Here is a 56,312-nt window from a genome sequence, read left to right on the forward strand (position 1 = left end):
ACAACGCTTGCCACCTACGTATTACCGCGGCTGCTGGCACGTAGTTAGCCGTGGCTTTCTAATGAGGTACCGTCAAGGTACGAGCAGTTACTCTCGTACTTGTTCTTCCCTCACAACAGAGTTTTACGATCCGAAAACCTTCTTCACTCACGCGGCGTTGCTCCATCAGACTTTCGTCCATTGTGGAAGATTCCCTACTGCTGCCTCCCGTAGGAGTCTGGGCCGTGTCTCAGTCCCAGTGTGGCCGATCACCCTCTCAGGTCGGCTACGCATCGTCGCCTTGGTGAGCCGTTACCTCACCAACTAGCTAATGCGCCGCGGGCCCATCCTGTAGTGACAGCCGAAACCGTCTTTTAACATCTCCTCATGTGAGGAAATGGATTATTCGGTATTAGCCCCGGTTTCCCGGAGTTATCCCAATCTACAGGGCAGGTTGCCCACGTGTTACTCACCCGTCCGCCGCTAAATCAGAAGAAGCAAGCTTCTTCATCATTCGCTCGACTTGCATGTATTAGGCACGCCGCCAGCGTTCGTCCTGAGCCAGGATCAAACTCTCCATAATAGAGAACTTAAAAAGCTCATTTTGTTTTGCTGGCATCATCATTAAATGATGTCATTTCTTTTGCTTGAAGAACTAGTCTATCAAGCTATATTTCTTAACGTTTTGCATGTTCAGTTTTCAATGTTCATTGCGCCGTTTCGTTTTGGCGACTTTAATATCATACCAAATCTACTTTTCAATGTCAACAACTTTTTTGAAATTGTTTTTCGTGAAATTCGAAGTAAAAATGAGAACTTGATTACTATACCACCATGTGTGCACCTTTTACAAGGGTTTTATACAAAAAAATAAATAAAACTTTCGGCGCACTATATATAGTGATGTAAATTAAAAGAGATACTACCAATGGTAGTATCTCTTTCCTTGTTCCTTTTAATCTCTATGACGCATTGTAGGGAATAATAGGACATCGCGAATAGATGGAGAATTTGTTAATAACATTACCAAACGATCTATCCCGATTCCTAGTCCTCCTGTAGGTGGCATTCCATATTCTAAAGCTTCTAAGAAATCCTCATCCATTTCATGTGCTTCATCATTTCCAGCAGCTTTTTCTTCTAATTGTGCTTCAAAGCGTTGACGTTGATCGATAGGATCGTTCAACTCCGTGAACGCATTAGCATGCTCACGACGAACTATAAACAACTCAAAACGATCAGTAAAGCGTCCATCTTCTGGATTTTTCTTCGCAAGCGGAGAAACCTCTACTGGATGACCATAGATAAATGTTGGTTGAACTAAAGTCTCTTCTACTTTTTGCTCAAAGAATTCATTTAACACATGTCCTACTTCCATAGAAGGTTTCACATCTACACCATGTTCTTTAGCCAATGCATGAGCATCCTCTTTCGTCATCTCTTTCCAGAAATCAACTCCAGTTGTCTCTTTAACCGCATCAGCCATATGCCAACGTCTCCAGCCAGGCGCTAAGTTAATCTCATCGTCTCCATATTTAACGGTAGAAGAACCTAGAACTTCCTGCGCTACATGCGCTACCATGTTCTCTGTCAGGTTCATAATATCTTTATAATCAGCATACGCCTCATATAACTCAATCATTGTAAACTCTGGGTTATGTCGAGTAGATACACCTTCGTTACGGAACACACGACCTATTTCATATACCTTTTCCAGTCCACCTACAATTAGGCGTTTTAAATGTAATTCGATTGCAATACGTAAGTAAAGCTCCATATCTAACGCATTATGATGCGTAATAAACGGACGAGCTGCTGCCCCTCCTGCTACAGTATGTAACAATGGCGTTTCTACTTCTAAGTAGCCCTGGCTATCTAAGTAACGACGCATCGATTGAATGATTCGACTTCTAGTGATAAATGTATTTTTGCTTTCCTCGCTAGTCATTAAATCTAAATAGCGTTGGCGATAGCGTTGTTCCACATCTTTTAAGCCATGAAATTTTTCCGGCATTGGACGTAATGACTTTGTTAAGAAGGTAAATTCTGTTGCTTTTACTGACAATTCACCTACCTGAGTTCTAAATACATTTCCGCGAACTCCTACAATGTCTCCTAAGTCAGCTGTTGTAAATAGTTCATAGGCATCTTCACCGATTGCATCTTTTCGTACATATATCTGAATTTGCCCACCCAAGTCTTGGATATGCGCAAAGCCAGCTTTCCCTTTTCCACGCTTGGTCATAATTCGACCTGCAACCACTACTTCGTGAGATGTTTCTTCTAACTGTTCTTTTGTGAACTCATCAAATTCAGCAATAACTTGATTGCTTAAATGAGTTCTTTCATATTTACCACCAAAAGGATCTAATCCTTTTTCTTGTATAGTAGTCATCTTCTGGCGTCTCACCAAAAGTTGATCATTTAATTCTTCCATGTTAGACATTTCCTTCACTCCTTTTGCAATCTATTATTCGCAAGTATCATTTACGTTGCATTTATTGTACACAATTTCAGGGTTCTCTTCATCTTTTATTTCACAATCGAAGATTTTTCATTTTTCTGACGTATGATAAAAACGGAAAGAGCCGCCACTTGTCGTGACAGCCCACTAATTAAGCAAGAATTGTACTAGCCTCATTATATTCCTTTGAGGATTCTTCTGCAAAGAATCGTAAGTAGTCCTTAAGCTCTTGCGCAGTTTCTGTTTGGTTTATCATATTTCTTGCTGTACCATTCCCTCGAATGCCTTTAAGGTACCAAGATGCATGCTTACGCATTTCACGAACGGCAATGCCTTCTCCCTTTAAAGCTGTTAAACGATCAAAATGTAATAAACATACATCTATTTTCTCTTGGACTGTCGGCTCTGGTTTCAATTCTCCTGTTTCTAGGTATTCCACTGTACGATAAATCATCCATGGATCCCCTAAAGCAGCGCGTCCAATCATTACTGCGTCGACACCTGTTTCCTCTAACATACGCTTCGCATCTTGCGGTGTATTTACATCACCGTTACCGATGACAGGTATATTTACTGCTTCCTTTACTTGGCGGATTAAATCCCAATTTGCATGACCTTCATACATTTGCACACGAGTACGTCCATGAACGGCAACCGCTGCTCCACCAGCTCGTTCCACAGCTTGAGCATTTTCAACCATGTATAAATGCTCTTCATCCCAGCCAGTGCGCATTTTAACACTTACCGGTTTTTTTACGTTATCTACAACTGCAGAAACCATTTCATATATCTTGTTAGGGTCTAGAAGCCATCTTGCACCAGCTTCACATTTTATAATCTTGTTAACTGGGCACCCCATGTTAATATCTATAATGTCTGCAGAAGTATGTTCATCTACATACTTAGCAGCTGCTACAAGCGTTTCCTTCTCACCACCAAAAATCTGAAGTGATAGTGGATTTTCTCGCTCATCAATATAAAGCATGCTCAAAGTCTTTTCGTTCTTAAACACGATCCCTTTATCACTGATCATTTCAGCGTAGACTAGTCCTGCTCCAAATTCTTTTACTGTTAGGCGGAATGCTGAATTACAGATACCAGCCATAGGAGCTAAAACTACTCGGTTATCCATTACGTGCTTACCAATTTGAAATGGTTTAGTTGATGCGTTAGTCATTATTCTTCACCTTCTTCTGCTACTCCTTTTAGTTCTTCTAGCTTTATATCAAGTATAGCAGCTATTTTTTCCAACTGTTTTTCGGTTGGAACACGCTTACCTTGTTCTATTTTGCCAAGTATAGACACAGACATATCCATTTCTTTTGCAAGTTCTACTTGCTTAATCATCTTTAACCTTCGAAATGCACGAATGCGTCGACCCCATCGAACGATTTCCATAAATGGACGCCCTCTTTCTGATCATGCACTATATTCGAAAAAGCTTGTTTTGTACTTGGATGGACTAATTCAGAGTTTATTTCCACAAGCGGAACAAGCACGAACCCTCTTTCTGTCATCCTAGGATGAGGAATGATTAGGTCTTCCGTTTTCATATTTTCTTCATTATACAACAAAATGTCAAGGTCTACAGTTCTCGGACCCCAGCGAACTAATCTCTTTCTTCCGAGCAAGTCCTCTATTTCGTTGCATTTTTTTAATAATTCATGAGGAGAATATAAAGTTTCAAGCTCTACGACTATATTTAAAAAAGCGGCTTGGTCCACGTATCCCACTGGATCTGTCTCATAGACCGATGACATCCTTTTTACCTCTATCTGTTTTGTCTCTTTCAATAAACCGACTGCCTCTTGTAAAAACTCTAAACGATTTCCAATATTAGAACCTAGAGAAATATATGCTAAATTCATATTGTACCTCTCGTTATATCGACAGCAACCGAAGTGTAGTGCCCAATAATCGGAGGATTTGGTTTCACTAAATGTATTCGACATCCACTTACCTTTTCTTTATACTCCTCCAGTATTCGAGAAGCAATTTTCTCAGCCACAGCTTCTATTAACAAATAAGGTCTTCCCTCCACTATTTGCTTACAAAGCTCAAATACCTCAGCATAGTTAACCGTTTCGTTTAAATTATCTGTTTCTCCAGCTTTTTTTAAGTCGCAAGCAAGCGTCACTGTTACTTTAAAAATTTGACCAAGCTTTGTTTCCTCTGGGAGCGCTCCATGAAAGCCGTAAAATTCTAAATCGTTTAAATGAATATAATCCATTCGTTAACCCTCCACTTTCATATCGGTGCCTTTGCCCATTAAAGCATCCATCATTTTTGTCATTCTTGCAATCTCCATGACATCATGCACTCTTACTATATGACAGCCAAGCTGGACACCATAGCAAACAGTGGCTCCTGTGCCCTCCATTCGCTCGTCCACAGGTAAATTTAACACATTGCCAATCATGCGCTTACGGGACGTAGCAAGCAATACTGGGTAGCCCATATCCACTAGGTCAGCTAAATGCTGCATCATTAAAATATTTTGTTCGTGAGACTTCGCAAATCCAATACCGGGGTCTAACCAAATATTTTCATAAGGAATACCTGCTGACCTTGCAATTTGAATGCTTTCTTCTAAATCCTGCTTCGCTTCTGTCCAAAAATCTACATAGTCTTCATTATCTCGATTGTGCATTAGAATAATAGGGACATTCAATTCTGCTGCCACCTCGGCAATCTTGGTATCTCTTTTGGCTCCCCAAATATCATTAATAATGTGAGCACCAGCTTCTATAGCTGCTCTTGCAACAGTAGATTTATATGTATCAATAGAAATAATAGCATTTACCTGCTGACTGATAGCCTTAATGACAGGCACCACACGTGCAATTTCTTCTTCGTCAGAGATGAGTGTGTATCCCGGTCTTGTAGATTCTCCTCCTACATCTATTATCTTTGCTCCTTCTGCCACCATTTGTTTTGCTCTAGCAACAGCTTGTTCTATCTCATTAAACTTTCCTCCATCTGAAAAAGAATCTGGCGTCACGTTTAGAATACCCATTATGATTGTTTCATTTCGAAAATCTAGTGTGACTCCTCCCATTTCAAATGGATGCGAGTTGTATTGTAAATTCATGCTATGTCCTCCTTTCTCCCTCTATACATTCTACGTATTGTTTATGAAGCACTTTATAAACAGAGCCCTGGTTACCCAAAAACTGTTTCTCACCAATACTTTTAATCGGAACTATTTCCTGAACTGCGTTTGTTATAAATACCTCATCCGCCAATTCTAGTTGAGACTTTGTATAAAGACCTTCCGCTATATCCATTGTACAGTTTTTTAAAATCCATTTCCTAGTCGTGCCATTTAAAATACCAGTCTCTACTGAGGGAGTATATACTTTACCGTCCTTCACCCAAAAGACATTAGAAGTAATGCCTTCTGCAACAAAACCTTCTGCATTTACAAAAATTCCTTCCTGCGTGGCCAAAGAATCTATTTCAAATCTAGCTTGAACATTGTTTGCAAAGTGATGGGATTTATGACGTATGGAGCTTTCTGGAGAATTTCTGACAGTCTTTAACCAAATTGCTGACTTCTCTTTTCCTCGTACGGTAGAAGGAAGAGGCTTTCGAAATATAATAACAGTTGGTTGAGGATAATCGCTTGGCTGAAGACCAATGTCATGAATGCCTGCAGAGACATTTAATCGAAAATATCCATCTTCCCCGTTATTCGCTGCTGTTAATAAATTCACAGCCTTCAGAATAGACTGCTCCTCATATGGTATTGCAATTCGAAAGTCTGACAGCGCCTTCGAGAGTCTTGACCAATGCTCGTCCCACAAAAAAACTTCGCCATTGTAAGTTCGAAACGTTTCGAAAAAGCCTAGACCATACAAAAAGCCATGATCATAGGCTGATACTGTCAGTTCATTTGCTTTAAATAGCTGTCCATCCTTCCATGCCTCCATTTAAAGCATCTCCTTAGCGTAACAGTGATCTTTCACAAAATTTTGGATTAGCTTTTTCCCTTCCTCCGTCATAATAGATTCGGGATGGAATTGTACACCTTCTACCGCAAACTCTTTGTGACGCAGCCCCATTATTTCTCCCTCTTCCGTCCACGATGTAACTTCGAGACAGTCTGGAAGGGATTTTCTTTCCACTATTAAAGAATGATAGCGAGTAGCATAGAACGGGTTAGGCATATCCTTATTTACACCCTTATCATCATGAAAGACTAGAGACGTTTTCCCGTGCATCAATCGTTCTGCGCGAATTACTTTACCGCCAAAAGCTTGACCAATTGATTGATGCCCTAAACAAACCCCTAGTATAGGAATTTTTCCTGCGAAATAGGTTATTACATCTAAGCTAATGCCTGCCTCATTCGGAGTGCAGGGACCGGGAGACACAACGATGATTTGAGGTGACAATCGTTCAATCTCTTCTATAGAAAGCTCATCATTACGGACGACCCTTACCTCTACACCCTGCTCTCCGATGTATTGCACAAGGTTGTAGGTAAAAGAATCGTAGTTATCAATCATTAATATCATTTGCTTCCCCCTTCTGCCATTGCCTTCGCCTGCCATAATGCCTTAGCTTTGTTAATCGACTCCTTATATTCTGCGCTAGGCTTCGAATCAATCACAATACCTGCTCCAGCTTGGATATGTGCCATTCTATCTTGAATAAACGCCGTCCGGATAACAATATTAAGCTCTATATCCCCTGAATAACCAAGCCATCCTATAGAACCTGTATACAAACCTCTTCGCACAGGCTCTAATTCTTCTATTATTTCCATCGTTCTTATTTTAGGAGCGCCAGTAATAGTACCACCTGGGAACATTGCCCGTACTATATCTGCGTTTGTGACACCAGGACGTAACTCTCCTTTTACATTGGAGACGATATGCATGACATGAGAATATCGCTCAATCGCCATGAACTCATTCACTTCAACGGTGCCATAGGCAGAAACACGTCCTAAATCGTTCCGTTCCAAATCAACAAGCATTACATGCTCAGCACGCTCTTTTTCATTCTCAATCAGCTCATTAGCCAACAATATATCCTCTGCTTCGTCTTTTCCTCTAGGTCTTGTACCAGCAATAGGACGTGTAGAAAGTTCCATTCCCTTTTTCTTCACTAACAGTTCTGGAGATCCCGATACAACAGCAAAGTCCGGAGAATGTATATATGCCATATAAGGAGAAGGATTGAAAGTACGTAATGCCTCATACATCTCGACGGGTGATGCCTTTAACTCTTTTGATTGGCGAACTGATAAATTAACTTGAAATACATCTCCTTGAGCAATATAATCTTGAATTTTTAGAGTAGCGGCTTTAAATTCCTCTGCACTAACAGATACATGTAGCTGAGCTGAATCCTCATGAAATTCCGTGGCAGCTCCCGGTAGAAATATTCTGGACGATATGCCTTGGTCAGCTGCCTGTCTGTATTGTTCCTCCATTTTAACTAAGTCCTCTTTACTGTTGGAGAGCTTCATCAGTGTTACCACTTCTGTCTCCACATCTAAAACAGCCCAGCAGTCTAGCAGGTAAAAATAGATATCCGGTATTTGCAAATCGTCTTTTGAGAGATTTGGTAGGGATTCTATCTTTCTAGCATAATCATAGCTAATAAAACCAGCAGCCCCTCCTTGAAAATCGGGAAGCTTTTCATCGTAAAGGATTTTATATTCAGCAATGAGTCGCTCTAGCTCCTCTAAAGGTTCACCTTCTCTAAATTCTTTTTCTCCTTCTCTCCAAACAATGTGGATTCCCTTCTCATCAGACTTAACAGTAGCTAAAGGATTCCATGCTGCAACAGAAAGATGCCCACCTCTCCCGCTCTCTAAGAACAAATGATGTGTTTCATTTTTGGTAAGTTCTTTATATCCATAAAAAAATGCCTCTTTAGACATTTGAAAAGAATGTGTATCAAGGTGTAATTCCACTATTTTTTATCCCCCTAAAAAAACAATCTGACTTCATCTTAACGCGAAACTGTTGCTCTTTGCCACAAAAAAGAGAGGAAGTAAATAAACTTCCTCTCATGAAATCAACTATTATGAAATTAACTTCCCAAGCACTTAATTAGTCTTCGAATTGATAAAGAGGTGTGCTTAAGTAACGCTCACCGTTATCAGGGATAACAGCAAGAACTTTTTTACCTTTGCCAAGCTGTTTTGCCAGCTGAAGCGCTCCATATATAGCAGCTCCTGCAGATACTCCGCCTAAAATTCCTTCGTTTTTAGCTACTTCACGAGAAGTTGCATAAGCGTCCTCGTTAGAAACTTGGATAATGGAATTGTATAACTCTGTATCTAACACTTCTGGTACAAATCCTGCTCCAATTCCTTGGATTTTATGGGGTCCTGGTTTACCACCAGAAAGAACACTAGAATCTTTTGGTTCAACAGCGGCAATATGAATGTTTGGGAATTTTTCCTTCAACACGCCACCAGCACCTGTGATTGTACCACCAGTACCTATTCCTGCAACAAATCCATCTAATTGGTCAAACGCTTCAACAATTTCAGGACCAGTTGTTAAACGATGTACCTCTGGGTTAGCTGGGTTATTAAATTGTTGGGGCATGAACCAGCCATTTTTGTCCGCTAATTCTTGCGATTTCGCAATTGCTCCCTTCATACCGTCTGCTCCAGGAGTTAAAACTAATTCCGCACCGTAAGCACGAAGTAGGTTTCTACGCTCTAAGCTCATTGTATCAGGCATTACTAATACCGCTTTATACCCTTTAGCTGAGGCAATCATCGCAAGTCCAATCCCTGTGTTTCCGCTAGTCGGTTCGATAATAGTACTGTCAGCAGTTAATTTACCCGATTTTTCAGCATTTTCAATCATTGCTAGAGCAATACGGTCTTTTACGCTGCTACCTGGGTTGAAGTATTCTAATTTTACGTAAACTTCAGCATCTTCTGGGTTAGTCACTCTGTTTAGTTTGACAATCGGTGTTTTACCTATTAAATCCGCTACACTATTCGCTAACTTTGCCATTCTACGATTCACTCCTAATCCCTACTTGATTGATAGGTTTTATTTCCTATATCATATCAATCTTAGAGAACTACTGTCAATTAATACAGTTCGCCAAATAAAGTAAATTTTTTCGAGGTAAGATCCACTACATTATTGGAGCCTCTCTTAATTTTATGCGACTTCAAACAAAAATAGTCTACCTATAATTCTCTCTATCAATACAAAACTACTAATTTTCTTTACGATAAATAAAAAGACAAAGAAAACCAAGAATTGAGATTCTCGCTTTTCTTTGTCCATCGCCTATTGCATTAAAAAATATTTTTGTTTATTGTTCACCGTATATCCACTCTGCTTTATATTCCTGCCAGAATGATTCTTGAGTTACGGATTGGGGTATTTGGCTCAGCGCAAGCTCTCGCTTTATATGACCTTCTACTTCATCATAAGAGAAGGCTTGCCCTTCAAATATATTCTGTACAAGTGCTATCGCGTACCTACCATCCTTAAGCGCAATTACCCCACTCGTTTTTCCTTCTTTAACCTTTGTTAAAGCTTCAACTATAGCCTCATCTATCGAATCAGTGCCTTTTGAAATGTAGCCGACATCTCCCCCTAAGCTCGCGGAGCTAGGATCTATGGAGCGCTCTCTTGCTAATCCATCAAAGGAAGAGCCATCCTTTAATTCTGTTAAAACAGCATTACCTTCCTCTTCTGTAGCAATATAAATTAAACTAGTACGATAGGAAGTTGGGATATTGTAGAGATTTTTGTTATTTTCATAGAAATCTTTCATCTCTTTCGCCTCAACGTTAATATCTTTTGCCAATACCTTTTCTAAAATTAGACGAGCGCGAATTTTTTTCCTTAATACCTCTTCGTCATATGCTTGAAGGGAAGTGTCTGTGCCTTCCCTTGTAGAACGTATTAATGCCAGTTCTAAATTTATTTCATCATCTGTTACCTTAATATCATTTTTCTTAGCTGCAGCTTCCATTACCTCTGCATTAACCATGTCCAAGAGTACTTCTTTCCCGTACACCATTTCCATTGAAGCCATCCATTGCTCTTTCGTAATAACCTTTCCATCAACTGACGCGACTTCTTCAGATGCTTTTGCTTGTCGATCATTTGGTATTAACCAAGCTATAAACCAAAGTAGGTTGCCAAGTAAAAGTATACCAAGTACTACAAGTACCGGTTTAGTTTTTAAATGTCGTTTAGGTTGAGATGGAATATTATTATGAATTGATTTCATCGATAAAGGACTCCAGTTCATTTACTGAGTAATTATATTTTTCCATACAGAAGTGACAATGAGCCTCTGCTCCTCCGTCCTCTTCTATCATGTCCCGGATTTCACTTTCTCCTAAGCTAATAATAGCACTGCCAAATCGATCTTTAGAGCAATTACATTCAAACGCCACAGGCATATTATTTAATATTTGTACATTGTCCTCCCCTAAAATTTCAAACAATAGTTGCTCGGGAGTTAATCCTCTTTCGATTAACTTGGACACTGGTTCCATTTTATTTAAATGTTCTTCAATAATTGTAATTGTTTCATCATCTGTTCCTGGTAATAACTGAATGATAAATCCTCCAGCCGCCAAAATAGAGTTATCTGGATTTACTAAAACCCCTAACCCTACAGAGGAAGGAACCTGTTCAGATACTGCATAATAGTACGTGAAGTCCTCTGCTACTTCGCCAGAAACAATTGGTACTTGTCCTGTAAAGAAATCACGCATACCTAAATCCTTCACAACAGTCAAAGTACCTTCTGTTCCTACTGCACGACGAACATCCAGCTTACCAACGGCATTCAAGTCAAAATGTACTTGAGGATTGGTTACATATCCACGAACCTCACCTTTTGCATTGCTATCAATGATCATTGGACCAATAGGACCGTCGCCTTCCACTTTAACTGTTAACTTGTCCTCACCTTTTAACATTGCCCCCATCATAACGGCTGCTGTCATTGATCTACCAAGTGCTGCAGAGGCAGTTGGCCACGTTTGATGACGTCGTTGCGCCTCTCCTACTGTATCTGTTGTGCGAACTGCAAATGCACGTACACTGCCTTCAAAAGCCAAAGCTCTTACTAAATAATCATTCATTTATTTTATACCTCTTTCTTCTAAATTTCGTTGATAAATTAAATATAACCCTTTCAATGTCAAGAAGGGATCAATGATATCCATGACAGTCGACTCATTTCCTATTAAAGAAGCTAGCCCTCCTGTGGAGATAACTTTTGGTGCCTTTTTAGAAACTTTTTTCATCCTATTTACGATGCCCTCAACCTGCCCAACATATCCAAAAACAATCCCTGACTGCATGGCAGAAACTGTGTTTTTTCCTATAACATGCTCGGGAGTAGTAAGTTCAATCCTAGGAAGTTTACTAGCCTTTTCAAACAATGCTTCTGTGGAGATTCCGATGCCGGGAGCTATTGCTCCTCCCATATACTCTCCTTTTTCGTTGACATAACAGTATGTTGTTGCTGTTCCAAAATCAACAATTATTAAAGGAGCACCATATTCATGAATTGCCGCTACTGCATTGACAATACGATCTGCACCGACCTCACGTGGGTTTTCATATTTTATATTTAATCCCGTCTTTATACCGGGACCTACTACTAAGGGTTTTATACCGAAATATTTTTTACACATTGCCTCTAATGAAAACATGATTGGTGGAACCACCGAGGAAATAATAATACCTTCTATTTGTTCAAAGGATATATTCACATGGGAAAAAAGTGCTTTGACCTGCATCCCGAATTCGTCCTCTGTTTTACGACGGTCTGTTTCCATTCTCCAGTGATGGATTAGCTGATCATCTTGATAAACTCCTAAAACTATGTTCGTATTTCCTGTATCAAGCACAAGTATCATGAAGCTTTTCCTCACTTTACGTAGATTTCCAAAACATCATACCATATTTCCCACGGAATAAAAAAGCTGAGTGACTCGTCTAATGACGAAAATCACTCAGCTTTTATATATTATTATTTATCTGTAGGTCGTTTTTCTTGAATTGGACCTGATGTATCATCTGGACGTTCCTCTTGAATAGGACCTGCCTCGCTAGTTTCTCCATCCTCTTTTGGTAAGTCACCAATAGTAGGGTCAGAAACTGCACCTGTAGCATCAGATTTCTCATCTTTACTTAAATCAACAGCTTGGTTATCTTGGTCGTATTCACGAACCGGAAGAGTTCCATGCTCTTGTAAATGTAAGATTTGAGCAGCATCTAACGTTTCAACCTCTAATAACGTATTTGCGATTAAATCTAACAAATCGCGTTTCTCTGTTAAAATCTGTTTAGTTCGTTCGTATTGCTCTTTAATCATCGTTTGCATTTCATGGTCGATTTCATAAGCAATCTTATCCGAATAGTTTTGCTCTGAGTTAAAGTCGCGGCCCAAGAATACATTTCCTCCTTGAGTTTGACCAAATTGCATTGGTCCTAACTTGTCACTCATACCATATTCAGTGACCATTTTTCTCACTATACCTGTCGCACGCTGGAAGTCATTGTGAGCACCTGTAGATACCTCTCCAAAGACGATATCCTCAGCAACACGTCCACCAAGTAATCCTGAAACTTTATCCAGAAGTTCTGGTTTAGTCATGAAGTAACGGTCTTCTTTTGGAAGCATTACTGCATATCCTCCAGCTTGCCCACGAGGGACAATGGTTACCTTATGAACGATCTCTGCGTCATCTAGAGTTAACCCAACAACTACGTGTCCAGCCTCATGGAAGGCAACAATTTTACGTTCTTTTGGCGATATAACCTTACCTGATTTAGCTGGTCCAGCGATAACGCGATCCGTTGCTTCATCAATATCAGACATATCGATTTTTTTCTTATTTCTTCTAGCAGCAACAAGTGCAGCCTCGTTCAATAAGTTTTCTAAATCTGCTCCTGAGAATCCTGGTGTGCGTTGAGCAATCGCTTTCAAGTCCACTGTGTCATCTAAAGGCTTGTTACGTGCATGTACTTGAAGTACTGCTTCACGGCCCTTCACATCCGGGCGACCTACAGTAATCTGACGGTCAAAGCGTCCAGGACGAAGAAGTGCTGGGTCTAAAATATCTGGTCTGTTTGTAGCCGCAATGATAATAATACCTTCATTTGCTCCAAAACCATCCATCTCAACTAGCAATTGGTTTAGTGTTTGCTCACGCTCATCGTGACCTCCACCAAGACCTGCTCCACGTTGACGACCAACTGCATCAATTTCATCGATGAAAATGATACATGGCGCATTTTTCTTCGCATTCTCAAACAAATCACGTACTCGTGATGCCCCGACACCGACGAACATTTCAACAAAATCAGAACCACTGATTGAGAAGAAAGGTACTCCAGCTTCGCCAGCTACAGCACGAGCAAGTAATGTTTTACCAGTACCTGGGGGACCTACCAAAAGAATCCCTTTCGGTATACGTGCTCCAATTTCCACGAATTTGCGTGGATCTTTTAAGAAATCTACAACTTCTACTAGTTCTGCTTTTTCTTCATCTGCACCTGCAACATCTGGGAATTTAACTTTTTTCTTGTCGTTATCATACAGTTTTGCCTTACTCTTACCGAAGTTCATCACACGGTTACCACCGCCCTGAGATTGGCTCAATAAGAAGAAGAATAAAATGATGATAATCAAGAAAGGTAGTAAGCCAGTGAAGAATTGTACCCAGCCACTTGTTTTAGAAGTTTCAATTACATCAATTTTCACTGAATTTGCTGTTGCTAGTGAATCTATTCTATCTAGCAATTTTTCACTATTATAAGGAAGTTTAGTTAAAAACTTTTCTCCTTCCTCATATCCTTTCATGGAACCTTCTACAAAGTAAACACCTTGTTCTGGTTGCATTGAAAAGTTGGTAACATCACCTTTTGAAAGTGAAGTCATAAATTCATCATAGCGAATATTTTTAGTAGGGGTATTATTTGTGTTAAACGTAGCAAAAATACCTACAATCACAAAAAATATCAATAAATACAATATGGCGTAGCGCAATGCTCGATTCATTCCTAGCCTCCTCACAAGGTAAACAGAAAAACTAATGATTATCTTAACATACGTTTTTTTTGGCGTACAATGAAAAGCCTTCTTAAAAAGGAACTTAAATTTAAGGCTATGTCCTCTATTGCTGTTTTTCTTTCAAAATTCTAATTTTGCTAGAAATGAGCAATTAGACGTTTACAAAACCTAGCTTAAAAAGAATAAACTTCTTTTTTTAGCACACCAACATATGGTAAGTTTCGGTATTTTTCTGCATAATCTAATCCGTAACCAACAACAAATGCATCTGGGACATTAAAACCAACATAATCTGCTTCTAAATCTACTTTTCTACCCGTAGGCTTATCCAACAGTGTGACAATTTTAATTGATTTTGCTTTGCGGTACTTAAATAGGTCCACTAAATAGCTTAACGTCATACCGCTATCAATGATATCCTCAATAATTAGAATATCGCGCCCTTCCACACTTGTATTCAAGTCTTTTACAATTTTTACTTCTCCGGAAGAAACAGTAGCATTTCCATAACTAGAAACATCCATATAGTCCATTTCAATATATGTATCTACACGTTTCATCAAATCAGACATAAATGGCATTGCACCTTTCAAGATTCCTATTGCAAGTGGAAACTTGTCCGCATAGTCAGCAGTCAGTTGTGCCCCAAGCTCAATTGTTTTCTCTTGAATCTGTTCTTCTGTCAATAAAATCTCTAGTATGTCTTTCTCTAGCATTTTTTAGTCCCCCTAATGATTAATACGCTTTAAATACATTACATAATTTTGCGAGTTGTATTGCTTCGAAAATTGTTCTCCATAGCGTAAGCCAATTACTGCAATTATATCATTTTTAGCTGTTACTAGTAATGGCCAAGATAAACGGGCCTCAGGAGAGATTTTCTCATCGATAAATAAACGGGAAACTTTTTTAGAGGAGGACATTCCTTTGATATGGATCCGGTCGCCCTGAGTCTTTTGTCTAATAGTAAGCGGCAAAGATTCACCCTCTAATTGTACAAAATACTTTTCACCGGTAATTTGGTCTGTTAAATTTCTCGTCAAGTAGATGAAAAAACCTGCACCACAATCAATCCAACAATCTTCCTTCATTACAATTTCCTGACTAACTACAGGTTCCTTATGATACGGAGTAAATTGTATGTGATTGTAATGGCGTGTGAGAGTAACAGCATTTGGCAAGTTTAATACTGTGTTGCCATCATGATTATTGCAAGCTGTAAGAATGGATTCAATCATTCGATCGTTAAGTAGTATATCGGAGTTTTTGTATAGATACTCTAATAGTAGTAGAATCACTCTTCTTTGTAAAGCAATGGGAACTGTAGAAAAGCTTACAGAATCTATAACAAATACCCCTTCCTCATTAACTGTCACAAGCTGTTCATACTTTTCATTAGCCACCTCTTGAAGATACTCTTCATCCTGAAGCTGTTTTTCTACGAAATTCATTATTCGATCGCTTACATTTGGATTTTCTTCCTTCAAGAGAGGCACTAATCGATGACGGATTCGATTTCTTGTATATGTATGTTTGTCATTGCTTGGGTCATGTCTATGAAGTTGATTTTTGTCTAAAAGATATTCTTCAATTTCTTGCTTTGTAACTCCTAAAAAAGGACGGATAATTTGTCCCCTAGAAAAAGGCCTTTTTTTAGGTATCCCGGTAATAGTGGAACTATTAGTACCTCGGATTAGAGACATTAAGACAGTTTCAATTTGATCGTCAGCATGATGCCCTAGTAAAAGCTTATCGTAACTATTGGTATTCATAACGTGATTAAAGAAGGCATACCGTTCTTCTCTACAAATTACTTGGACATTGCCCCCCTCTTCCTCCACTCTTCGCATAACCTCTAATGCTGCAGAATAGAAAGGAAGGTTTAACTGATTCGCCAACTCTTTAACGAATTCCATATCTTCTGCAGATTCCTTACCTCTTAACTGATGGTCAGTATGAACAATGCCTAACTCACAATGATAAAAGCTTTCCAATTCCTTCATCGCAAGTACAATAGCAACAGAGTCTGTTCCACCAGAACAAGCGATAAGAAGACGCTCTTCTTTCTCAATCAATCGGTATCGGTCTATATATTGCTTCACCTTCCGAACGAATGAATGCATCTTCTCATCTCTCCCTTCAATCTATCTACATAATTCTCTTCTATATAAGCATTTATACTAGTCTAGTGTACCATTTTTTCATGGAACTTAGATGCTTGTCTAGGTGAAAATATTGACCATTCCGGAACAGTATGCTTTACGTGCATAAAAATAACCGTGCGATCATCTCCTGGTAATGAGTAAGTTTCTTCTAATATTTTTACGAATTTCTCTGCGTTCATAGAAGGATCCTGTAATACTTTTTTATAATATGCCTCCTGCTTCTCTATAGTTGTATTTGCTGAAAACACCCCATCCGATAACATTAATAATATATCGCCGTCCTTAATATCGACCTTTCTCGCCTCTATCGAGAACGTAGGTAAGAAGCCGAATGGAACGTGTTTACTTTCTATTTTCCTCATCTCATTTCCTCGAATTAGATAAGTAGACATACTGCCTGCTTTCCAAGACCATAGTTCCCCCTTCTGAAGATCAATTAGTGCCAGATCAACGGTTGCGTAGCTATCAGAGTCATCCTGTAGGCTCATCATATAATGCAACGTATGCATAGTCGTTTCAGGATCCATTTTTTTGTTAAGGCATTCTCTCATAAATTGCATAACCCTTCTGCTTTCACGGTGTGCTTCTACATTGTTGCCCATTCCATCCGATAAAATAACTGCAAGTAATCCGGGATGTAAAGGAAATACAGCATGAGCATCCCCAGAATAGATTGTATTTCTACTTGAGGAAGTAAATATATCGTGGGAAATATTAAATCTAACGGATGATTTAAATGTCATTTGAATATGCTCATACGGCTGATGCACTTCTTTCATGGAGGTTATCTCAAAAGGCTCCTTCCATAGTTCATAGAGGATTGGTATGATCAATCGTTCGCCTATCATTTTGCCTCTCGACTCTACTGGCAAACAGCAGACTACCTCCATCTGTCCTACATCAATATTTAAAATGTCTATTTGATAAAACGGAATATTACATTGTTGAAATTTTTGCTTCACTTCCTCTTCATGTGATGTATATAACGATACATTATTTTCTAAGTTGTTCATTAGCTCACTCATATGATTTCCCATATCTCTCAGCTTTAGTGCGAACATTTTCTTACCGTGCTGCATTTCATATGCTAGCTGTCTTTTCGCCTCTCTTTCCTTTAACTCTTGCAATATTTGAAGTGGTTTAACGCATTTATATTGCATCTTCTTCTCCAGCTGAATTCTCGCTTTTCTTGGTTGGTCCTCCCATTGTTGTATAAGACTCGGTATTCCGTTAGATTTCTCCCCCCAACATTTTTCATAATGAAAGCAAGACTGACAAGCTGCTAATGGCTCCACTACTTCCTCGGTTGCCGATTTAGGTTCAAAACGATCCGATATAAAACGTGTGATAAAATCTACAAAATGCTGAAATTCCTGTAGCTGATGATTCACCTTCTCTGTCATCCACTTTTGCCTTCTCAAAAGGACATGAGTCGTATCTGGGTATAGCTGCTCCTTCACATCTTTAATCCACTTCGAGGGAATCATAAAAAAGATTAGTGAGGCGGCTACTAGAGAACCGATATAAACGGAATCTAATGGTAGTGTATGATCATATAAGATAAAGAAAAAAGTTGCACCTAGCATACTAAATGCTTGCCAAAGCCGGCCAAATCTTTTGTGCAAGCCTGCTAAAAAACCAGTCAAGGCATAAACGGCAATCATTCCACTGAAGCTTAAGGTGGAGATACTTAATATCGTACCTGCCAGGACTGCTACAACAGTAGAAAGCTGAACACCCCCTACCGCGGCAGCTACAGCAATTACTAAATGCGCAATAATTAACGGAACAGAGACGTAACCAACTATAAAAGAAGACATGCCAGTCAAGACTAATGCCCCTATCAATAAAGCTGATCCCATCCTTTCCATAGTCCATCTCTTATGGAGGAACTCAGGTAAAGGAAGAAATAACTGAAATAAAAAGATAGTCATGAACAAACTTAAGATTCCCTCATAGCCTATAGCTAACAAAATAGACATTGGAACGGCGCCGCCATACGATACAAATTGCCAAATCAATTGAATAAGGACAACATCTATCAGGACAAATAAAGGTATTGGGATTTTCTCTATAAACCTTTTTCCTTGAAGTGTAAAAAATACCGCTTGAAATACATGGATTAGTAATTGTCCTAGCCCAAGCGTCATACTACCCAAAAGTGCTCCTGCAAACGTCCAAGGTATAAAACGTTGAAACCTTAAATTAACCAACGCCCATATAGGTAAGAAAAATGGGACCGATGCCTCGAATAGAACAACCTGGGCTAAGAAAAAAGAAAGAACAAAGAATGTGACCATTAAAGATATGGTGACCTTTCTTGCCTGAATATTTTCTACTACCCTTCTCCACGCAAAGCTTCTTTTTTGTTCTTGTTCGTAAATCGTTTTCATATTTGTATACCTCCCTATTCAACTCATGTTCGAAGTATACCTACTGCATTTCAAAAAGTATGTCTCTTCCTGACACTCCTCTCAAAAACTTTTCGACCTGATATACCATGATTTGAATATTAAAATATGAGGCCTACACTTAAGGTCCATACTTCTTTAAAAACCTAGTAATTTAGGTGCTTTTGCAGCCACGTAAATTGTCAGTTTTTTTTGTAGATATATTTTTTAAAATATCTTTTCAAAAAAGTATTGACACTTTGTCCAAACGCTTGTAATATGATATTTGTTCGTTAAAACGGCGGCCTAGCTCAGCTGGCTAGAGCGTACGGTTCATACCCGTGAGGTCGGGGGTTCGATCCCCTCGGCCGCCATTATACGGCCCCTTGGTCAAGCGGTTAAGACACCGCCCTTTCACGGCGGTAACACGGGTTCGAATCCCGTAGGGGTCATCTTAAAAAGAGGTTGCACAAATGCAGCCTCTTTTTTGCTATCCTTTAATAAAAGGGGGCAAGAAAGTGTTTAAGGAAAAAAACGATCCAATTGCAGTGGCTAATCACTTTATTCAGCAATATTATCCTCACTGTCAGGGTGCCATTTTGGCTGGGAGTATTGTTCGTGGAGAAGGTACTTCCACATCTGACTTGGATATTGTAATTTTTGATAATAGTATTCTTTCAGCTTTTAGAGAATCCTTTTATGTAGAAGGGTGGCCTGTAGAAGTATTTATCCATAATTTAAGTTCCTACAAACATTACTTTGAGTTGGATTGCGAGAGGGCTAAGCCATCGCTTCCGAAGATGATAGTCGAGGGAATGGTTTTAAAGGATGATGGGTTATTATCGTCTATTCAAGGAGAAGCCCGCTTGTTATTGTCGAATGGACCGAAGGAATGGTCAAAAGCTACCATTACATTGAAGCGCTATTTTCTTACAGATGTTTTAGACGATTTTATCGGAAGTACAACCCCCGAAGAGGATATCTTTATTGTCCATACCCTCCTAGAGCTAGCTAGCGAGTTTGTGTTAAGAGTGAATCGTCAGTGGGTTGGTACTTCTAAGTGGGGATATCGCGCATTGAAGCAATTTGACGAATCGTTTGCTCATAAATTTATTGAAGTCTTCGACGCCTATTACAAGCATCGGGATAAAGTGAAAATTATCGAGCTTGTCGACGAAATACTAGAACCATTTGGTGGTCGCTTGTTTGAAGGTTTTTCATTAGGTAAATCTACCAGTAACGATCGCTAACCGTTTTCCGACATAGAAAAGTACTTATTTTGTTTTGAGCCAACCAAATATAGGCCCACTATAAAGTGGGCTCAAACTGTATACATTTTCAAAGAGGTCGGAGTTTCTCTACGAGAAATTTTCTTCACAATCTGTATTCTGCACTTCTTAAAGCCCTAAAGCTCTATCTATTAATTAATGTCTACCGACATAGACCTGTGCTTTTCCTTCCTTAAAATAAGTAACTATATGTTGTCTCAAGCCTTTAGGAGAAAAATTATATTCCATTATCTAGAAATAGGTATCCACTCTAAACCGATTTGTCCTCTATCAGGTAAAGTACTTTTTGCGAAGTTTAACGGCTCGACTTTACATAAAAACATAAACTCCGTCTGATGATAATCTCCGTGTCTCCCTGCTAATTCATGGTTCTTCCAAATATATTCTCGCACAAATATTATATCTCCAATGGTAATCTCTGCTCCTGCCTCTTCCCTACACTCTCTTTTGAGGGCTTCATGTAAATTTTCCCCCGGCTCTTGCCCTCCGCCCGGCAAAATATAGTAGATTTCATTATTTTCATGGAGCTTGATAACTAATATTCTCTTATCATCAATTATAATAGCCTTCGCTGAGTTTCTCTTTATCATTCATTAATCCCCCTAGCATACTTCTTTCTCAAAATTTTATTAATCTCCTAAACATTAAAAACCCGCAGACCATATATTGCTTTCAAATTGGTCTACGGGTTGCAATTTTAACTATGAATTTAACTACTATAGCCTGGTGAAATCTGTTTTTGATGATGTAGGTCGTGCTCCAGGAAGTCAGTGAAATAGTTGCGTATAGTGCTGGAATGATCCCCAATATAAAAATATTTATCCCATTCTATTTCATCAATCTTCTTAAGCTCTCCCATTATGGCTTTGCGCTGTTCTTTTGCATGAGCAATGGTTTCTTTAAATGTTTGTTCATTAGCAAGGGCTGCAGCTTTTGCATTGAAGTCTTCGAAATTTGGATACGCTTGATGTTTTTCTCCTTCTTTCATTAAAGGTATACGTTCCTGTAACGTAAACTTGTCCCATTCCGCCATATGCATAATAATTTCATTTGGCGTCCATTTTCCTTCACGGTAAGGAGTGTTCCCTTCTTCTTCACTTAAGCTCTCAAGAGAATCCAACCACTCTAAATATTGCTGATGCGCTTTTAGTATTTCATCTTTAGTCATGCTTTGCCTCCTAAACTGATAGTTCGTAATATTTAACTACCCAATCACTCTACAATTAATCATTTTTCATTTAAGTCAATTCACATTTCCCATGAGATAAACCCAAAGTACGGGTGCCGTTAGGGGTTCTTGTCTGTATCGAACATTTACTAGATGCTTGTGTGTTCTATTAATAAAATTCATTTATTTTAAATTACATATATATTTTACCTCATTTGTTCCAATAGTGAAAATATTTACCATACAAAAAAGGCGTTAGCAATGCTAACACCTTTCCACATCTATTAAACATTTTTTCTACCGATAAAACAGACAGCATATTATCCTCGTTTTGCGCCTCTACCACCGCGTTTAGACTCTGTTGCGCGTTTTAACGTAGACAAACGATCTTCACTATCCTTTAAGAATCTTGCCATTTTTTGCTCAAAATTCTCTTTGCTCGGACGATCACGATCGTTCGGGCGGTTATTATTGCGTGGACGCTGAGGACGTTCTGGTCTCTCTGGTCTTTCTGCTTGTGGCTTTGCTTTACGAATAGATAAGCCGATTTTGCCATCCGCTTCAACATTCATCACTTTTACTTCGACCATATCGCCTACTTTTAAATGCTCATTAATATCCTTCACATAGTTATCTGCAACTTCACTAATGTGAACTAGACCTGTTGAGCCCCCAGGAAGCTCAACGAACGCTCCGAAGTTAGTGATTCCTGTTACTTTACCTTGTACCTTGCTGCCTACTTCAATTGACATAAAAAAAATGCTCCTCCTTAGAATTTAAGCGGTTCTTTATAAATGAATTTGTATATTTTTTATACAGACCCTATCTTTTATTATAGCTAACAAAAAAAGAGTGTCAACAAGACCACTCTCTTCAAGTTAGATTTTTTATGTTATTTGTCACTTTCTTCTGGTAAGGAGAAGATAATTTCTCCTTCTTCTGAAAGGAAAAATTCTTTTCTTAATAGCTTCCCAATGTATTCATCATCGTTTAACTTAGATATTTGAATTTTAAGCATTTCTTGGTCTTCTTGCGCTTTTGCCAGTTCTTCTTCTACCTGCACCTGCTGTTCTTTTTTCTCAGCCAAGGTTTGATGACTGTTAACCAAGATGGTAACTAAAAATCCTATTACTGCTATAGAAACAATGAAGAAACTTACTAAGCGTCTCAACAACCGAACTTTTTTAGATTTAATACGAGAATCGCGACGTTGAACAGAGCGTAAATAGTCTGTATTTATAGATGCCACTTGTTTTTCGTATGGTTCTTCTTTTATTTGCCTCTGTCTCACATCGTTCTCTCCTATCTTTTCTTAGATTTCTTGTATCTTTTATTATAACTCATTTTTGGCAATTTCTGTAGGGCCAATTGCTTTATTTTTTTATATAGAATAAGAAACGGCATTAGGATAAAACGAATAATGAATAGTATTAAATGCATAATTTTTCTAAGAATCGTCAAAATGATACGAATTATAAACCAAATCGGCATTACTACTAAACGCAAAAAGATTCTTCCAGCTAGTCGAAAGACGGGCTGAAAAAATAACTGATACAGGAGAATTCCAAATACTTGAGCAAGTGGATCATAAATTCTCCATATCCCGTCGCGTACATTGAAAAGAATATAAAAGGTTGCTAGTCCCATAAGAATCCAGACTATTATTTCTAAAATTACTCGGTATTTAAAAACAAAGGAACGCCTCGGAGTATGCTCCGTTATAAATCGCGTTCCTTCGATTATTGCACCTACTAAGATACCACTAGCAATCATTAATAATAAACTATAAAACTGTAGAGAAAGTGTCATCCGAATAATTTATGAAGTAATCCTCTAGCGCCGTCTGAACTTTGTTCCTCATCATACTCCATTGATCGTACAATGCCCTCCAAAGTTAGAAGCCCTTTATCAACATCTAGATGGACAATCTTCAAGTCCTCTCCTTTAATATGAAGGGTTCCTTGAGATGTACGTACATAAAACTCTTGCTGATCAAATCGTTCGATTGTTTTTACAGATGTTAAGTCCATTCTTTTACGATTTCTTAGTGAAATTAAATGATCCCCCGACGGAATTGTGATAGTTTGATTCTCTGCTTGATATTGCATATACTCTCTCCTCTCCTTGTCCTAATCTATTGTATGCAGCATTGAAAAGATGCATGACTTGTTATCACGCTTTTTTTTAAAAGAATTTATTCGTGATAGATTTAGTTGGATAAGGAGATTACATTTTAGCAGAGGTATTGCTACGAAACTTGTTACACTTGATCTAAACTAGTTGACCAGTTAATTATTATCTTCTTTAAGAATCTACCATTAATCTTCGTCATCAATAAATTGAGAGTCGACCTTTTCTAATCTCTCCTCTTTAATAATCGTAAACATGGAGGCAGCATCCTCTTTTTTGGCAGAATCTTTAATCCCGTCCACTGAAGCAGTGACAACCTTCTGTCCAAAACGAATAGATAATTCGTCTCCAACCTTTACATCTGAACTGGCCTTTGCCACCTTCCCATTGATGGTGACACGCCCTTGATCTGCTACTTCTTTGGCTAACGTTCTTCGTTTAATCAGTCTTGAAACCTTTAAAAACTTATCTAATCTCATGTACTCACTACCTCTCTAATTTTTTTGCGTCGTTCCAAAATTGGTCAAGCTCCTCTAAATTATATTCTTCAAAGCTTCTTCTACCTTGGTTGACACATTTTTCTATATATTCAAATCTTCTTTTAAATTTTTGATTGGCCTGCATCATAGCAAGCTCTGGAGATAGCCCATAGAAACGTGCTAAATTCACTACAGTAAATAATAAATCTCCTAACTCATCTGTTTGAGCTTCTTTATCGTTTGACTGGAGCTCAACCTTCCACTCCTGTAATTCTTCCTCAAATTTCTCCCAAGCTTCAGAAACCTCCGGCCAATCAAAACCTACTTTGGCTGCTTTTTTTTGATAGTTAAAAGATGTTAGCAAGGAAGAATCTGTTCGCAGTCCATCCTCAAGTAGAGATTTAGTTGACTCCTTACCCTCTTGCGCTTTAATCGTCTGCCAGTTACGTAAAACGTCATCTGTATTGTTTGCTACTGCATCCCCGAAAACATGTGGATGTCTTCGAATCATTTTTTCAGTTACAGAAGCTAAAACATCCTCTAAACTAAAGTATCCATTATCTTCCCCAATTTGTGCATGTAAAAACACCTGTAACAAGACATCTCCTAGCTCTTCAACAATATGATCGTCGTCTTCCTCATCTATCGCCTGAAGTAGTTCATATACTTCTTCTACTGCATATTTTTTCAAGGTTGTATGAGTTTGTTCTTTATCCCAAGGACAGCCATCAGGACCTCTTAATTGGGCTACCACTTCTCTGAGGGTCTGCCATTCCTTTATACGATTTTCTTTTTCATGAATTGGTGGAACGTATAGAGTAGTGAGATTATTTAATTCCATTTCTCGGTCTAGCTCAAATAAAGGCACCTTCTTTAAAATCTCCTCCGAGGAGCCAGCTGCCGTAACAATGGTCACCTCATAATCGTCAGGATACTTCTCCATTAAAGTTAGCTTCACCTCGGAAGCACTAAACGCATCATATACTTGTCCTATTAACACATGGGCATTCATCTGAACTTCATCTCGTTTAAAGCTCGTTCCATCTAATAATTGAAATCCTTCAATAGGATCAATACGAAGAGCACCAAAGATAGGATCTAAAAAGCTCTGTCCACCTTCTATTTTAATCTTTATCTTACCTTGCTCTTCCGCTTCTATTAAAAGCTGTACGGTTTGTTCTGCCACTAGTGGATGTCCCGGAACAGCATAGACTAGTGGGAAATTTTCTGCCTGCTGTAAAAGACTTTCTACAATCTCTTTGTACACACTCTCAAATTGATCATTTTTTTCATAAATTTCATCAAAGCTAGTCCACGACACTCCCTCTTTTTGTAGCTCTTGAAGCACGGGATGCTGTTCCGTCCGAACATATAAGTGTGCTGTATTTTTTAACTTTTTGTAAATTCCTAGAGGAAGCTGGTCTATATCGCCGGCTCCAAGTCCAATTATCGTGATTTCATTCATCTTCTCACAACCTTACTTTTCTTTATTCAACCAAAGCTGAAGTTTGGCCATTCTTCTTCCAAAGGGAAGTAAAAACCATTCTTTCTCCCCGATAACTCTCTTCTTCGTCAATATAAATATAAAGACACCGGCTCCCAATGATACGGCACTAATTGAAATTACTATTGCCTGCATTCTGCTTGAGAGAGTCGCTAAGAAGATATTCTCTGCCAGCTTAGTGTATGCAATCACGGCAAGAAGCATCATAAATGCCGCTAGAGAAACTCCTTTATAAAATTTTAACGTAGCAAAACGGATTCTCCAGAGATTCTTAAAGTAGAAAAGCATTAAGAAACATATAAGAGCTAAACTAATATTACCCGCTAAAGCAGCACCTAATACACCATAGCTAGGTACTAGTATGTTGTTTAATATCCATTTACCGCACACACCAAGCAATAAGATAATAGTTGGAATTCTAGTTTTACCGCCACCCTGAAGCATAGCCATTAGCGTTAAGATTAAAGACATCCAAATAATCTGAAATGAAAATACCATTAAAGTAATAGATTCTGCACGCGTTTTAAACAGCATCTCATTCAAATAAGGCAGTACTGCGATAAGTCCTAACGCTGCAGCGACTCCAAATGTAAATGCTACTCTAAATGTCAGCTGCATAAAAGGTAGGGCTGTTCTTCCTTTTTCTTTATTTAAACGATGAGCAACAAGAGGTACAATGGCAAGTGAAAGAGTGGAAGCAATGACAATCCCTAGCTGTACTAATGGTTGGCCCCTATCATACACACCCTTTTTTTCCATCGCTTCCTGTCTTGCCATTCCATTATCTACTAGTATTTGAAATACCGTAAAGGAATCCACCAATTGAAGGAGTAGGAACAGCAATGCACTAATACTTGCACTTACACTTAGCATCGTCAATTCCTTTACAATTGGCCAAATAGGCACCAATAATTTGTTTTCTTTAGTATGTGTTTTTCTTGTTATTTTCCAATAGATTATCCCTAAAAAGAATACCCCACCTAATTCTCCTGCAACTGCACCATACATAGCCATACTTCCTGCTTTGTATAGATCCATGCTGTTTAAGAGGACCACCCAAGTTCCAAATAAGATAACAGAAACTCGAATTGCCTGCTCGACTACTTGAGCATACGCAACGTATCCCATTCGCCCGTCAGCTTGAAATTCTCCTTTTAAGACAGCAAGCATTGGCATAAGCAGAATAACATATGAACCTACTTTTAAAAGCTGAGCTAGTTGGATATCTCCCATAAAATTAGCCAATAAATTGGCACCAAAAAATAATAAGCAAAAGAATACTACCGAAATAATTGCTATATAGTAAAAAGCAATCCTTCTTATTTGGGGAATTGCAAAGGATTTACCAGAAGCTCGATAGTCTGACATAATTTTAGATAGGGCTACAGCAAAGCCAAAAGATGTCCAAGTGGTAATAATCGCAATGAAAGGGTAAACCTGTTGATATATATAAAAGCCTTCATCCCCAACTAGATTTTGAAAGGGTACCCGATAAATAGCACTTAACAGTTTCACGATAATAGCCGCGACTGTTAGCATGGCAGCACCCTTCATATAAGTTTTCATATTCCATTCGTTGCTCATCTGTAATCCTTCTTCCATCCAGCAATAGCACTATTATACATGAATATAAAGAAACCTTCCTCTTGTATAAGAGGAAGGTCGGTTTAATTTTCCATTTGTTTTGCTAAGAAATTAGCTGCAGTTTCAATAGCCTTCATTTCTGCTTCTCCAATAAAGTGCACTTTAGAGAAAAGGAATATAGCACCTATTGGATCCCCAGATGCGATAATTGGAGCGATGCAGTAAGACTTAACTGTTTCTACCACTCCTGGAACCCATTCCACAGAATTTTCATGTTTTTCAATAACCATCGTTCTATTGTTGACGACGTCTTCCACATCTGGACTCAATCTTCGTTTTAAATAATCCTTTTTAGATAACCCGGCTGCCGCGATCATTTCATCACGGTCACTTATAAGCACTGGTGTGCCCAATGTTTCATATAGTGTTTCTGCGTATTCTTTTGCAAAGTCACCAAGCTCACTAATTGGAGAATATTTTTTTAAGATGATTTCCCCTTCACGGTCAGTGAAGATTTCTAATGGATCTCCCTCTCTGATACGAAGGGTTCTACGAATTTCTTTTGGTATTACAACTCTACCTAAATCATCGATACGACGTACTATGCCAGTTGCTTTCATGTAATGTGTGCCTCTCTTTCGACAGAATGGAAATTAAAGTTCATTTCTGCCATAGTATGGCTCACATCTCCTAATAATATGCAATACGTTAATTTACTTCTAATATCTTTTTTGATTTAGGCAATAAACTCATGATATCTTCTAAAACATCAAACGCATTATACTTCCCAGTTTTACGTTCATCGATCGTTAAAACTAGATTTGTCTTGTCTACATTAAAGCCTATGGCACGACCATATTTCATCGATTCCTCCAGAAGCTTCGCTCCATCAATAGTCTTGGTACCCTCTGCACTTAAACGGATAGTAGTAACTTTATCGGATTCTTTGATAGATTCTACACCGGCCTCTTTGCCCCAAACCTTCATCCTAGCAATACGGAGCAATCTTTCAGCTTCTAAAGGAATATCTCCAAAACGATCCTGTAGTTCATCTACTAAATCGAGGTACTCTTCTTCTTTTTCCATTGCTTTAACACGCTTATACATTTGAATTTTTTGATATCCGTCAGGAATATATTCATCTGAAATGTAAGCATCTGTTCCTAATACTATTTCGATTTCCTGTAATTCTTCCTTTTTAATACCGGTTTGTTTTTCTTGGATAGCGTCTTCTAGCATTTGCGTATATAGATCAAAACCTACTGAATCGATAAACCCATGCTGTTGGGAGCCAAGTAGATTTCCAGCTCCACGAATCGATAAATCTCGCATTGCTATCTTGAACCCGGAACCTAGCTCTGTGAATTCCTTCACTGCCTGTAGTCTTTTTTCCGCTACGTCAGTCAATACTTTATCTCTTTGATACATTAAATAGGCATAGGCAACACGGTTGGAACGACCCACTCGACCACGTAATTGGTACAGCTGGGATAGCCCCATCTTATCAGCATCATGAATAATTAATGTATTAACGTTCGGTATATCAATCCCAGTTTCTATAATAGTCGTCGTAACAAGCACATCATATTCACCCTCTAAGAAACTGATAATTACGGATTCCAACTCTGTTTCAGACATCTGCCCATGTGCGTATCCAACTCTAGCAGTTGGAACAAGCATTTGAATCTCATCCACTTTGCGTGTAATGTCTTCTACTCGATTGTAGAGGAAAAATGCCTGTCCTCCCCTTGCTAGCTCTCTTTCAATTGCCTCTCTTACTAACGCACCGTTATATTCCATTACATAGGTTTGTACTGGAAAACGGTTTTTAGGAGGAGTTTCGATGACGGACAAATCACGTACGCCTATCATCGACATATGAAGTGTACGAGGAATTGGCGTAGCTGTTAGTGTAATAACATCTACGTTGGTTTTTAGCTGTTTAATCTTCTCTTTATGCTTCACCCCAAAACGCTGCTCCTCATCGACGACTAATAGTCCGAGATCTTGATACTCCACGTCTTTTGACAAGATTCTGTGCGTACCCACAGCAATGTCTATAAGGCCCTTTTTCAAACCATTAATAGTTTCCGCCTGTTGCTTTTTAGTTCTAAAGCGACTTAACAGACCTACTTGAATCGGAAAATCTTGAAAACGCTCCATCATCGTTTCGTAATGTTGCTGTGCAAGTATGGTCGTAGGACATAGGAATGCTACTTGTTTACCTTCCATGACTGCTTTAAACGCAGCACGAATAGCAACTTCTGTCTTACCATAACCCACATCCCCGCATACTAAGCGATCCATCGGCCTCGGTCTTTCCATATCTCTTTTAACTTCTTCTATTGTACGAAGCTGGTCTTCTGTTTCCTCGTATGGGAATGCTGCCTCAAAGGTATGTTGCATTTCCCCATCTGGTTCGAATGCATATCCCACCTCGGCCTCTCGTTTTGCATAGAGCTTGATAAGCTCATCTGCAATATCCTGCACTGCTGCAGATACTTTAGATTTTGTTTTCTTCCAGTCTGCTCCACCTAGTTTATGAAGCTTTGGATCCTTTTCTCCGGAAGCAACATATTTTTGTATTAAGTCAATTTGATCTACAGGGACAAATAACTTATCTTCTCCACGGTAGCGGATATGCAAATAGTCTTTATGGATTCCGTTTACAAGTAATGTTTCTATTCCTATATACTTCCCTATCCCATGATGGATATGTACAACGTTGTCTCCAGGTTTTATCTCTGAGTAGCTTTTAATACGTTCTGCGTTTGTTACTTTTTGTGTTCTCGCTTTTTTCTTATGCTTTTGTTTAAACAATTCAGAATCTGTAATGACCGCAATTCTTTGCAGAGGCAATTCGAAGCCAGCCTCTAAATCACCCTCAACGATAAAAATACCAGGTTTGTCAAAGTCCTTTGCAGTTGGTCCAATCTTAGATACTATTTCATAGTCTTCTAGTACAGTATGAACTTTTTGTACACGGTCCTTACCGTCTGCCAAAATGACTACTCTAAATTTACCTTGGGCAAACCTCTCCGTTTCGTTCTTCAACAAATGCATTTGTCCATGGAAATTTTGCATTGGCTTACAAGATACATTCATCGCTTTCTTAATAACTACCCCAGAGAACGTGCGCGAGAATAAGGATAGATATACTTTATAGTTGGGAAGCTTTTGGATAATCTCTTTTAAGTTATACGATGGTTTTACATCGTGGACCGTTTTTCCTTCTTCGAGCAATGAAAGATACCAATCATTCTCTTCCTTTTCTAACGTTTCCGTTACTTCTTGAATACGTCCGAGCTCGTCAAATAAAATAATTCCACTCGGATCAAAATAATCTCCTAAGAAACTATCTTCTTCTATTAACGAAATATACTTCATGAATTCTTTCGGTTGTTCGCCTTGTTTTAATAACTCTATATCCTGTTGAATGTTTTGATAAAACTTCTCCTTCATGTCAGGAAGCTTTACCTTTTTCAGGCTCTCCGCTAATGCGTCCTCTAGCTTTTGAGCAAGCAATACCTTTTTCCCCTTAGTCAGTACGTATTCAGTAGCTGGTAGTATACGAATATCCTTTAACTTCTTTAAGGAACGCTGATCTTCCGCAGAGAAGGTACGGATTGAATCAATCTCAGTATCAAACAATTCAATACGAATTGGATTCTCTAAATACAAGGGATAAATATCAATTATGCCGCCACGAAGCGCAAACTCCCCAGGTGCGGTAACCATCGGCTGACGGACATAACCCATATCCACTAGATTTTGCAGGAAGGTGTCTAATATAAGGTCCTCTCCCTCTACAAGGACGATGGAGCTATTCTTCCAATCATCTACATTTCCCATACGCTTTTTCAAGCCAGACACCGGGACAATGTAGACTCCTCGTTTAACATTGAGCATATGGTCTAGTGCTTCTAACCGTTGCGCACGTAACTCGGGGCTTGCAATGGATATATCTGCAGCTATCAATTCATCTGCAGGATACAATCTCACCAATTCTTCTCCTAGGAGCTTAACTAAATCCTCAGTAAGCTTCTGCGCATGTAGCAGGTTTGGTGTGACAATAAGGATTGGTTTTTCTAATGCTTTATGCAGCATTTTAGTAAAGACAGCCCTGGCACTCCCTGAGAGGCCCGTTACTAAAGTTTGATCAGTACCACTCTCTAAATCTTTCACTAGCTTTTGCATTTGTGTATCTTCGATCAATAAATTACTTAGCAGTTCCATTTCCACCCACCCTTATCTAATAAACAAATAAAACGATTTATTTGGAACAGCAAAAACAGAAAAAGGCTTTGTGCACAAAATGTGCCAAAGCATTTACTGTATCCATTTTTTTAATGCGTAGTAACTCGGAAATTTCTGCAAAGAGGTTTGGCACTCTTCGCAAATACACTGGATTGTATAATCTCCCTCAGCTCCCGTTTGAATATATATATGTTGTTCTTCTGGCTCAATATTATTTTTTTGTAGAAAAGCCTCGTCTATGGAATCCAATGGTAGCTGGCCTACTTCTGTTTCACAATGGCGACATCTATAACGAATCGGCATAGCCATTAACCCCCTTTTTAGGAAGTATAGGCTTTTACTTCTTGTTTTATGCACCGTTAAAAATATTCATGACTTCTAAGAAGCTCTTATTAAACCATTGTTCACATGCATCTGCACTCTTTTGAGTAGCTATTTCTATTTCAATTTTTTCTTCCTTCGTAAAATCTGAGAGGACATAGTCTGGAACCTTCATGCCGTTTTTGGGTCGGTCTATCCCTATGCGAATACGATTGAATTCCTGCGTACCCAGATGTTGAATGATTGACTTTATCCCGTTATGCCCTCCAGCGCTTCCCTTTTGTCTTAGTCTTAGTTTTCCTACTTGAAGATCCAAGTCATCGTAAATTACAACTAATTCTTCATCCTCTACCCCAAAATAATCCATCAGGGGAACAATACATTCTCCCGATAGATTCATGTAAGTTAATGGCTTTAAAAGCATCACTTTCTCAGTTCCAATATGTCCTGTCCCATACATACCATTAAACTTCGATTGGTTAAGTGGGATACTCAACCGTTTTGAAAGCTCATCTATTACTTGAAAACCAATATTATGTCTCGTAGCTTCATACTGCTTGCCTGGATTTCCAAGGCCAACGATCATTTTCATTACATTCCATTCCTTTAACTCTTATTTCTTTTATTCTAACATAACAGTGGATATAAACATCTATAAAGCGAGTGGAATGTCTTGGTGTGTATACACGGCATGAAATCGGGAAAGTCCAAACTTCTTACTTACCTGAAAAAAAGAGATTGTCTATGACAATCTCTTCTACCTATTCCTCTGATGGTGCTTCTTCTGTGTCTTCAGCTTCTGTTTCTGTTTCAGGCTCTGTTTCTACTCTTGGTGCAGATACTGTTACTAAAGTGAAATCATCATCTTCTACTATAGTATAATTTACCTTTTCCCTAACATCTCCGACTGTTATAGTATCACCAATAGCAGTTTCTGTAACATCTACTTCAATGGAATCTGGGATATCAGAAGGTTTTACTAATACAGTTACTTCTCTATTTGGTTGTTGCAGTAAACCACCCTCTGAAACACCAATAGAAGTTCCAGTAGTATTGACCGTTACACTTACTTCTAACTCTTCCTTCATATTAATCGCAAGGAAATCGGCATGAATCATTTGTCCCTTTAGGATGTTCATTTGATAATCATTCAATACTACATTAACAGAACTGCCTTCCACATCTAGCTTCATTACACCATTTCTTCCAACCTCACGTAGTGTTTTTGTTAAATCCTTTTCATCAACCGCAATTGGTTGGGAATCGACCTTAAAACCATAAACTACTGCTGGTATGTAACCACTGTTTCTTAGTTTGGAATTTTCTTTTTGTGATCTTTTTTGTGCCTTTATAATAGTAGCCATAATCAAATCATCCTCCCGATTGTATAAGTAACTATAAATAAGATACCCTTCGGAAGGATGATTCAAACATATATTAAGTTAAATAAGCATTAATCAAACAGCGTACTTACAGATTTTTCTTCAAATACACGAACAATCGCATCTCCTAATAGTTTGGCTACAGATAGCTCTTTAATTTTTGGAGAATGCTTATCTTCTGGTAATTGGATAGAATTTGTAATAACCAATTCTTTAATAACAGAGTTATCAATACGTTCAATTGCAGGACCCGATAACACAGGATGTGTACAGCATGCGTAAACCTCTTTAGCGCCACTCTCCATTAAGGCATTAGCAGCAATCGAAATTGTCCCTGCTGTATCAATGATATCATCGATTAAAATAGCCGTTTTACCTTCTACATTACCAACTATGTTCATTACTTCAGCTACATTCGGGCGTGGACGTCGTTTATCGATAATAGCAATTGGTGCTTTTAAACGGTCTGCCATTTTGCGAGCACGTGTAACTCCACCGTGGTCAGGTGAAACTATAACAACCTCAGAAGGATCTAGGTTTTTCGTTAAGAAATAGTCAGATAGAATAGGCACAGCCACTAAATGGTCTATTGGAATATCGAAGAAACCTTGAATTTGTGGTGCATGCAAATCTAGAACGATTGCTCGAGTTGCACCTGCAGAAGTCAGTAGATTAGCTACTAGCTTAGCTGTAATTGGCTCACGTGCACGAGCTTTTCTGTCTTGACGAGCATATCCGTAATAAGGTAAAACCACGCTTACGCTACGAGCAGAAGCACGTTTTACTGCATCTAACATTATTAATAGTTCCATTATATGTTCGTTTACAGGACCCGAGGTGGATTGAACGATAAATACATCACACCCACGAATGCTCTCTTCGATATTGATTTGGACCTCGCCATCGCTAAATCTTGTAACAGTACTTTTCCCTAGCGGAACTCCAACTTCTTTTGCAATTTCTTCAGCTAATTTTTTATTAGAATTAAGAGTAAATATTTTTAGTTTGGCATTTTCATATCGATGAGTCATGATAATCCTCCTGAATAATTGGTTATTTTAGTTTGAGTTTTTTTACGTAGCCTTCTTTATTCTCTTGTCTTGCTCGGCCAATAGCCAGTGCTTCACCAGGAACATCCTTGGTTATTGTAGATCCTGCTGCTACATATCCTTTTTTACCTATCGTTACCGGTGCTATAAGATTAGAATTACATCCAACAAATGCATCGTCTTCAATTGTCGTCATAAATTTGTTTTTACCATCATAATTAACCGTAATTGCTCCGCAACCAATGTTTACATTTGTACCAATGGCTGCATCCCCCATATAACTTAGATGAGAAATTTTACTTCCATTACCTACAACCGACTTTTTCACTTCAACGAAGTTACCAATTTTAACTTGATCTCCAAGTTCCGATTGTGGACGGATATGTGCGAACGGGCCAATAGCTGTATGATTTCCAACTTCACTAGATAATACAACCGAGGAGTGGACAGTTGTTTCTGCCCCAATAACACTAGATACAATATGGCTGTTAGGACCAATTGTACACTTTTCTCCAATTATTGTTTTTCCCTCAATAATGACTCCGGGCTGTAGTACAGTGTCAGCGCCAATAACTGCTTCACTGCTTATATATGTACTTTGAGGGTCTATGATTGTTACACCTTCACGCATATGATGATGAGCAATTCGTGAGCGCATAATTTGTTCTGCTTGAGAAAGTGCTACACGATCATTAATACCAAGAGTTTCGTCAAAATCTTTTGCTGCGTAAGCAGAAACAATTTCTCCGTCCTGCTGTAGTATACCAATTACATCAGGTAAATAATATTCACCCTGAACATTTTCATTTTTTACTAACTTTAGTGATTTAAATAGTGCTTCATTATCAAAGCAGTAAGTACCAGAGTTAATTTCTTTTACTAGCTGCTCCGTTGCTGTTGCATCTTTATGTTCTACTATAGATTTAACGTGTCCCGCCTCGTTACGAATAATTCTTCCATAACCAGTAGGATCATCTGCTATAGCAGTTAAAATGGTTGCTTTTGCTTTGGATTCTTCATGATGCTTTAGCAAAGCCTTAATAGTTTCTGCAGTAATTAATGGAGTATCCCCGCAAACAACGATTGTAGTTCCCTGAAGATTAGCAAGTGATTCTTCTGCCTGTAAAACTGCATGAGCCGTACCTAATTGCTCAGCTTGTAATGCGTATTCACTTCGATTGCCAAGCTCACTTTTTACAATTTCAGCACCATGGCCTACGATTGTAACAATCTTCTCTACTCCTACTTTTTCCATGTTATCAATAACATGCTCTACCATTGGCTTACCACATACAGGATGTAATACTTTATATAGACTAGACTTCATACGAGTGCCTTTACCGGCTGCTAAAACAACCGCATAGGTATTTGTCATTTGATATTTCCCTCCAGTGGGCTAATTTCCTCTTTTGACTATATAGGAAATGAGGGTTTTTTTCAAGGAATTCTCTTGACAAATACATGACAAAACAAGTAATATATATATTTTTTATCCTATTCTATTAATAATTACACAACTTTTTCCACAGCTTTGGATATTAATAGGCGTATAATACATGAAGAAATGAATCTTACATCGGGGAATAATATCAGATAATGATAGGTAAGGGATAATTGTTTTGATAGGTTAAATGATGAAGGCTAGCAGAAGAGCTTTATTGTAGTTAAAAAATAATAACGAGGATTATATTGGCAGCTTTTCAACAATATTAAAAAGCTGCCTATCTAATTTCGACAGATAATTTTACGTCATAAGCTTCCTTTAGGAGACAAACACCTTAATGATTCAGCATCTTATCATAATGCTTCTGCCGTTGCTTCTTCTACTTCAGGAACTGCATCATCGCTTAAATGATAGGCATACAACACCGCATCCTGGATTTTAGATCGAGTGCCCACGTTAATGGGATGAGCTATATCTCGAAATTCTCCTTCAGGTGTTCGCTTACTTGGCATGGCTACAAACAATCCTGCATTTCCCTCAATAACTCTAATGTCATGGACTACAAACTCATTGTCCAGTGTGATGGAAGCGATCGCTCTCATACGACCATCCGTTAATACTTTGCGTAATCTTACATCTGTGACTTCCATGTAATTTCTCCTTCCCCCTAGTTGCAAATATCTATATTAACTTACTATTCCACAAAAATTTAAAATTTCCTTCTTAGTTTGGGAATATTTTTAATATTTTATAGATTATAATAATATTTATGTAATACAGCTAGTTCTGTTTATTCATACAAAAAAACACATGGTTTCCGAGGAAAACATGCGTTTTACTATTAAACAACTGCTATTACTTCAATTTCTACTTTTACATCCTTAGGTAGACGTGCTACTTCTACTGCTGAGCGAGCTGGTTTATGTTCACCAAAATGTTTTTCATAAGCTAGGTTAAACTCTGCAAAGTCATTCATATCCTTCAAAAATACTAAGGTTTTGACTACTTGAGTCAAGGAGGACCCAGCTTCTGTTAAAACAGCATCTAGATTAGCAAATACTTGCTCGGTCTGTTCTGTAATAGATCCCTCTACTACCTTTCCTTCAGGTGTTAAAGGAATTTGTCCAGAACTATAAAACATCCCGTTTACTACCATACCTTGTACATATGGACCAATTGCAGCCGGTGCATTATTTGTTGATACTATTTTCATCATTGTTGTCTCCCCTCTAAAAAATAATTTCCCTCTGTTAAAGCGATGGTTCCGTCTTTTTCATTTACTTCATGCAATTTAACTAAGGACAAGTAGTCCTTAACTAGTTGATCTCCTTCATGCTCCGCCTCTACTAGAACGGCAATCCCTGCAAGCTCACAATTAAATTCTTCTAACAGGCTCTTCATCCCGTTAATTGTTCCACCGACTTTCATAAAGTCATCGGTAATAAGAACGCGTTGCCCTTTTTCCATGCTTCTCTTAGATAGAACCATTGTTTGAATCCTTCTAGCAGAACCAGAAACATAATTGATGCTGACAGTCGGTCCTTCCGTAACCTTACTATCTCTTCTAACTACGACTACAGGTACGTTTAAGTGTCTAGCTATAGCATGTGCGATAGGAATACCTTTAGTTGCGACTGTCATAATAGCATCGATTTTTTCGTTCGCAAATGCAGATGCAAAGACTTTTCCTATCTTATTCATAAGAGCAGGTTCGCCTAATAAATCTGTCATGTATAAATAACCGCCTGGTAGAAGGCGCTCTGCTTTCGACAACTGAACCATCAGTTCTTGAGCAACCTTTTTCACATCTTCTTCGGTCATCGTAGGGATAAATTTTACTCCGCCTGCTGCACCGGGTATGGTAACTAGCAAACCTTTACCTCTTTCCTCAAATGTTTCTTTAACTATCGTCAAGTCTTCGCTAATAGAAGACTTGGCAGATTGGTATAAGGAAGCAAAAAAAGTCAAAGGGATTAATTTATGAGGATGTTCCATTAAATATTGAGTCATATCAACTAGTCGTTCGCTTCTTTTCCATTTCATTTTATCACCTCTAATCACGAATTTTTTATAGAAAACTTAACACAATTATACGTGTTTAAGCAAGAAATTCTCTATCTCCCATTAGTCTTACTGCATAAACTTCGTCGCAAAATCCTCTTAGTCCGTTATATACTCTCTGAACTCTAGATTCATGGTTGACAAGACCAAAGACGGTTGGACCGCTTCCACTCATCAATACTGCATCTGCGCCAAAACGTTGCATTTGCTCCTTTAGGTTTGCCACTTCAGGATAAAGCTTTAAGGTGACATCCTCTAAAACATTACCTAGGGAGTTACACATTAATTCATAATCTTTTTCCTGTATAGCCTTCAACATCTGCGTCGTTTTCGGATGAACAATCTGATCAACTTTTAAGTTTCCATATACATCAGCTGTTGATACACCTAGTGTCGGCTTAGCTAATATCACCCAACAGTTAGCTGGCGTTGGGAGCTCTTGAATTTTTTCTCCTCGGCCTGTTGCCAAAGCAGTTCCTCCGTATACACAAAATGCTACGTCTGATCCTATTTTTGTCCCGATTTGAGCTAGCTCGTCCAATGTAAGGTTTAACTCCCAAAGTATATTTAAACCCTTCAAGGTAGCTGCTGCATCGCTGCTACCACCAGCCAGACCAGCTGCTACTGGTATATTCTTTTCAATTTTAATAGAGACACCAGATTTCACCTTATACATTTCCTTCAGTACCTTTGCCGCTTGATAGGCAAGGTTACGATGATCATTTGGAACAAAGCGGTCTACTGAAATAATATGTATGATTCCATCTTCTCTCAATTCAAGCCCAATTCGGTCTGCCAAATCAACCGTGGTCATAATCATTTCCACTTCATGAAAACCATCGGGGCGTTTATGTAATACATCGAGTGTTAAATTTATCTTAGCAGGTGCTTTTACGTAGTACATCCCATCTGCTCCTTTTCCTACTTATGCTGTTCCCTATTTTACCATAGTACTACCTTTTTGAAAAAAATGAGAACAATCAAAAAGAAAAGGCTAATAATTCGCCTTTTCTTTGCTAGTTGTACGTTATTTTTGGATATCGTGCTCGGTAAGATTTATTTACTTTGGTTGTTCATTTGTTGTTCCGCCATTTCAATTGCGCGTTTCACCATATTACCTGCATCACGGGATTTAATCCCACCCCAGCCTTCAGTTTTAACTACATCATAAAATCCAAGATCTTTTGCAATCTCTTCTTTTAATTCTTTAGACATAATTCCTCTTCTAGCCATATTGGTGAATCCTCCTAATAACAACTAGCAATATTAGTATGTCCGATATAAAGAAAAAAACTCCCTTCCCATTCAATCGAATGAGGAAAGAAGTTTTTGTCATATAAAAATGTAAAAATAAAAGTTCTAAACAATCATTTTACTACAATTGAATTATTTGCTTCGTCATAAATAGTGATTTCTACTGCTTCTGTCAAAATGTCTGCATAACTATAAGATACACGTTCAAAAGAATTTTCATCTTGATCCAAATCGATTACGAATACAGCATGATATGTTTCTCTTAGTACACCTGCTCGTTCGATTGTCTTCTTACGTCCTCCGTTTGCTTTTAACTGCAAACGTTTCCCTAAATGATGATCTAATGACTTTTTAATATCAGCTAAAGTTTTTGGCATTCCGCTTACACCTCACTGATTACAATATTAACACATATCCATTTTTTTGTCAAACAAAACATTTTATCAACATAAGCATACTCTTGTCAACGTTTTTATTATTAGTTTAGGATACTTTTATTTATTAACATTACTAATATTGTAACAAGTAAATTTAATGGAAATTAGGATATAGTTCATCTGCCAATCGCCCAAATTCTTCAATACTTAATGTTTCTCCTCTGCGAGTAGGGTTAACCCCCACCTTTTCTAACGCTTGCACGATTAATTCCTTTTTTTCCTTGCCATTTGGCAGAGAAGATTGAAGGTTATTAATAATCGTTTTTCTGCGTTGAACAAAGGAGCCTCTTGAAACTTTAAACAAGAAGTCCTCATCAATAACTTGGACTGGCGGTGTTTCATGGCGAGTTAGCTTTATGACCGCAGAATCAACGTTAGGCTGTGGCATAAATACTGCCTTTGGAACAGTCATCGCTACTTCTGCTTTCATGTAATATTGAATGGCAATTGATAAGGATCCGTATGCTTTGGTACCCGGTGAAGCGGTAATTCGATCTGCCACCTCCTTTTGCATCATCACAACCATTCCCCGAATAGGTAAGCGATCCATTAACAGCTTTAGCAAAATAGGGGTTGTTACATAGTATGGCAAATTAGCTACAACCATGACATCCTTATAATCAGACAATCTCTCTTCAAACATTTGTAGCACATTTGCTTCAAGAATATCCCCATGAATGATTTCTACGTTATTATATGGTGACAGTGTGTCATCTAAGACTGGTAAAAGACGTTGGTCTATCTCAAATGCAACTACTTTTCCTGCCTCTCTTGCCAAGTGCTCTGTTAAGGCACCAATACCAGGTCCTATTTCAATAGCTGCTGATTCTTTCGTTAAATTAGCATGACTTACAATATTTCTAAGAATATTAGGGTCTATTAAGAAATTTTGCCCTAAGCTTTTCTTAAATGAAAATCCATATTTTTTAAGTATCTCTTGTGTGCGAACCGGGGTCGCTATATCTTTTTGTGTCATTCTTTGTTGTCCTCCAAATCGAGTTGCAGAATAGCTGCTTCAAGCTGCTCCCTGTGTATTTGAAAAATAGATAGCCTTTTTTGTAGCTGCTTTCCATTGGTATAGCCAATTTTTAAAAATTCACCCAGTCTTGTTCTCCGTTCCTTGGCTTTGGGGTGCCCAATTAACCTTCCTTCTATTAACACCTCTAAAGGTATTGAAATATGAGTTTCCGAGTCAGTTTTTGGGGTATAAATATCACTAAGAGCTTGTTGAATATCTTCATCCTTGGCATGTTCAATTCCCAGGCTCTTACCGTTTTTCGCTATCGTTTTTTCCTTAGATAAAAAAGCGTGCTTCACACCAGGTATTTGCTCTTCTATAATTGCACGAATTCTTCTTCCAGGATAATCTGGGTCAGTAAATACTATGACTCCTCTTTTTTCCTGGGCATGCTGAATTTTCATTAGTGTCTCTTTAGAAATGGCTGACCCATTGGTTTCTATAGTATCAGCATCTACTGCTCTTTTTATAGCAGTCGTATCATCTTTTCCTTCTACGACAATAATTTCTTTTATACGCAAGCATTTTCCCTCTTTTCTGCTTCTATGCTAGCCTCTATCATAACGCAAAAAAGCTCTCCCTATCAACGAGAGGGAAAGCTATACGGAAAATTTATATACATATATTCATGCAAGCTAGCACATAGTACACCCGATAATTCATACTATGCTAACCACTTACATTCCCATTTGTATTATTTTAAAACTTTTACACGTACTTTTTTGCGACCAAAATCATAGGCTTGCGATTTGGAAGCCATAAATAGATCTATTTTGTTTCCTTTTATAGCTCCACCAGTATCTCCAGCTATTGCATAACCATAGCCTTCAACCCACACCTTAGATCCAAGTGGAATGACACTAGGATCTACCGCCACAACTTTCACGTCTGGATTTGCTTTTAGGTTAATACCAGTAGCAGTTACTCCTGTACAGCCATTACAGCTAGCCGTGTATGCTGTAGCTGTAACATAAAACTCGCTTCCTCCAGATGGGGCTGCTGAGGTATTAGTACCACGCGATACGTTGGCACTGGCAGTCATTACTTTAGTTCCCACAGAAACAACCTTTTTCTTAGGCTCTTTTGTTACTTTTTCACTTACTATGTTACGAGAAACTTCCACTCCGTTTTCTTTAATAACCTCATAAGTGCGCGCAATAGATCCTTTTTCGCCTGTTTCAACTACTTTTTCTTTTCCTTTTAGAAGAGAATCGTCTTTCTTTGTAACTACTGCAAAGTTTGTTTCTTCCTCAACTACATCGGTGACCTTTTCTACTCTCACTATTTGTATTGCAGAATTAGGAAGTATAATTTCATCCATTTTCTGTTCTACACGGTCCAATTCATTCAATGGAATCTTATGTTTTTTTAAAAAGTCAGCGACCGTAGTCGAAGTGGACCATAATTTTTTCTCTTCCTTGCCATCTATAAGCGTTACTTCATATGCTTTCTCAATTGCAATTCGATTATCGGGTCCCACCTCTGCATCTGCAGCAGGGGTAATCGCATCATGTTCGGTGTATGGAACATTTGCCTTTGCTAGTACTTCTGAAACTAAATCATCAGTAGTCTGGACAGTTTGAATTTTACCATCTACCGTAATTTCTATTTGTCTTGCCTGCTCCCACTCAATCTCTAAATTATTTTTGATTGAAGTGTTCACTGAGGGATGTAAAAAATCATCGTTAGTGATTACTAGATTATTTTCATCTAGCAGCTCACCAACTGTATTGGCATGTGTTGTTATTTCTTGTTGTTCTCCGTTAACTGTTAAAGCAACAGTTTTCTTTGTTCCTTCGTATAAAACGAACGAAACTACTGCAAAAAACAATAGTAAAGATGCTATCGTTACTAGTGTTTTCTTGCTCCTCAATGAATGAAAGAACAGGTTTTTCATGGTTTTATCTTGCATGAAAAACGCCTCCTTGTTCACTCGTGTGATTATATAGAGTACTTTTAAGCTTGTCAACACTTTAGGTTTTTACCAATTTTTACATAACTGTGCGTATACCAATTGAAAATTACAGATAAATTTTAGTCTTCGATGTGGAAAAACCTCTTGGCATTACGGGTTGTTGCTTCAGCTACTTCTTCAACCGAGATACCCTTCAATCGTGCAATTTCTTCTGCTACTAGGGCAACAAGTGCCGGTTCATTTCTTTTACCTCTATGAGGATGTGGGGCCAAATAAGGAGCATCCGTTTCGATTAACAAATGATCTAAAGAAATTTCAGTTGCCACCTCTTTTGGCTTTTTGGCATTTTTAAATGTTACTGGTCCACCAAGTGAAATCATAAAGTTCATATCAATACATTGTTTAGCTGTTTCTACACTTCCACCGAAGCAGTGCATAATCCCACCTGTAAGATGAGCCTCCTCCTCTTTAAGAATTCTTACTACATCTTCTGTTGCTTCGCGATTATGTATGATGATTGGCAAGTTTACCTTTTGTGCTAAACGTATTTGCTTGCGGAAGATAGTCTGCTGAATTTCTTTTGGAGACTTGTCCCAATAATAATCTAGCCCTGTTTCACCAATACCTACTACTTTTTTATGAGCAGATAACTCTTCAATCCATTGTAAATCATCCTCAGTACAATCGATTGCGTCCACGGGATGCCAGCCGATTACTGCGTAAATAAACGGATATTTTTCTGCTAACTCCATTGCACGTTCAATTGTTTTACGATCAAAACCAATTACGACCATTTTGTTCACATTTGCCTCCAAGGCTCTTTGAATTACTTCCTGAAGATCTTCGTCATATTGGTCTGCGTTTAAATGGACATGTGTATCTATTAGCATATTCATTCTCCTATCTGAGCTTCATTTTACTTTTTTATTTGTTTACAATCATCACAATACTATTACATTTACATTAAATGAGTCATTTTTTCAATTATTTTGATTAATTTTACCTTATAAAATGACAAGTTTCCCAAAAATATTCAATTAAAAATAGTATTTATCGAATACTATTTAGATGTTTTAGGAACTTAATCGATTTAATATTATTAACCAAATTGACTTAAATAATTTTAAATAGGAAAGGTTTTCTTTAGGTAAATTACGATTAAATAATTTGTTAATTAACTTTAAAACAATACCATAAATAGGGTATTTGTCATTAATAATGACTCGTTTTTATGCTTTATATAGGTAACTACTCTTTGGAGAAAAATTTTATATTGCTTTATTAATGACATTAATTTAATAGATATAAAAATGTCCAATCTCTCATCTAATTTCCTCCTGATAACGCATTCCTTCATGATCAACTTTAATACACAAAATTCCTAAATCATTTATACCTTCCACCATAATCAAACTGTTTATCTCCCTATATTGAAGTCCTCAGGCCAGATTAAATCTGGGTTTTTAAAACACCTACTGTACTTTTAAGATTTCTTCTAAAAATAGATATTCATTTTAAAAAAACATAGTTTTTTTAGATAGTCAAAAAAACTATGTCAGTAATTAACTTGTTCATATGATACAGAAGTGAGGTTGCAAATTAAGCATTTTTTACAACCAAGCTAGTAAATAGGAAAGGAGATTTTATATGAGTCACTGGAAATGTAAACATTGTAGTTACGAAAGTAATTATCCAGTAAGGAACTGCCAACGTTGTAACGGCTTTAATTCTGAGGATAGCACCCTGGAAAAGAATCACTGGCATTATAATAATGACTTTAGTGAAGCAACGGTCTTAGAAGATTTTGATCAGGTCTCATCTGTAGACCAAGAATCCGATGAACTAATCTGGATTAAGGATTCATGCAACATTACTGTTCAGACAACAGATACTCAAGCATCGGTATCCCTTCAAGTAGGCTTACAACTTGCAATTGCTCTAGTTGTAAGTATTGCAATTGGGGATTCTGATCAGGGTCAAGCTGTTGCAAATGACATTTTTCAACAATTTAATGATGAACAAACCAACAGACAAAAAATCATTATTGATAACTCAAATGACGTTAACATTGTAACTACTGATACAGACTTGGCCGTGAATATTCAGGCAATGCTACAAGTATTGGTTTCATTAGTAGTTAGATTAGATGTTCTTTAAATTTAATATAAAATGAAAAGAGGTGAAAATATGAATAAATGGAGAGCATTAGATCATTGCAATGACACCAGAAATAACAATGCGGATGTTCAGCAAAACGGTGAACAAATCGTTTCCAATAAGCAACAATCATATGAATGGATTATTGTAAGGGATTCAGAAGGTGTTGAAATTCAAACAACAGATACCCAAGCAGCTTTGTCGTTACAATTAGGAATTCAAGCTGCAATTGCAGCAGTTATTAGCGTTACTCTAGGAGATACAGATCAAGCTAGAGCAGTTGCTCAAGATATGAAACAATTTATAAAAACTAAACAACGAAACGTTCAAAAAACGATTGTCGAGGGGTCAAGAAATATAACAGTTACAACCACTGATACCGACTTGGCAGTGAACATTCAGGCAATGCTTCAAATCCTTCTTGCTTTAGTAGCTAGGTTAGATATTCTATAATAAATTCAAAATAAATCGAAGAGTCTAGAAAAACTTAAATATAATTATAGTACGCTCAAAATGGATTCGAGCGATTATATGTTTAAAATATTTTCTATTTAACCTCCAGCTAAGATTTTTAATGAGTCTAAAAATTAGTAGGTTTGGAAAACGAAAAACATCCCTCGTCTCCTCTTAATTCATAGTTGCATATAATAATACAAATGATATTACAAGAAGGAGTGATGGACGTGAGCGATTTACCTAAAAAAAATGCAATTCCTGAAAAGGTCATTGATTTAATAGTAAGTGATACACTGCGTAAAAATGGCGTAAATCTAGATGATGTTAAAGGAAAATTATCCACTGAGCAAAAGCAGTTACTTAAAGAGCTTGTGGAAGAACTAACCATGCAAGTTGATCAATTTGTTGATCAACCGACATCCCATAAAAAGGATGCTAAATGAATTAAATTCAATTTCCGATGAAGATCGATATTAAAGAAATATGGAAGAGAATAACGTATATTTGATTTCTGCTATGGGCGGAAGTTTTAAGTGGGGAGAGCGGATAAGCCATCGCTACAAGCTCACGCATGTTTGTGAAGGCTTTCTGTCTCACTCATCCCACTGGAATCGTCACCTGCAGTTTCAACAATTAATGTCCAAGTTGTACTGACAATTAATATTTAAGGTAATACCTCAAATAGATATTTACTAAAGCGCCTTTAACAAAGGCGTTTTATTTTTGAATACTGCTACACAATTGACACTACAGCTTTTCCACCTTTCACCAAGGAGAAGCTTTCAAAGTAAAAATTCTCTTTATTAGTACAAAAAAACTGCCGCTCATGCGACAGTTTTTTGGATAATCAATTATTTTACTTGTGCACCATTTTCTAATTTTTCATCTACAGTTGCTAGAGTTAAAAATCCATCTTTTTCACCAGCCAAAATCATACCTTGAGATAGCTCTCCTCTAAGTTTAACTGGTTTTAAATTAGCCACTACAATTACCTTCTTACCGATAAGTTCCTCCGGCTTATAATGCTTTGCAATCCCAGATACTACTTGGCGCTTCTCATAACCTAAATCTAATTGTAATTTAAGTAGCTTGTCTGCTTTAGGGATTGCTTCACATTCTAAAACAGTTGCTACACGTAGATCAACTTTAAAGAAATCGTCAATTGAGATTTCCTCTGTTTGCTCTTCTTCTGGTTCTTCCTTCGCCTCTTCTTGTGAAGTCATAACAGAACCTCGCATTTTCTCACGAATATAAGCAACTTCCTCATCTACGTCTAAGCGAGGGAAAATCGGTACTCCTGTACTTATTACTTGTGTACCTTCTGGAATAACATTAAATTTCCCTAACTTATCCCATTCTAGATATATTTCTGTTAATCCCAGCTGCTCCATAATTTCTTTTGGGCTGTTAGGCATAAATGGTTGTATTAATGTAGCTATTTGGCGAAGGCTTTCTGCTAGGTTAGTCATGACACTAGCTAGCTGCGCTTTAGTAGCCTCATCCTTTGCAAGCACCCATGGTTGTGTCTCATCAATATATTTGTTAGTGCGAGATACTAGAGACCAAAGCTCTCCCAATACAATACTAAATTGCATTTTTTCCATATTTAATTCATATTTTTCAATTGCTTCTTTAGCAAATTGTTGTAATGTACTATCAAATTGAGTAGGTTCTCCTTGTTTTACAGGAATCTGACCACCAAAATACTTATTAATCATAGAAACTGTTCTATTCAATAGATTCCCTAAGTCGTTTGCAAGGTCAAAATTTGTACGTTCTACAAAGGATTCTGGAGAGAATACACCATCTTGACCAAATGGAAGCTCACGAAGTAAGAAATAGCGAGTAGCGTCTAAGCCATATTTCTCTACTAGCATCTCTGGGTATACAACGTTTCCTTTAGATTTAGACATCTTACCGTCCTTCATCATGATAAAACCATGTGCAAAAACCTTTTTAGGTAGAGGTAAGTCTAAAGCCATTAAGAATATTGGCCAATAGATTGTATGGAAACGTACAATATCCTTCCCTACTACATGTACATCTGCAGGCCAGTACTTTTTGAATAGAGAATCATCATCTGACATATAACCTAGTGAAGTAATATAATTAGTTAAAGCATCCACCCATACGTAAATAACATGCTTCGCATCCCCTGGAACATGGATTCCCCAATCAAAGGAAGTCCTGGAGACTGATAGGTCCTCTAGGCCTGGCTTGATGAAATTATTAATCATTTCATTTTTTCTAGACTCTGGCTCGATAAATTCCACATTATTTTCGTAGTAATCTAGCAAGCGATCAGCATACTTCTTCATATTAAAGAAATAGGATTCTTCCTTTACTTTATGAACAGGTCTACCACAATCAGGACAGTTTCCTTCATCTAATTGAGTTTCTGTGAAAAAAGATTCACAAGGAGTACAATATAAACCCTCATATTCACCTTTATAAATATCTCCGTTATCTAGGAACTTTTTAAAAATTTTCTCTACCGCTTGAGTATGGCGTTTTTCCGTAGTTTGAATAAAGTCATCGTAAGATATATTCATAGTCGCCCATGTTTTCTTAGAAGCTTCCGCAATTTCATCTACGTAAGCTTGTGGTTCCATTCCAGCTTCCTGGGCTTTTTCCTGTATCTTCTGTCCATGCTCGTCCATACCTGTTAAGAAACGTACATCATAACCTCGTAAGCGTTTATATCTTGCCATTGCATCGGAAGCTACAGTTGTATAAGCCGTTCCAATATGGAATTTACCACTCGGATAGTAAATTGGTGTCGTTATATAAAAAGTTTTGTCTTGTGCATTCAATGATTGCTGCCTCCAATGCTGAATCTTCTATAATATTCATTTTATCTAAATGGGTTATGGGTTTCAATCTATTCATCTAAGCATTTTTGTCGAATTATATTTATTCCACATATTATTTCCAAAAATATCAATATTATTCCTAAGAATGATATAATTCATCTTTTTTAGAGGAATATTATGTAAGCGTAGTCATATTTTTATCATCAAATCTAATGAAAACAGAAGAATAATTATTGACCAATATGGTAGTACTTGGTATGATTAAGTACATAAAAGAGGTTAATGTCGAATTTTGGCGAAAAATATACACTCTTGAGAGGAGAAACTTTAATAATGAAATCTACAGGTATTGTTCGTAAAGTTGATGAATTAGGACGCGTAGTTATTCCTATCGAACTTCGTCGTACACTAGGTATAGCTGAAAAAGATGCGCTTGAAATATATGTTGACGATGATAAAATCATCTTAAAAAAATATATGCCAAATATGACTTGTGCAGTTACTGGTGAAGTATCAGATGAAAACCTTCGTCTTGTTGGTGGTAAACTGATTCTTAGCCCAGAAGGTGCAGAACAGTTAATCAAAGAAATTCAAAGCAGCTTAAAATAATTACTTAATTAAAACATCCGTTCATAACTTATGGCGGATGTTTTATTATGTTACGTGATAGCTTTGATAAACTTCTCTTTTAGATAGTCCTCTTTGAATAGCCACCTCTTTAATAGCTTCTTTCGATTTTAATTGTTTTTCATTCATTAAATGTTCCACGTGTTCCTCAATACTTAAATTAATCCACCATGCCTCTTCTTCTAGTACTTCTTCTGTATCATTGCCTTCTAGCACAATGCAAAATTCACCACGAATTTCATTAGACTCGGCCCATTCTAATGCTTCCTCTACCGTTCCTCTTAAAAATTCCTCAAACTTTTTAGTAAGTTCTCTAGCTAACACAATGCGACGTGACCCTTCCATGATCGCTTGTATATCTTTTAATGTATCCTTCAGGCGATGTGGAGCTTCATACAATAGTATCGTCTCTTGTCTCTTTTGGAGCAATGTAATTTCTTTTTTTCGTTCCTTTTTATTTCTGCTAAGAAATCCATAAAAAAAGAATGGCTGAGTTGACATACCCGAAGCTATTAGTGCACTCAATGCAGCGTTGGCTCCTGGCACCGGGACAACCGCAAATCCTTCATCTATAGCTTTTGCTGCTATATCTGCTCCTGGATCTGAGATACAAGGTAAACCAGCATCACTGACTAAAGCTACTTGTTTTCCTTCTCTCAGTATTTCTAATATTTTTTCTCCGCCAACTTGTTGGTTATGGTCATGATAACTCATTAAAGGGGTAGATATCTCAAAATAATTACATAGTTTTTTTGAGTTTCTTGTGTCCTCTGCTGCTATGTAATCTACCTCTTTCAAAATACGAATAGCCCGCATAGTCATATCTTCTAAATTGCCAATTGGAGTTGCCACTAAATACAAACAGCTACTCTGTTCGTGCTCAGTAGATTTTTGTGATTTCATTTCCTTACTCTCCTCTCATATAGGCTATTTTTTGCTTTCTAGTTAACTGTTTAAAAGCATACTCCGCCTGCATAGCCTCTTGCTTTGTATCAAAGGTTTCCTTATATACGCACTGAACTGGAATTCTTGCTCGTGTGTATTTGGCTCCTTTTCCCTCATTATGAGTTTTAATCCGCTTCGTTAAATCATTCGTATAACCGGCGTAATAGGAACCGTCTTTACATTGTAATACATAGAAGGTATGAATTTTATTTGTCTCCATAGAGCATCTCTTTTATTTCATCTGTGTACTTACCATCATCTTCGTACACATATAAAGGAGGAAGAATCTTCAAATCAGGCTTACCGTCCTTTATTCCTTCTATTAATAATGTATTTGCTTCCTTCCCCTTCTTTGGATACACAAAGCGAATACGTTTTGGTTCTAACCGATTGGCCCTCATTGCAGTAACAATGTCCAACAATCTACCTGGTCGATGTACAAATGCTGCTTTTCCGCCCTGCTTTAGCAGCTCACTCGCAGATTGCACAGCCTCTTCCAAGGTTAGATGAATTTCATGCCTAGCAATGGCCAAATGTTCCTTTAGGTTTTTTTCACTTGCTTCATGAGCTGGAAAGTAAGGGGGATTACAGGTAACCACATCGTATTTCTCTGAACCTAATTTTCCTGCGATACCAATAACATTGTCTTGTATAATACGAATTTGATCGGTTAGTTGGTTGTATTTGGTACTTCTAATTGCCATATCGGCTAATCTTTCTTGTAACTCAATACCTATTATTTCTGACTTTGACCGAGCACTTAGGAATAGAGGGATTGCACCATTCCCTGTACACAAATCAACTATTTTTCCCTTTTTAATCGGCACGTATGTAAATCGAGCCAGTAATACTGCATCCAAGGAAAAGGAGAAAACAGAAGGGCTTTGTATGATTCGTAATTCCTCTGCCAATAAATAATCTAGCCTTTCATCATCCTTGAGCCATTGTTCCATAAATCCTACCTCCATAAAAACAAAAGACTGACATCCACCTTATGGAGTGGCATCAGTCAATTGATTAGACATTTTGTTTATTTAAAAAAGATAAGCAAAATAAACAATCTTCCTCCTTACGAGGACTTCCAAAGTGAACATGACATACATGGTACCCTTCCTGATATAGCCTAGCTAAGTTATCATAGCCTTCTCCTATATCAGCTTTGTTCAATCGATTTTCTCGTATCTTTTCGTCCATTGCTTCTTTTTCATGTATCTCATCTAGCCTTTGTCTTAAATGATTATTTTCTTCTTGTAACGCTTGTCGTTCTTCTATCATAATCGCTACAAACTCTTTCAACGCGCGAAACTGGAGTTGCGTGGACTCTAATTGTTTTTCAAATTCTATAATTGTATCCAAAAAATTACGGTCCATCACCTATTCACCTCATTGCCCCGTCCACTGAACTGGGTTTTTAGCATAGTTTACAATCTCATCTAACGTATAATCTAACACACGTAAAGGATCGCCCAACTCAATACGTAAAATTCTTTCTAAAATATTCATGCTGACAACTTTTCCATATCCATCTGGTGTCTCAATTCTATCACCAATGTCAGGCATTTGCTCTCTTGCCGTCTCGTATTCATCATTTTCATACTTTAAGCAACACATTAATCGGCCGCATAAACCTGAAATTTTAGAAGGATTTAGAGATAGATTTTGATCCTTTGCCATTTTAATAGACACTGGTTCGAAATCTCCTAGAAAGGTTGAACAGCAGAGCATTCTTCCACAAGGCCCTATGCCGCCTAACATTTTAGCTTCATCTCGAACTCCAATTTGTCGAAGTTCAATTCGTGTTCTGAAGACTGAAGCAAGATCTTTTACTAAATCACGAAAATCTACTCGTCCTTCAGCTGTAAAATAGAAGATTATTTTGTTGCGATCGAATGTATATTCAACATCAACAAGCTTCATCTCTAATTCTCTTTGTAGTATCTTTTCAGTCCCCAGAGCTAATGCCTGAGCTGATTCTAAACGATTTTCTTCCACCTGGATTCGATCCTTTTCTGTGGAAGGGCGTACTACTTGTTTTAAAGGTAAAACTACATCATTTTCTCCTACTTGCTTAATAGGTACGACAACTTTTCCGTACTCTACCCCGCGAGCAGTTTCTACGATGACATAATCATCCTTTTCTAAATCATAATCCACTGGATCAAAATAATATATTTTACCCGCTTTTTTAAAGCGGACTCCTACAACTTTATACAAAACTATACCCCTCCTGCAGGTTAAGCATTAGCTGCTCCATCATCAGTGTCCGGTTCATATTCCTATGCAAATTCTGTTTTGCATCTAAAATTAGTTCTAACTGTTTAGACAATTGCTCGTATGTCTTATACAATGCTACCTGTTTCCAAAAAGAAATCATATCTGGATAAGTACAAACTGCGAGTGGAGTTGCTTTTATAGCTACTATATCACGATAAGCAAATAGTAGTAAATCTAATACTTGTTCTGCTTGTTCCTTTTCTTTTAGAAGTGGGCCAAAATCTTCTTGAATACACATTAATGCATCTTGAACACTTTTTTCACTTGCTTCCACCAATTTTAACACTGATTTCCTTGCAAGTCCAAATTGCTCGTCTTTCGCTAAATTTAGACCTTCTTCTACCTCATTCGTCATTCTACTTACAGTGGAAGCCATAGAATCTGTGATTCCTTCCTCTATTAACTTCTGCTTTAATATCGATTGAGGCATAGTAGCCAAGCCGATATGCTGACATCTTGAACGTATAGTTGGAAGCAAAGCATGCATCTTATCTGTCAATAAAATTGCTGTAATCTCACTTTGTGGCTCCTCTAAAAATTTTAGCAGCGTATTAGAGGAACTAATGTTTAATCGGTCTGCTTCATGGATCACATAAACTTTTCTTCCGCTTTCTAAAGAGGTTTTACTCATCTCATGTATCAGATCATCTATTTGATTTCTTTTTATATTTTGTCCATCTGGCTCTATCTGACTAAGATTTAAATGATTATGCGATTTTAGCCTTTTACAGCTTCGACATGTTTCACATGGAACATTTCCTGTCGAATTCTCGCAAAACATCAGTTGTACAAAAAACTGCATAACCTTTGTTTTTCCTGTACCCTTGGCCCCTTCAATTATATAAGCATGTCCAATACGATTTTTAGCTACAATAGATTGAATATGTTTTATAGCTACTGGTTGCATTCTTTCTATGTTTTGTATTGACCATTCTTCTACCATGCTCAATCTTGTTCCACCTTTCTCATAAAAACGTAAGCTCCTGAAGCTAGACACCGAATAAATAAATTGCAAAAAAGCATATACTTCCTATCTTCTAAAAAATCCCGTGTCTCGCTTTGTGCGAAAACACGGGAGCTTCTACGTATACAAATTAATAAGTAAGCCTTTAATTTCACCTATTTTATCCAACAATTCAATGGAACTCTTTTCTTGGCTTAGAATTTCTTCCGCTAGCTCTACTAATTTCTCATCAATTGTCTCTACTATTTTTAGCTTTCTACCTTCACCAAATCTATTCCACGTATGAGACTGTTTTAACCCCATACCGAAATCTACTGCTTCTTCCAAAAACTTTTTAATTAGCATTTTAAACTTTGCCATATCACGTAGGTTTCTTGACCGAGCTAGACGATCACCAGCTGTTGTAATATCACCTAACAGCCTAGTCAGAGCTTCAGTTTGCATTCTTTGGTCATGCTTCGTTACCATTTGCCCAAATTTTGCCGAATTCGTATTATTCTGTATAGAATCTTTACGTATTTTATCTATCCCTACTCGTAAATCTTGATTAATTTTCAACGTTTTCTGTCCTTTCCTTCATTATTAAAAATGATGGAATTGTTCAATTGGGAGTACGAATACCGTTGCTCCACCGACCTCTACTTCAACCGGATACGGTATATATGAGTCTGCGTTTCCTCCCATAGGAGAAACCGGAGCAACCATCTGCTCCCGGGCACGACAATTATCTCTTATTAGTTCTAACGCAGAAGGTACCAAGGAGTCATCTGTACCGATTAAAAATGTAGTATTCCCAGATCTTAGAAATCCACCTGTACTAGCAAGTTTTGTCGCTCGAAACTTTGCTTTCGTTAACGCATTCGATAATCTATTACTATCTTGGTCCTGCACTACAGCTACTATTAATTTCATCGCTACTCACTCCTACTTTTATTTTCTGTTTATTTTATTATAGCATTTATTACCTAAAAATTCCTAATTCCATTTTTACCATTTTATAAGCCTCTTCCAACACCTCTTCCAATGATTTAGAGGCATCTATCACTTGTATTCTCTCAGGATATTGTTCCACTAATGATAGGTACCCTTTTCTCACTTTTTGATGGAAATAAAGACTTTCCACGTCTAATCTATTTTTCTCTCTGGTGCTATGAGCATTAATTCGCTTCAGTCCAAGACTCGGCTCAATATCAAATAGAAGCGTCTTGTCTGGCATCGTTTGTCCAATTGCAAATTGGTTAATGGATAATATCTCCTCTACTCCAATTCCTCTTGCATAGCCTTGATATGCAAGTGAGCTATCGATAAAACGATCACAAATAACAATTTTTCCAGCCTCTAGGGAAGGTTGAATTTTTTCCACTAGATGCTGTCTTCTAGCCGCTGCATACAACAAAGCTTCCGTGCGGCTATCCATCATTGTATGCTCGTTATCTAAAATTATGCTACGAATTTTCTCGGAGATTTTAATACCGCCAGGCTCTCTTGTCATGACAACATCGTAGCCCTCTTTCACTAATCTTTCCCCAAGTAATTGCATAACAGTTGTTTTCCCTGCACCTTCAGGACCTTCACTTGATATAAAATACCCTTTTTTCTGCACTATTAATCCTCCACTACATATATTAGCTTTTCTGCAAGCTTATGCTCTCCTTGAAAGAAAGCACCTTTATCAATCCAATCTTCTAGCTCTGTTAACATAGAGATCGTAATTTTCTCCCCTGGTATAACTAATGGAATACCAGGTGGGTATGGAATGATGATTCCTTTTGCAATTCTACCTATTGACCGAGCATAGGGAATCCATTCTCCTTGCTTACAGTTTAACAAACCTATATTCATTTCAATCGTAGATACTGTTTTCAAAGAACTTTTTGATATTGCCTTAGGAACTATCGGCTCCTCTTTTTGAAGCTCATCTACTGCCATTTTTATACGCTTTCTTACTTCTGCAAAAGGATAATCTTGCTCTTTTTTCAATAATGGTAATATTATTAAAACCTGATATGTATCAGCAAGCTCAACGTAAATGTGCTGATCTTGTAACGCCCTTTGAATTTGAAATCCAGAATAATCTCCCACACGCATTAACAGTTTCAATGGATCATCTACCTCTATAATCTCCACTTGTTTAATCGATTGTAATGCCTGTTTAAATAGCTCTCTTTTATATAGTAGCTGCTTGAAATCCATTTCATTGTATCTTTGCACATAGCTCCTAGCATCGTCTAGTGAAGCCATCAGTAGATAGGAAGGGCTGCTTGATTGAAGCATCCTTAAATACTTATTTACTCGGGGCGCTTCAATAATTGAAGAGTTTATATGCAAAAAAGATCCCATCGTCATAGCCGGCAATGTCTTATGAGCCGATTGAACAACTATGTCTGCACCATATTGAAGAGCGGATTGTGGTAGTCCTTTGTAAACTAGGAAATGGGCACCATGTGCTTCATCCACTAATACTGGAAGGTTTCTTGCATGGCAGTAGTCTATAATTTTTTTTATCTCCTCCGAAGCCATTCCATAATAGCTTGGGTAAGTAAGTATTACACCTTTTGCCTGTGGAAACTCTTCTATGGCAATCTGAATAGATTCTGCCGATACATAAGTGGCTGTTTTTGTACGATCATCCCATTCCGGTGAGACAAAAATTGGTTCAACGCCTACTAATTCAATTGCATGAAAAATAGACTTATGGGCGTTTCTTTGAACAATTATTTGTTCTCCATACTGACAGGTAGCATATAGCATCGCTAAGTTTCCAACTGTTGTTCCATTCACAAGAAAATAGCTTTTTTTTGCTCCATAAGTAGATGCCAGTAATTCTTCTGCTTCTTTAATAGCTTCTTCAGGATGATGATAGTCATCTAAACCATTTAATTCGGTCAAGTCGTAGGACAGTGCACCTTTAATAGGAGCTGGAAGGTTAGATAAGAGTCCATGTTTATGACCAGGAACATGAAAGGATATATTTTTTTGATTATGAAATTTTTCTAATGCTTCTACTAATGGACGTTTTTCATGCATTTTTTTTACCCCACGAAATTTTATTATCTTTCTATTATACATGAAATAGGAGTAGATGTTTTGAACCTATTTTTGGCCTAAAAAGATGGATATTATAATATATATTTATTTTCCGGGAAATTTTTTGAAGGGTGTCATTTTCTTTTAATGACTTTGAATGATCTTTGATTATAAGATAATAGTAGGATTTTTTTGAGCGAGAGTCCTCCCTTTGACTACACAAGAGTCTTGAGGATAATCCTTGTTTCTTTATTCATGTCTTACTTGCTTATTTTCTATTTAATAGTAATAGAACACTTCATATGTAAGAAATGCATATGAAATAATAGGAAGGTGTCATTTACTCTATAAAGAATTGATTATTTTATCTATCTGGCTGTATTTAAAGATGCTTACTCTAATTATATATTCCTTTGGTCTTTCTCTTTGTAATTAACTAAACCAAAACAAAAAGTCACTTGGTGACGACTTTCTATGTACCAGCGACGTCCTACTCTTGCAGGGGAACCCCCAACTACCATCGGCGCGGCTGCGAAACCAGATGGGCGGCAGATTTCTTCGTCAGCCGCAGTCGATCGGTTCTCGCGTATGCTATACGCTCCGAGCCTCTCTTCCTTGCTTCCTTGAACTCTTTGCCCCTCTGCTTTCTCGCACACTTGCTTAGATAATGATGATTGCCTTCGGCCTTTTTCTCTTAATACAAAAAAGCCGCCACCGATT

Annotated in this window: 60 protein-coding genes, 2 tRNA genes and 1 rRNA gene; 7 read left to right on the forward strand and 56 right to left on the reverse strand. The window is 37.7% G+C overall.

Going from position 1 to position 56,312, the window contains the following annotated elements; all coding sequences use genetic code 11:
* From ACQKNZ_RS19485 to ACQKNZ_RS19570, 18 genes are all read right to left on the reverse strand, one after another.
* Nucleotides 1–562, reverse strand: a 16S ribosomal RNA gene (locus ACQKNZ_RS19485); the annotation flags it as partial.
* Between the two features lie 372 nt (nt 563–934).
* Nucleotides 935–2,425, reverse strand: a complete 1,491-nt coding sequence (gene lysS, locus ACQKNZ_RS19490; protein ID WP_427661367.1) for a lysine--tRNA ligase — start codon at nt 2,423–2,425, stop codon at nt 935–937.
* A gap of 169 nt (nt 2,426–2,594) precedes the next feature.
* Nucleotides 2,595–3,620, reverse strand: a complete 1,026-nt coding sequence (gene dusB, locus ACQKNZ_RS19495; RefSeq protein ID WP_151111818.1) for a tRNA dihydrouridine synthase DusB — start codon at nt 3,618–3,620, stop codon at nt 2,595–2,597.
* A complete protein-coding gene (locus ACQKNZ_RS19500) occupies nt 3,620–3,841 on the reverse strand; it encodes a helix-turn-helix domain-containing protein (RefSeq protein WP_144541472.1) in 222 nt (73 codons plus the stop codon). The genes dusB and ACQKNZ_RS19500 overlap by 1 nt, the downstream gene beginning before the upstream one ends.
* Nucleotides 3,793–4,311, reverse strand: a complete 519-nt coding sequence (gene folK / locus ACQKNZ_RS19505) for a 2-amino-4-hydroxy-6-hydroxymethyldihydropteridine diphosphokinase (protein ID WP_427661370.1) — start codon at nt 4,309–4,311, stop codon at nt 3,793–3,795. Before folK ends, ACQKNZ_RS19500 begins: the two co-directional genes overlap by 49 nt.
* On the reverse strand, nt 4,308–4,673 hold the full coding sequence (folB, locus tag ACQKNZ_RS19510; RefSeq protein ID WP_144541476.1) for a dihydroneopterin aldolase: 366 nt from the start codon (nt 4,671–4,673) through the stop codon (nt 4,308–4,310). The genes folK and folB overlap by 4 nt, the downstream gene beginning before the upstream one ends.
* A gap of 3 nt (nt 4,674–4,676) precedes the next feature.
* Nucleotides 4,677–5,534: a dihydropteroate synthase gene (gene folP / locus ACQKNZ_RS19515; RefSeq protein WP_427661372.1), complete on the reverse strand. Its 858-nt coding sequence runs from the start codon at nt 5,532–5,534 to the stop codon at nt 4,677–4,679.
* A 1-nt stretch (nt 5,535) separates the two neighbouring features.
* Entirely contained in the window at nt 5,536–6,375 is an 840-nt protein-coding gene (pabC, locus tag ACQKNZ_RS19520) for an aminodeoxychorismate lyase (protein ID WP_427661374.1), read from the reverse strand.
* On the reverse strand, nt 6,376–6,963 hold the full coding sequence (gene pabA / locus ACQKNZ_RS19525) for an aminodeoxychorismate/anthranilate synthase component II (RefSeq protein WP_144541483.1): 588 nt from the start codon (nt 6,961–6,963) through the stop codon (nt 6,376–6,378).
* Nucleotides 6,960–8,339 carry an anthranilate synthase component I family protein gene (locus ACQKNZ_RS19530; protein WP_427661415.1) on the reverse strand — a complete coding sequence of 460 codons (1,380 nt, stop codon included), beginning with the start codon at nt 8,337–8,339 and terminating at the stop codon, nt 6,960–6,962. The genes pabA and ACQKNZ_RS19530 overlap by 4 nt, the downstream gene beginning before the upstream one ends.
* Before the next feature lie 172 nt (nt 8,340–8,511).
* On the reverse strand, nt 8,512–9,435 hold the full coding sequence (gene cysK / locus ACQKNZ_RS19535) for a cysteine synthase A (RefSeq protein WP_144541485.1): 924 nt from the start codon (nt 9,433–9,435) through the stop codon (nt 8,512–8,514).
* Nucleotides 9,436–9,745: 310 nt separating this feature from the next.
* Nucleotides 9,746–10,675, reverse strand: a complete 930-nt coding sequence (locus ACQKNZ_RS19540) for a peptidyl-prolyl cis-trans isomerase (protein ID WP_427661377.1) — start codon at nt 10,673–10,675, stop codon at nt 9,746–9,748.
* Nucleotides 10,659–11,540 carry an Hsp33 family molecular chaperone HslO gene (hslO, locus tag ACQKNZ_RS19545; protein WP_151111834.1) on the reverse strand — a complete coding sequence of 294 codons (882 nt, stop codon included), beginning with the start codon at nt 11,538–11,540 and terminating at the stop codon, nt 10,659–10,661. Before hslO ends, ACQKNZ_RS19540 begins: the two co-directional genes overlap by 17 nt.
* Nucleotides 11,541–12,323, reverse strand: a complete 783-nt coding sequence (locus ACQKNZ_RS19550) for a type III pantothenate kinase (RefSeq protein WP_144541491.1) — start codon at nt 12,321–12,323, stop codon at nt 11,541–11,543.
* A gap of 113 nt (nt 12,324–12,436) precedes the next feature.
* Nucleotides 12,437–14,470: an ATP-dependent zinc metalloprotease FtsH gene (gene ftsH, locus ACQKNZ_RS19555; RefSeq protein ID WP_144541493.1), complete on the reverse strand. Its 2,034-nt coding sequence runs from the start codon at nt 14,468–14,470 to the stop codon at nt 12,437–12,439.
* 185 nt (nt 14,471–14,655) lie between these two features.
* Nucleotides 14,656–15,198, reverse strand: a complete 543-nt coding sequence (hpt, locus tag ACQKNZ_RS19560) for a hypoxanthine phosphoribosyltransferase (RefSeq protein WP_144541496.1) — start codon at nt 15,196–15,198, stop codon at nt 14,656–14,658.
* Between the two features lie 12 nt (nt 15,199–15,210).
* Nucleotides 15,211–16,605 carry a tRNA lysidine(34) synthetase TilS gene (gene tilS, locus ACQKNZ_RS19565; protein ID WP_151111838.1) on the reverse strand — a complete coding sequence of 465 codons (1,395 nt, stop codon included), beginning with the start codon at nt 16,603–16,605 and terminating at the stop codon, nt 15,211–15,213.
* Nucleotides 16,606–16,667: 62 nt separating this feature from the next.
* On the reverse strand, nt 16,668–19,040 hold the full coding sequence (locus tag ACQKNZ_RS19570; RefSeq protein ID WP_154311956.1) for a SpoIIE family protein phosphatase: 2,373 nt from the start codon (nt 19,038–19,040) through the stop codon (nt 16,668–16,670).
* A 297-nt stretch (nt 19,041–19,337) separates the two neighbouring features.
* On the opposite strand from ACQKNZ_RS19570, the gene ACQKNZ_RS19575 reads away from it, so the two are divergent.
* The 3 genes from ACQKNZ_RS19575 (at nt 19,338) to ACQKNZ_RS19585 (ending at nt 20,287) form a co-directional block, all read left to right on the forward strand.
* Nucleotides 19,338–19,411: transfer RNA gene (locus ACQKNZ_RS19575), tRNA-Met, on the forward strand.
* Nucleotides 19,412–19,417: 6 nt separating this feature from the next.
* A tRNA-Glu gene (locus ACQKNZ_RS19580) sits at nt 19,418–19,489 on the forward strand.
* Between the two features lie 66 nt (nt 19,490–19,555).
* Nucleotides 19,556–20,287 (forward strand): nucleotidyltransferase domain-containing protein, encoded by a 732-nt coding sequence (locus ACQKNZ_RS19585; RefSeq protein ID WP_427661381.1) that lies wholly within the window; start codon nt 19,556–19,558, stop codon nt 20,285–20,287.
* 266 nt (nt 20,288–20,553) lie between these two features.
* Here ACQKNZ_RS19585 and ACQKNZ_RS19590 read toward each other — a convergent pair whose 3' ends face one another.
* From ACQKNZ_RS19590 to ACQKNZ_RS19715, 26 genes are all read right to left on the reverse strand, one after another.
* Nucleotides 20,554–20,916: an NUDIX domain-containing protein gene (locus tag ACQKNZ_RS19590; protein ID WP_427661383.1), complete on the reverse strand. Its 363-nt coding sequence runs from the start codon at nt 20,914–20,916 to the stop codon at nt 20,554–20,556.
* Nucleotides 20,917–21,035: 119 nt separating this feature from the next.
* Nucleotides 21,036–21,494 (reverse strand): DinB family protein, encoded by a 459-nt coding sequence (locus ACQKNZ_RS19595; RefSeq protein WP_427661385.1) that lies wholly within the window; start codon nt 21,492–21,494, stop codon nt 21,036–21,038.
* Between the two features lie 320 nt (nt 21,495–21,814).
* The gene (locus tag ACQKNZ_RS19600; protein WP_144541508.1) at nt 21,815–22,246 is read right to left on the reverse strand and encodes a S1 domain-containing RNA-binding protein; all 432 of its coding nucleotides are present in this window, start codon (nt 22,244–22,246) and stop codon (nt 21,815–21,817) included.
* A gap of 140 nt (nt 22,247–22,386) precedes the next feature.
* The gene (locus ACQKNZ_RS19605) at nt 22,387–22,785 is read right to left on the reverse strand and encodes an FtsB family cell division protein (protein WP_229653979.1); all 399 of its coding nucleotides are present in this window, start codon (nt 22,783–22,785) and stop codon (nt 22,387–22,389) included.
* Between the two features lie 11 nt (nt 22,786–22,796).
* Complete coding sequence (gene yabQ / locus ACQKNZ_RS19610) at nt 22,797–23,303, reverse strand: spore cortex biosynthesis protein YabQ (RefSeq protein ID WP_191697927.1); 507 nt, start codon at nt 23,301–23,303, stop codon at nt 22,797–22,799.
* A complete protein-coding gene (gene yabP / locus ACQKNZ_RS19615; RefSeq protein WP_144541512.1) occupies nt 23,300–23,602 on the reverse strand; it encodes a sporulation protein YabP in 303 nt (100 codons plus the stop codon). Before yabP ends, yabQ begins: the two co-directional genes overlap by 4 nt.
* A gap of 210 nt (nt 23,603–23,812) precedes the next feature.
* Entirely contained in the window at nt 23,813–24,103 is a 291-nt protein-coding gene (locus ACQKNZ_RS19620) for an RNA-binding S4 domain-containing protein (RefSeq protein ID WP_144541514.1), read from the reverse strand.
* A 7-nt stretch (nt 24,104–24,110) separates the two neighbouring features.
* Nucleotides 24,111–25,568 carry a nucleoside triphosphate pyrophosphohydrolase gene (gene mazG / locus ACQKNZ_RS19625; RefSeq protein ID WP_427661389.1) on the reverse strand — a complete coding sequence of 486 codons (1,458 nt, stop codon included), beginning with the start codon at nt 25,566–25,568 and terminating at the stop codon, nt 24,111–24,113.
* Nucleotides 25,569–25,580: 12 nt separating this feature from the next.
* On the reverse strand, nt 25,581–27,191 hold the full coding sequence (locus ACQKNZ_RS19630) for a putative polysaccharide biosynthesis protein (protein WP_191697929.1): 1,611 nt from the start codon (nt 27,189–27,191) through the stop codon (nt 25,581–25,583).
* A gap of 83 nt (nt 27,192–27,274) precedes the next feature.
* On the reverse strand, nt 27,275–27,811 hold the full coding sequence (gene spoVT / locus ACQKNZ_RS19635) for a stage V sporulation protein T (RefSeq protein ID WP_144541520.1): 537 nt from the start codon (nt 27,809–27,811) through the stop codon (nt 27,275–27,277).
* 88 nt (nt 27,812–27,899) lie between these two features.
* Nucleotides 27,900–31,427 carry a transcription-repair coupling factor gene (gene mfd / locus ACQKNZ_RS19640; RefSeq protein WP_427661392.1) on the reverse strand — a complete coding sequence of 1,176 codons (3,528 nt, stop codon included), beginning with the start codon at nt 31,425–31,427 and terminating at the stop codon, nt 27,900–27,902.
* Between the two features lie 93 nt (nt 31,428–31,520).
* On the reverse strand, nt 31,521–31,751 hold the full coding sequence (locus tag ACQKNZ_RS19645; protein WP_144541524.1) for an anti-sigma-F factor Fin: 231 nt from the start codon (nt 31,749–31,751) through the stop codon (nt 31,521–31,523).
* 46 nt (nt 31,752–31,797) lie between these two features.
* Nucleotides 31,798–32,361 carry an aminoacyl-tRNA hydrolase gene (pth, locus tag ACQKNZ_RS19650; protein ID WP_144541526.1) on the reverse strand — a complete coding sequence of 188 codons (564 nt, stop codon included), beginning with the start codon at nt 32,359–32,361 and terminating at the stop codon, nt 31,798–31,800.
* 169 nt (nt 32,362–32,530) lie between these two features.
* Nucleotides 32,531–33,133, reverse strand: a complete 603-nt coding sequence (locus tag ACQKNZ_RS19655; RefSeq protein ID WP_144541528.1) for a 50S ribosomal protein L25/general stress protein Ctc — start codon at nt 33,131–33,133, stop codon at nt 32,531–32,533.
* A gap of 89 nt (nt 33,134–33,222) precedes the next feature.
* Entirely contained in the window at nt 33,223–34,182 is a 960-nt protein-coding gene (locus ACQKNZ_RS19660; protein ID WP_144541530.1) for a ribose-phosphate diphosphokinase, read from the reverse strand.
* Nucleotides 34,183–34,204: 22 nt separating this feature from the next.
* The gene (gene glmU, locus ACQKNZ_RS19665) at nt 34,205–35,575 is read right to left on the reverse strand and encodes a bifunctional UDP-N-acetylglucosamine diphosphorylase/glucosamine-1-phosphate N-acetyltransferase GlmU (RefSeq protein ID WP_144541532.1); all 1,371 of its coding nucleotides are present in this window, start codon (nt 35,573–35,575) and stop codon (nt 34,205–34,207) included.
* Between the two features lie 422 nt (nt 35,576–35,997).
* The gene (gene spoVG / locus ACQKNZ_RS19670; RefSeq protein ID WP_144541534.1) at nt 35,998–36,294 is read right to left on the reverse strand and encodes a septation regulator SpoVG; all 297 of its coding nucleotides are present in this window, start codon (nt 36,292–36,294) and stop codon (nt 35,998–36,000) included.
* Nucleotides 36,295–36,485: 191 nt separating this feature from the next.
* Nucleotides 36,486–36,857: a RidA family protein gene (locus ACQKNZ_RS19675; protein WP_144541577.1), complete on the reverse strand. Its 372-nt coding sequence runs from the start codon at nt 36,855–36,857 to the stop codon at nt 36,486–36,488.
* On the reverse strand, nt 36,857–37,687 hold the full coding sequence (gene purR, locus ACQKNZ_RS19680; RefSeq protein ID WP_144541536.1) for a pur operon repressor: 831 nt from the start codon (nt 37,685–37,687) through the stop codon (nt 36,857–36,859). The genes ACQKNZ_RS19675 and purR overlap by 1 nt, the downstream gene beginning before the upstream one ends.
* Nucleotides 37,688–37,742: 55 nt before the next feature.
* On the reverse strand, nt 37,743–38,609 hold the full coding sequence (ispE, locus tag ACQKNZ_RS19685; RefSeq protein ID WP_427661397.1) for a 4-(cytidine 5'-diphospho)-2-C-methyl-D-erythritol kinase: 867 nt from the start codon (nt 38,607–38,609) through the stop codon (nt 37,743–37,745).
* A gap of 152 nt (nt 38,610–38,761) precedes the next feature.
* On the reverse strand, nt 38,762–38,938 hold the full coding sequence (locus ACQKNZ_RS19690) for a small, acid-soluble spore protein, alpha/beta type (protein WP_144541539.1): 177 nt from the start codon (nt 38,936–38,938) through the stop codon (nt 38,762–38,764).
* Nucleotides 38,939–39,072: 134 nt separating this feature from the next.
* Nucleotides 39,073–39,336 (reverse strand): biofilm formation stimulator Veg, encoded by a 264-nt coding sequence (gene veg, locus ACQKNZ_RS19695; RefSeq protein ID WP_144541541.1) that lies wholly within the window; start codon nt 39,334–39,336, stop codon nt 39,073–39,075.
* Between the two features lie 154 nt (nt 39,337–39,490).
* Nucleotides 39,491–40,372, reverse strand: coding sequence for a 16S rRNA (adenine(1518)-N(6)/adenine(1519)-N(6))-dimethyltransferase RsmA (gene rsmA, locus ACQKNZ_RS19700; RefSeq protein ID WP_154311966.1), 882 nt, complete (start codon nt 40,370–40,372; stop codon nt 39,491–39,493).
* Nucleotides 40,369–40,935, reverse strand: coding sequence for a ribonuclease M5 (gene rnmV / locus ACQKNZ_RS19705; RefSeq protein WP_154311967.1), 567 nt, complete (start codon nt 40,933–40,935; stop codon nt 40,369–40,371). Before rnmV ends, rsmA begins: the two co-directional genes overlap by 4 nt.
* Before the next feature lie 173 nt (nt 40,936–41,108).
* Entirely contained in the window at nt 41,109–42,326 is a 1,218-nt protein-coding gene (locus tag ACQKNZ_RS19710; protein ID WP_144541547.1) for a G5 and 3D domain-containing protein, read from the reverse strand.
* Between the two features lie 122 nt (nt 42,327–42,448).
* On the reverse strand, nt 42,449–43,219 hold the full coding sequence (locus tag ACQKNZ_RS19715) for a TatD family hydrolase (protein ID WP_144541549.1): 771 nt from the start codon (nt 43,217–43,219) through the stop codon (nt 42,449–42,451).
* 757 nt (nt 43,220–43,976) lie between these two features.
* On the opposite strand from ACQKNZ_RS19715, the gene ACQKNZ_RS19720 reads away from it, so the two are divergent.
* The 3 genes from ACQKNZ_RS19720 (at nt 43,977) to ACQKNZ_RS19730 (ending at nt 45,385) form a co-directional block, all read left to right on the forward strand.
* Complete coding sequence (locus tag ACQKNZ_RS19720) at nt 43,977–44,486, forward strand: spore coat protein (protein ID WP_427661402.1); 510 nt, start codon at nt 43,977–43,979, stop codon at nt 44,484–44,486.
* Nucleotides 44,487–44,516: 30 nt separating this feature from the next.
* The gene (locus ACQKNZ_RS19725; RefSeq protein WP_151111857.1) at nt 44,517–44,939 is read left to right on the forward strand and encodes a spore coat protein; all 423 of its coding nucleotides are present in this window, start codon (nt 44,517–44,519) and stop codon (nt 44,937–44,939) included.
* Between the two features lie 230 nt (nt 44,940–45,169).
* Nucleotides 45,170–45,385, forward strand: a complete 216-nt coding sequence (locus ACQKNZ_RS19730; protein WP_225216180.1) for a spore coat protein — start codon at nt 45,170–45,172, stop codon at nt 45,383–45,385.
* A gap of 408 nt (nt 45,386–45,793) precedes the next feature.
* Here ACQKNZ_RS19730 and metG read toward each other — a convergent pair whose 3' ends face one another.
* Complete coding sequence (metG, locus tag ACQKNZ_RS19735) at nt 45,794–47,755, reverse strand: methionine--tRNA ligase (protein WP_427661405.1); 1,962 nt, start codon at nt 47,753–47,755, stop codon at nt 45,794–45,796.
* A gap of 333 nt (nt 47,756–48,088) precedes the next feature.
* Between metG and ACQKNZ_RS19740 the strand changes: the two genes are divergently transcribed.
* The gene (locus tag ACQKNZ_RS19740) at nt 48,089–48,364 is read left to right on the forward strand and encodes an AbrB/MazE/SpoVT family DNA-binding domain-containing protein (RefSeq protein ID WP_144541581.1); all 276 of its coding nucleotides are present in this window, start codon (nt 48,089–48,091) and stop codon (nt 48,362–48,364) included.
* Between the two features lie 45 nt (nt 48,365–48,409).
* On the opposite strand, the gene rsmI is transcribed toward ACQKNZ_RS19740, so the two are convergent.
* From rsmI to ACQKNZ_RS19795, 11 genes are all read right to left on the reverse strand, one after another.
* A complete protein-coding gene (gene rsmI, locus ACQKNZ_RS19745; RefSeq protein ID WP_144541557.1) occupies nt 48,410–49,285 on the reverse strand; it encodes a 16S rRNA (cytidine(1402)-2'-O)-methyltransferase in 876 nt (291 codons plus the stop codon).
* Between the two features lie 4 nt (nt 49,286–49,289).
* Complete coding sequence (locus tag ACQKNZ_RS19750; RefSeq protein ID WP_151111862.1) at nt 49,290–49,547, reverse strand: GIY-YIG nuclease family protein; 258 nt, start codon at nt 49,545–49,547, stop codon at nt 49,290–49,292.
* Nucleotides 49,534–50,280: a tRNA1(Val) (adenine(37)-N6)-methyltransferase gene (locus ACQKNZ_RS19755; protein ID WP_151111864.1), complete on the reverse strand. Its 747-nt coding sequence runs from the start codon at nt 50,278–50,280 to the stop codon at nt 49,534–49,536. Before ACQKNZ_RS19755 ends, ACQKNZ_RS19750 begins: the two co-directional genes overlap by 14 nt.
* A 64-nt stretch (nt 50,281–50,344) precedes the next feature.
* Entirely contained in the window at nt 50,345–50,701 is a 357-nt protein-coding gene (gene yabA / locus ACQKNZ_RS19760) for a DNA replication initiation control protein YabA (RefSeq protein WP_144541563.1), read from the reverse strand.
* Between the two features lie 9 nt (nt 50,702–50,710).
* Nucleotides 50,711–51,541 (reverse strand): PSP1 domain-containing protein, encoded by an 831-nt coding sequence (locus tag ACQKNZ_RS19765; protein ID WP_151111868.1) that lies wholly within the window; start codon nt 51,539–51,541, stop codon nt 50,711–50,713.
* Nucleotides 51,534–52,544 (reverse strand): DNA polymerase III subunit delta', encoded by a 1,011-nt coding sequence (gene holB, locus ACQKNZ_RS19770; protein WP_144541583.1) that lies wholly within the window; start codon nt 52,542–52,544, stop codon nt 51,534–51,536. Before holB ends, ACQKNZ_RS19765 begins: the two co-directional genes overlap by 8 nt.
* A gap of 138 nt (nt 52,545–52,682) precedes the next feature.
* Nucleotides 52,683–53,123: a YaaR family protein gene (locus tag ACQKNZ_RS19775; protein ID WP_151111870.1), complete on the reverse strand. Its 441-nt coding sequence runs from the start codon at nt 53,121–53,123 to the stop codon at nt 52,683–52,685.
* 24 nt (nt 53,124–53,147) lie between these two features.
* On the reverse strand, nt 53,148–53,477 hold the full coding sequence (locus ACQKNZ_RS19780; protein WP_151111872.1) for a cyclic-di-AMP receptor: 330 nt from the start codon (nt 53,475–53,477) through the stop codon (nt 53,148–53,150).
* Nucleotides 53,478–53,526: 49 nt separating this feature from the next.
* Nucleotides 53,527–54,168, reverse strand: a complete 642-nt coding sequence (gene tmk, locus ACQKNZ_RS19785) for a dTMP kinase (RefSeq protein WP_427661409.1) — start codon at nt 54,166–54,168, stop codon at nt 53,527–53,529.
* Between the two features lie 2 nt (nt 54,169–54,170).
* Entirely contained in the window at nt 54,171–55,592 is a 1,422-nt protein-coding gene (locus tag ACQKNZ_RS19790; RefSeq protein WP_427661411.1) for an aminotransferase class I/II-fold pyridoxal phosphate-dependent enzyme, read from the reverse strand.
* A 401-nt stretch (nt 55,593–55,993) separates the two neighbouring features.
* The coding region (locus ACQKNZ_RS19795) for a hypothetical protein (RefSeq protein ID WP_427661413.1) at nt 55,994–56,312 on the reverse strand (319 nt) is incomplete at its 5' end.

Origin of the sequence: Psychrobacillus sp. NPDC093200 (assembly GCF_050280345.1) — a bacterium.
In the GTDB taxonomy this organism is placed as follows: domain Bacteria; phylum Bacillota; class Bacilli; order Bacillales_A; family Planococcaceae; genus Psychrobacillus; species Psychrobacillus faecigallinarum.

Excerpts from the sequence above, each read along its gene's own strand:
- lysS (WP_427661367.1), bottom strand. The coding sequence starts at position 2,425 with ATGTCTAACATGGAAGAATTAAATGATCAACTTTTGGTGAGACGCCAG.
- dusB (WP_151111818.1), bottom strand. The coding sequence starts at position 3,620 with ATGACTAACGCATCAACTAAACCATTTCAAATTGGTAAGCACGTAATG.
- ACQKNZ_RS19500 (WP_144541472.1), bottom strand. The coding sequence starts at position 3,841 with ATGGAAATCGTTCGATGGGGTCGACGCATTCGTGCATTTCGAAGGTTA.
- folK (WP_427661370.1), bottom strand. The coding sequence starts at position 4,311 with ATGAATTTAGCATATATTTCTCTAGGTTCTAATATTGGAAATCGTTTA.
- folB (WP_144541476.1), bottom strand. The coding sequence starts at position 4,673 with ATGGATTATATTCATTTAAACGATTTAGAATTTTACGGCTTTCATGGA.
- folP (WP_427661372.1), bottom strand. The coding sequence starts at position 5,534 with ATGAATTTACAATACAACTCGCATCCATTTGAAATGGGAGGAGTCACA.
- pabC (WP_427661374.1), bottom strand. The coding sequence starts at position 6,375 with ATGGAGGCATGGAAGGATGGACAGCTATTTAAAGCAAATGAACTGACA.
- pabA (WP_144541483.1), bottom strand. The coding sequence starts at position 6,963 with ATGATATTAATGATTGATAACTACGATTCTTTTACCTACAACCTTGTG.
- ACQKNZ_RS19530 (WP_427661415.1), bottom strand. The coding sequence starts at position 8,339 with ATGTCTAAAGAGGCATTTTTTTATGGATATAAAGAACTTACCAAAAAT.
- cysK (WP_144541485.1), bottom strand. The coding sequence starts at position 9,435 with ATGGCAAAGTTAGCGAATAGTGTAGCGGATTTAATAGGTAAAACACCG.
- ACQKNZ_RS19540 (WP_427661377.1), bottom strand. The coding sequence starts at position 10,675 with ATGAAATCAATTCATAATAATATTCCATCTCAACCTAAACGACATTTA.
- hslO (WP_151111834.1), bottom strand. The coding sequence starts at position 11,540 with ATGAATGATTATTTAGTAAGAGCTTTGGCTTTTGAAGGCAGTGTACGT.
- ACQKNZ_RS19550 (WP_144541491.1), bottom strand. The coding sequence starts at position 12,323 with ATGATACTTGTGCTTGATACAGGAAATACGAACATAGTTTTAGGAGTT.
- ftsH (WP_144541493.1), bottom strand. The coding sequence starts at position 14,470 with ATGAATCGAGCATTGCGCTACGCCATATTGTATTTATTGATATTTTTT.
- hpt (WP_144541496.1), bottom strand. The coding sequence starts at position 15,198 with ATGCTAGAGAAAGACATACTAGAGATTTTATTGACAGAAGAACAGATT.
- tilS (WP_151111838.1), bottom strand. The coding sequence starts at position 16,605 with ATGCATTCATTCGTTCGGAAGGTGAAGCAATATATAGACCGATACCGA.
- ACQKNZ_RS19570 (WP_154311956.1), bottom strand. The coding sequence starts at position 19,040 with ATGAAAACGATTTACGAACAAGAACAAAAAAGAAGCTTTGCGTGGAGA.
- ACQKNZ_RS19590 (WP_427661383.1), bottom strand. The coding sequence starts at position 20,916 with ATGATAAAGAGAAACTCAGCGAAGGCTATTATAATTGATGATAAGAGA.
- ACQKNZ_RS19595 (WP_427661385.1), bottom strand. The coding sequence starts at position 21,494 with ATGACTAAAGATGAAATACTAAAAGCGCATCAGCAATATTTAGAGTGG.
- ACQKNZ_RS19600 (WP_144541508.1), bottom strand. The coding sequence starts at position 22,246 with ATGTCAATTGAAGTAGGCAGCAAGGTACAAGGTAAAGTAACAGGAATC.
- yabQ (WP_191697927.1), bottom strand. The coding sequence starts at position 23,303 with ATGACACTTTCTCTACAGTTTTATAGTTTATTATTAATGATTGCTAGT.
- yabP (WP_144541512.1), bottom strand. The coding sequence starts at position 23,602 with ATGCAATATCAAGCAGAGAATCAAACTATCACAATTCCGTCGGGGGAT.
- ACQKNZ_RS19620 (WP_144541514.1), bottom strand. The coding sequence starts at position 24,103 with ATGAGATTAGATAAGTTTTTAAAGGTTTCAAGACTGATTAAACGAAGA.
- mazG (WP_427661389.1), bottom strand. The coding sequence starts at position 25,568 with ATGAATGAAATCACGATAATTGGACTTGGAGCCGGCGATATAGACCAG.
- ACQKNZ_RS19630 (WP_191697929.1), bottom strand. The coding sequence starts at position 27,191 with ATGAGCAACGAATGGAATATGAAAACTTATATGAAGGGTGCTGCCATG.
- spoVT (WP_144541520.1), bottom strand. The coding sequence starts at position 27,811 with ATGAAAGCAACTGGCATAGTACGTCGTATCGATGATTTAGGTAGAGTT.
- mfd (WP_427661392.1), bottom strand. The coding sequence starts at position 31,427 with ATGGAACTGCTAAGTAATTTATTGATCGAAGATACACAAATGCAAAAG.
- ACQKNZ_RS19645 (WP_144541524.1), bottom strand. The coding sequence starts at position 31,751 with ATGCCGATTCGTTATAGATGTCGCCATTGTGAAACAGAAGTAGGCCAG.
- pth (WP_144541526.1), bottom strand. The coding sequence starts at position 32,361 with ATGAAAATGATCGTTGGCCTTGGAAATCCAGGCAAGCAGTATGAAGCT.
- ACQKNZ_RS19655 (WP_144541528.1), bottom strand. The coding sequence starts at position 33,133 with ATGGCTACTATTATAAAGGCACAAAAAAGATCACAAAAAGAAAATTCC.
- ACQKNZ_RS19660 (WP_144541530.1), bottom strand. The coding sequence starts at position 34,182 with ATGACTCATCGATATGAAAATGCCAAACTAAAAATATTTACTCTTAAT.
- glmU (WP_144541532.1), bottom strand. The coding sequence starts at position 35,575 with ATGACAAATACCTATGCGGTTGTTTTAGCAGCCGGTAAAGGCACTCGT.
- spoVG (WP_144541534.1), bottom strand. The coding sequence starts at position 36,294 with ATGGAAGTCACAGATGTAAGATTACGCAAAGTATTAACGGATGGTCGT.
- ACQKNZ_RS19675 (WP_144541577.1), bottom strand. The coding sequence starts at position 36,857 with ATGAAAATAGTATCAACAAATAATGCACCGGCTGCAATTGGTCCATAT.
- purR (WP_144541536.1), bottom strand. The coding sequence starts at position 37,687 with ATGAAATGGAAAAGAAGCGAACGACTAGTTGATATGACTCAATATTTA.
- ispE (WP_427661397.1), bottom strand. The coding sequence starts at position 38,609 with ATGTACTACGTAAAAGCACCTGCTAAGATAAATTTAACACTCGATGTA.
- ACQKNZ_RS19690 (WP_144541539.1), bottom strand. The coding sequence starts at position 38,938 with ATGGCTAGAAGAGGAATTATGTCTAAAGAATTAAAAGAAGAGATTGCA.
- veg (WP_144541541.1), bottom strand. The coding sequence starts at position 39,336 with ATGCCAAAAACTTTAGCTGATATTAAAAAGTCATTAGATCATCATTTA.
- rsmA (WP_154311966.1), bottom strand. The coding sequence starts at position 40,372 with ATGACACAAAAAGATATAGCGACCCCGGTTCGCACACAAGAGATACTT.
- ACQKNZ_RS19710 (WP_144541547.1), bottom strand. The coding sequence starts at position 42,326 with ATGCAAGATAAAACCATGAAAAACCTGTTCTTTCATTCATTGAGGAGC.
- ACQKNZ_RS19715 (WP_144541549.1), bottom strand. The coding sequence starts at position 43,219 with ATGCTAATAGATACACATGTCCATTTAAACGCAGACCAATATGACGAA.
- ACQKNZ_RS19720 (WP_427661402.1), top strand. The coding sequence starts at position 43,977 with ATGAGTCACTGGAAATGTAAACATTGTAGTTACGAAAGTAATTATCCA.
- ACQKNZ_RS19725 (WP_151111857.1), top strand. The coding sequence starts at position 44,517 with ATGAATAAATGGAGAGCATTAGATCATTGCAATGACACCAGAAATAAC.
- ACQKNZ_RS19740 (WP_144541581.1), top strand. The coding sequence starts at position 48,089 with ATGAAATCTACAGGTATTGTTCGTAAAGTTGATGAATTAGGACGCGTA.
- rsmI (WP_144541557.1), bottom strand. The coding sequence starts at position 49,285 with ATGAAATCACAAAAATCTACTGAGCACGAACAGAGTAGCTGTTTGTAT.
- ACQKNZ_RS19750 (WP_151111862.1), bottom strand. The coding sequence starts at position 49,547 with ATGGAGACAAATAAAATTCATACCTTCTATGTATTACAATGTAAAGAC.
- ACQKNZ_RS19755 (WP_151111864.1), bottom strand. The coding sequence starts at position 50,280 with ATGGAACAATGGCTCAAGGATGATGAAAGGCTAGATTATTTATTGGCA.
- holB (WP_144541583.1), bottom strand. The coding sequence starts at position 52,544 with ATGGTAGAAGAATGGTCAATACAAAACATAGAAAGAATGCAACCAGTA.
- ACQKNZ_RS19780 (WP_151111872.1), bottom strand. The coding sequence starts at position 53,477 with ATGAAATTAATAGTAGCTGTAGTGCAGGACCAAGATAGTAATAGATTA.
- ACQKNZ_RS19790 (WP_427661411.1), bottom strand. The coding sequence starts at position 55,592 with ATGCATGAAAAACGTCCATTAGTAGAAGCATTAGAAAAATTTCATAAT.